Below are 54633 nucleotides of genomic sequence, written 5' to 3'. Positions count from 1 at the left end.
CGGCGACGTGAACATCGTCCACAAGGAAATCGACATCAAGAACTGGAAGAGCAACCAGAAGAATTCGGGCTGCCTGCCGGAAGAGCGCGAGTGGCTCACGAAGCTGTTCGACGATGTCGGCTATGTCGACGTGTTCCGCACGCTCGATCAGCGCCCGGAGCAGTACACGTGGTGGAGCAACCGCGGCCAGGCGTATGCGAAGAACGTCGGGTGGCGGATCGATTACCAGATCGCGACGCCGGGTATCGCCGGCACCGCGAAAAGCACGTCGATCTTCAAGGACATCAAGTTCAGCGACCATGCGCCGCTGACGGTGGACTACGACTACAAGAAGTGATGTTCCGCGAGGGATGTGCCGCGCTGCGCCGCGCGCGCAGCAGCCGGATGTAAAAACGGGCCGCATGTCGAACATGCGGCCCGTTTCGCTTGGGGCGGCGATCGTGCGTATCGCCTTCGTCGCTTACTGCTTGATCGACGCCATGTCGATCACGAACCGGTACTTCACGTCGCTCTTCAGCATCCGCTCGTAGGCCGCGTTGATCTGCTGCATCGGAATCGTTTCGATATCCGACGTGATTCCGTGCTCCGCGCAGAAGTCGAGCATTTCCTGCGTTTCCGCGATCCCGCCGATCAGCGAGCCGGCGAGGCGGCGGCGCTTGAAGATCAGGTTGAACACCTGCGGCGACGGATGGTCGTGCTCCGGCGCGCCGACCAGCGTCATCGTGCCGTCGCGCTTGAGCAGGTGCAGGAACGGGTTCAGGTCGTGCTGCGCGGCGACCGTGTTCAGGATGAAGTCGAAGCTGTTCAGGTGCGCGTTCATCTGCGCCTCGTCCTTCGAGATCACGACTTCGTGCGCGCCGACCCGCTTGCCGTCCTCGATCTTCGACGGCGACGTGGTGAACAGCACGACGTGCGCACCCATCGCGCGCGCCAGCTTCACGCCCATGTGGCCGAGGCCGCCGAGACCGACGATCCCGACCTTCTTGCCGGGGCCGACGTTCCACTGGCGCAGCGGCGAGTAGGTCGTGATCCCCGCGCACAGCAGCGGCGCGGCGCCGGCCGGATCGAGCGTCTCGGGCACGCGCAGCACGAACGCCTCGTCGACGACGAGCTGCGTCGAATAGCCGCCGAACGTGATGTCGCCCGTCACGCGATCCTGGCCGTTGTAGGTGCCGACGAAGCCGTTCTCGCAATACTGCTCGAGACCTTCGGCGCAGCTCGGGCAGGTGCGGCACGAATCGACGAGGCAACCGACGCCGACCAGCTGGCCGACCTTGAAGCGCGAGACTTGCGGGCCGGTCGCGGTCACGCGGCCGACGATTTCATGGCCCGGTACGACCGGGTAGATCGTGTTGCGCCATTCGTTGCGGGCCTGGTGCAGGTCCGAGTGGCAGACGCCGCAGTAGAGGACGTCGATCTGGACGTCGAGGTCGCGCAGCGCGCGACGCTGGAATTCGAACGGGGCGAGCGGCGACTGCGAATCGGTCGCTGCGTAGGCATAGGTAGTGCTCATGCAGGGGGCTCCTTGTCCGGGATGGATAACCGGCAAAACAGACTGCCGTCGCACCATGTGGCGATGCGGCGAGGCAGGACGTCATCGTAAGGAGCGCGGCGGCGCGGCGAAATACACGAAGGTCTGGAAGATTTGCCTATTCCTCTCGAATTGCGCGCCAACGGCCGCCAAAATGCTTTCAAGGTGCTACATTTCGAGCCAGATTCTCTTGCCGGACAGGACCGCGCCGATGAGCTTCCAGCCCCTTTTCGCCGACTCGGACGACCATGTGCGGCGCCGCATGATCGAGCTGCACACGCGTCTCGCGCCGAACGACGGCGACACGCCGGCGGCGCTCGACGGCGTGCGCTTCATTCGCGTGAGCCGTCCCGCGCCGCGCATGCCGGTGCTGTACGAGCCGAGCATCGTCGTCGTGTGCCAGGGGCGCAAGCTCGGCTATCTCGGCGATCGCTCGTTCGTCTACGACGCGCAGCAGTATCTGGTGCTGTCGGTGCCGCTGCCGTTCGAATGCGAGACCTTCGCGAGCATGGACGAGCCGTTTCTCGCGATCTCGATCCGCATCGACCTCGCGGTGATCGCCGAGCTCGCGATCCTGCTCGACGAGACGCTCGGCGCATCCGTCAGCGAGCCGCTCGGCGTCGATTCGACGCCGCTCGATGCACCGCTGGCCGACGCCGTGCTGCGGCTGCTCGAAACGCTCGCGTCGCCGCACGACACGCGCGTGCTGGGCCCCGCGATCATGCGCGAGATCGCGTACCGCGTGCTGACCGGCGCGCAGGGCGACGCGATCCGCGCGGCGCTCGTCCAGCAGCACCACTTCGGCCGTATCGCGAAGGCGCTGCGGCGTATCCATGCGGACCTGAAGGCCGACCTCGACGTCGAGACGCTCGCGCGCGAGGCCGGGATGAGCCTCGCGGTGTTCCATGCGCAGTTCAAGCACGTGACGGCGACGTCGCCGATGCAGTACGTGAAGGCCGCGCGGCTGCACCAGGCGCGGCTGATGATGGTGCAGGACGGGGTCGGCGCCGGCACGGCGGCCGCGCGTGTCGGCTATGCGAGCGCGTCGCAGTTCAGCCGCGAGTTCAAGCGGCTGTTCGGCCGCAGCCCGGGTGACGAGGTGCGCTGGATGCGCGAAAGCGGCACCCGGCCGGTCGCGGCGGACGTGGATGCATAGGGTGGCGTAGCGATCGGCCGCGCGTGGCGCTCAGCGCCGCACGACCTTGCGGCGCTGTGCGCTGATACCCGCGTAGTCGGGCAGCGTGTCGACGCGCTTGCCCACCGCCTTCGCGTACAGCGGCATGAGATCCGGCAGGCGGTTCAGCAGGTCCTGGCGGCGGGCGGTGCTGTACGGGTGCGTGTAGATGAAGCCCGTTGCCTTGTTGCCGCGTGTCGCGACCGCGAGCTTGTCCCACAGCGTGATCGCCGCGCGCGGATCGAAGCCCGCGCGTGCGGCGATGTCGCCGCCGATTACGTCGGCTTCGGTCTCGTCGGTCGGGTCGTAGTGGAGCGACTGCAGGCGTTCGCCGAGGTTCAGTGCCTGCGGCAGCGGTTCGCCGACGCCGAACAGCGGCGGCAACGCGGCCGCGCGCAGCGACGTCTGCGAAGTCGCGCTGAAGTTGCTGCGCGCGTGTTCGCGCAGCGCATGCGCGATGCCGTGCGCGAGCAGCACGCCGAGCTCGTCGTCGTTCAGGCGGACGCGGTCGAGCAGGCCGCCGTACACGAGCACCTTGCCGCCCGGCAGGCAGGTCAGGCGAATGTCGCGCGAGCGGATCGCGTTGACGTCCCACGCCCAGCTCTTCACGCGGTCGTTCCATTTCACCGAATACGGCGCGAGCTTCGCGACGATCGCGCGCAGGCGCTTCACGCGCGGCTGGTTCGCCGGCAGCAGGCGGTTGCTGTCGGCGGCGGCCTGCACGATCTGCGCGTATTCGTTCGCGGTGAGCTGCTCGAGCAGCGGCGACGGAATCAGCGTGCGAAAGGCAATGGTGTCGCCGTAGCGGATCTGCTGCGAGGTCTGCGCATACGCCTTCGTCGACGCGGCGGCGCCGGTCGGCTGCGCGGGTTCGGCGGTGGCCGGCTGGGCGGGGGCGGCGGGCGTTGAATTTGCCGGCGGTGAAGCCGCGGCCGGCGCGGAGCCCGCGGCGGTGTCGGTCGCATGGGCGAACCCCGCGGCGAGCGCCGCGGCGCCGACGCTCAACGAAGCCGCAACGCGCGCGAGGCGGTGCAGGGCGTTACTGCGCACGGCTGGCCTCGCCATTGCGTGCGGTCCCGTTCCACGGCGCGATCTTGAACAGCAGCAGCATGCCGGGAATCGCGAGCGCGGTGCACACGATGAAGTAGTCGAACCAGCCGATCTTCGCGACGATGAAGCCGCTCGCGGCCGACGCGAGCGTGCGCGGCACCGACGCGAGGCTCGTGAACAGCGCGAACTGCGTGGCCGTATAGCGCGGGTCGGTCGTGCTCGCGATGTACGCGACGAACGCGGCCATCGTCAGGCCGGTGGTGAAGGTTTCGACGCCGTAGACGAGCGCGAGCGCAACGGTCATCGGGCTGAATTGCGGGGTGACCGCGATGCCGAACACCGACAGCACTGACGCGATCGCATGGCTCGTCGATACGGTGAAGTCGTAGAGCACTGCGAGCACGGGCGAGCCGGGGCCGAGCTGCGCGAGCCACGCGAAGCCGAGCGTCGACACCATCTGCAGCGCGCCGAAGATCCACAGCCCGCGGCCGATGCCGATCTTCACGAGCCAGACGCCGCCGATGATCCCGCCGGCCACGCTCGCGACGAGCGCGGTGGTCTTCGCGACGATGCCGATCTCGGTGCGCGAGAAGCCGATGTCGAGGAAAAACGACGTCGACAGCGTGGTGGCCATCGTGTCGCCGATCTTGAACAGGAAGATGAACGCGATGACGAGCAGCGCGCCGGCCCAGCCGTCGCGCTGGATGAATTCGCGGAACGGCAGCACGATCGCGTCGCGCAGGTTGCGCGGCGGCGCGCCGATCACTTCGGGTTCGCGCACGACGAGCGTCATCAGGATGCCCGGCAGCATGAACGCGCCGGTGAGCGCGAACACGACGTCCCACGGCAGGTGGTCGGACAGGATCAGCGCCAGCGAGCCGGGGATTAGCGCGGCGAGCTTGTACGCGTTCACGTGGATCGCGTTGCCGAGGCCCTGCTCGGTGTCGCGCAGCAGCTCGCGGCGATAGGCGTCGATCACGATGTCGGCGCTTGCGCCAAAGAACGCGACGAGCGTGGTGAGCGCGGCGACCGTCCAGATCGAGTCGCGCGGCGACACGAAGCCGAGCGCGGCGATCGCGCCCGCGACCAGCAGCTGCGTGAGCAGCAGCCAGCCGCGCCGGCGGCCCGGCCGCCAGCCGGGCAGGCGCGGGACGTAGCGGTCCATCAGCGGCGCCCACAGGAACTTCCACGTGTACGGGAACTGGATCAGCGCGAACAGGCCGATTTCCTTCAGGTTCACGCCCTCGGAGCGCAGCCAGGCCTGTACGAGGTAGACGAGCGTGAAGAGGGGCAGACCCGACGTGAAGCCCAGGAACACGCAGATCAGCATGTGCGTGTTCAGGTAGGCTCGCCAGCCGGGGTGATCCTCGTGAGCGGTGAGTGCGGGCGCCTCGTGTGGCGTTTTCGACATGGACTGGAACTGGATAGCGTTGACTGATTGCGGCGGCAGCGCAGGCGGTGGCGCGGGTCGCGCAGCGGCTCGGCCGCACGTGCGTGCAGGCCGACGGCGTCCGTCAACGGCTCCCCGGCTCAGCTGCGCTTGACGCGGTAGACAGCAAGACTACCACGCCAGTTCGCTCCCCATCGAATCGGTTGGCCTTCGTGCAGCACCACGCGGTCGAGGATCGTCACGCCGACTTCGGGCGCGAGCGCCTCGAAATCCTCGATCGTCAGCACCCGGACGTTCGGTGTGTTGTGCCACTGGTAAGGCAGCGACTTCGACACCGGCATCCGGCCGTTCAGCACCGACAGCCGGTGCGGCCAGTAGCCGAAGTTCGGGAACGACACGATGCACTCGCGCCCGACCCGCGCGGTTTCGCGCAGGATCGCGGCCGTCTGGTGGATCGTCTGCAACGTCTGCGACAGGATCGCGATGTCGAAGCTGTGGTCCTCGAACAGGCGCAGGCCGTCTTCCAGGTTCTGCTGGATCACGTTGATGCCGTTCTTCGCGCTCGCGAGCACGCCCGCGTCGTTCAGCTCGATCCCGTAGCCGGTCACGTCCAGTTCTTCCATCAGCAGCGCGAGCAGCGAGCCGTCGCCGCAGCCGAGGTCGAGCACCGTCGAGCGCGGTTCGACCCAGCGCGCGATCGTGCGGAAGTCCGCGCGCGCGGACAGGGAATTCAGCGCTTGCTGGTTCATGCGCCCACCTCGGTGGCGATTCGTTCGTAATACGCGCGGATCAGGTTGTGATAGCGCGCGTCGTCGAGCAGGAACGCGTCGTGGCCGTGCGGCGCGTCGATTTCCGCGTAGCTGACCGTGCGCTTGTTGTCGAGCAGCGCCTTCACGATCTCGCGCGAGCGGGCCGGCGCGAAACGCCAGTCGGTCGAGAAGCTCGCGATCAGGTATTTCGCCTGCGTGTGCGCGAGCGCGGCCTTCAGGTTGCCGTCGAACGCCTTGGCCGGGTCGAAGTAGTCGAGCGCGCGCGTGATCAGCAGGTAGGTGTTCGCGTCGAAGTAGTCGGCGAACTTGTCGCCCTGGTAGCGCAGGTACGACTCGACCTCGAACTCGACGTCGAAGCTGAAGTTGTACGCGTCGAGCGCGCCGTCGGCGCGGCGCAGCGCACGGCCGAATTTCTCGGCCATGTCGTCGTCGGACAGGTACGTGATGTGGCCGATCATCCGCGCGACGCGCAGGCCGCGCTTCGGCTTCACGCCGTGCGCGTAGTAGTCGCCGCCGTGGAAATCGGGATCGGACAGGATCGCCGAGCGCGCGACCTCGTTGAACGCGATGTTCTGCGCGGACAGCTTCGGCGTCGACGCGATGTCGATGCAGTGCGCGACGCGCTCCGGATACATCAGGCTCCACGCGAGCGCCTGCATCCCGCCGAGGCTGCCGCCCATCACCGCGGCGAAGCGCTCGATGCCGAATGCATCCGCGACGCGCGCCTGCGCGTGCACCCAGTCCTCGACGGTGACGACCGGGAAGCTCGCGCCGTACGGCTTGCCGGACGACGGGTCGACGCTCATCGGGCCGGTCGAGCCGAAGCACGAGCCGAGGTTGTTCACGCCGATCACGAAGAAGCGGTTGGTGTCGAGCGGCTTGCCCGGGCCGACCATGTTGTCCCACCAGCCGGTGCTGCGCGGATCGTCCGCGTAGACGCCGGCGACGTGGTGCGACGCGTTGAGCGCGTGGCAGACGAGCACCGCGTTCGAGCGCGCGGCGTTGAGTTCGCCGTACGTCTCGACGACGAGCTGATAGTTGCCGAGCACGCTGCCGCTTTGCAAGCGCAGCGGTTCGGCGAAGTGCATGGTCTGTGGAGCGACGATGCCGATCGATTCCATTCGTTCCGCCTTATGACTGGGCAGCTAAATGGTGTCGGCGATGCGCGGAGTCGGAGATGCGCGGCTGACGACCTCTTTAGCCGCATTTGTAGTGAACCGCCGGGGCGAGGACGAATCAAGGCCCTGGCTGGTTCGCGCGCCCGCAATCGAGTCAGCAAATCGGCGCGTGTCTGGCTGCCGCCCGAGGGGCGACAGTCGGCAAAGTATAGCGGAAATTGCGGAGCGCGGATTCAGGCGCGCGGGCAGGGCGTCGCGCCGGCGTCATCTCACTGCAGGATCAGCCGCAAATGCGCGTCGGCCTGCTCGCCCGGCGGTTTCTGGAACCCGCCCTTCGCGAAGCGATGCCACCGGCCGATCACGTAGCTCACGAGCAGGCTTGCGCGGGCGGCCGGATCGTAGTCGGCCGGCAGCACGAACGGTGTCGCGCCGTCCTGCGGCGCGTTCGCCTCCGTGCGCGCGACGCGCAGGCATTGCTTGACGGTCGCCTCGATGCGGTCGAGCAGCTGGTTCACGCGTTCGGTCAGCCGCTCGTCCTCGCCGACCAGCGCCTCGCCGGTCAGCACGCGTGTCATGCCCGGGTTCTTCGCGGCGAAGTTGAGCATCGTCAGCGCGATCGTGCGCGCCTGCTGCACGCCGTTCGGCTCCTTCGCGACGATCTGGTTCACGAGCCCGAACAGCGCCTGCTCGATGAACTCGATCAGCCCTTCGTACATCTTCGCCTTGCTGGTGAAGTGCCGGTACAGCGCGGCTTCCGACACGTCGAGCCGGGCCGCGAGCGCGGCGGTCGTGATTTTCTCGGGTTTCGGCGCCTCGAGCATCGCCGCGAGCGTCTGCAGGATCATCACGCGCCGCTCGCCCGGTTTCGGGCGCGGGCGGGACGATGTGGCCTGGTCTTCCTTTACGGCTTGGTCCTGCGGGTAAGTCGGCTGCATTTTTGTCGCCCCGATCGTGTGCCCAGTCGCAGCGATTTTAACGAACGAATGCGCTGATCGACATAGTGCGGGCGTCCGGTAACCGGCAGATGGCCGGGCAGGTGGCCGGTGATCCACACCGTACCGATGCCGAGACGCTTGTAGCGCTTCAGGTGGCCGCGCGTATCCTCGACGAGGATCGCATCGGCCATGCGTGCGTTCGCGGCGCGCAGCGTCCGGCGCAGCATCGTGTGATCGGGCTTCGCGCGCCACGTGCGGCGGTCGCGCATGTGCTCGATCGCGATCACGCGCTCGAACAGCCGCTCGATGCGCAGCTCGCGCAGCACCGCGCGTGCATAGTTCTCCGGCGCGTTGGTCAGGATCAGCTTGCGGCCCGGCAGCGCGGCGACGATGCGCGCGAGGCCGCGCTCGGCGCGCACCATCGCCGGCAGGTCGGAAAACGTGTGGACGACGCGCAGGAAGTCGTGCGGGTCGATCGGATGATGGCGCGTGAGGCCGAGCAGCGCGGCGCCGTAGCGCTCGGTGTAGCCGGTGCGCAGGCGGTCGGCTTCGGCGCGCTCGACCTGCAGCGCATCGATGATGTACTGCGTCATCGCGCGGTTGATCTCGGGAAAGATCGCGTGCGATGCGTGGTGAAGGGTATTGTCGAGATCGAACAGCCACACCGGCGCGCCGGCGCGGGGCCGGCTGCGCGACACGCGCCGGCGCCGCAGCGGGGCCGGCAAGTCGGGTGTGGCGGTCTTGCTGCGCTTGCTCAATGCGAGCGGATCATCGTGCCGAACGGCTGCTCGGTCAGGATTTCCAGCAGTACCGAGTGCTCGATCCGGCCGTCGACGATGTGCACCGACTTCACGCCGCTCTTCGCGGCGTCGAGCGCCGACGAGATCTTCGGCAGCATGCCGCCGGAGATCGTGCCGTCTTCGAACAGCGCATCGATCTCGCGCGCGGACAGGTCGGTCAGCAGGTTGCCGTCCTTGTCCATCACGCCCGGGATGTTGGTCATCATCAGCAGCTTCTCGGCGTTCAGCACGGTGGCGAGCTTGCCCGCGACGAGGTCGGCGTTGATGTTGTACGACAGGCCGTCTTCACCGAAGCCGATCGGCGAGATCACCGGGATGAACGCGTCGTCCTGCAGCGCCTTCACGACTGCCGGGTTGATCGCCTCGACTTCGCCGACCTGGCCGATGTCGATGTACTGGCCCGGGTTGTCGCGGTCCGGCATCAGCAGCTTGCGCGCGTGGATCAGGCCGCCGTCCTTGCCCGTCAGGCCCACCGCGTGGCCGCCGAAGTGGTTGATCAGCATCACGATGTCCTGCTGCACTTCGCCGCCCAGCACCCATTCGACGACTTCCATCGTCTCTTCGTCGGTGACGCGCATGCCCTGGATGAAGGTGCCGGCCTTGCCGATCTTCTTCAGTGCGTGATCGATCTGCGGACCGCCGCCGTGGACGATCACCGGATTGATGCCGACCAGTTTCAGCAGGATCACGTCGCGCGCGAAGCCTTGCTTGAGCCGCTCTTCCGTCATCGCGTTGCCGCCGTATTTGATGACCACGGTCTTGCCGTGGTAACGGCGAATGTACGGCAGTGCCTCGGCGAGGATTTCTGCTTTCAGCGTGGGGGCGATCTGCGAGAGGTCGATGGGCTCGGACATGGCGGCGGCTCTGGCTGGGAACGGTTGAAACACGGCGAATTGTACAGGAGTGGCGCAGCGCAGCATCGGGTTTTTGGACGGGCCGGAACACCGGCGGCGCGGCCCGCGCACCGCGCGCGGCGGCCCGCCGGCTATGGCGCGGCGCGATGTGTGCCGCGCGACGGGCAGTGCTGCGCGGGCGGTGGCGGCGAGGTGGTTCGCGTGCATTGGAAATGGCCCTCGGCCGAACGGCCGGCGTGCAAAATCCGTTCGCCGCGCTATGCTTGTCGCGTAGGGCGGCTTCCCGCCCGCTCGAGCGCTTTAGCCATGACCGATTCCGCCGCCGACGCCCGTTCCGCCCCGCGCCGCGCGCGCTGCCCGCACTGCGGGCGCAGCTTCGACTGCGGCGCCCGCACGCAGCCGTTCGAATGCTGGTGCGCGTCGATGCCGGTCTTGCCCGGCGGTACGCCGCCCGCGGCCGGCGCACGCTGCCGCTGCCCCGAGTGCCTGGCCGACGAGATCGCGCAGCGGATGGCCGGCGCGGCCGGCTGACCGCATCGGCCGCGCACGTGGGGCGTCCCGTTCGCCGCGTGCCGATCCGGCCCCGCTAGAGGCGCCGCCCGCTAAACGGGTAAACTGCGCGGATGCAACGAATCACCACCACCGGGCGCGTCAACCTCAGTCACCTGTTCTGGCTCCGCAATCTCGCGATCATCGGCCAGCTCGTGACGATCGGCGTCGTGCAGACCTATTTCGGCGTGCATCTGCCGTTGCCGGCGATGCTGATGGTCATCGCGCTCGAAATCGTTTTCAACGCGCTGACCTGGGTGCGCGTGCTGCGCGCGCGGCCCGAGACCAATTTCGAGCTGCTCGGCCAATTGTGGGTCGACCTCGGCGCGCTGTCCGCGCTGCTGTTCCTGTCGGGCGGCACGACCAATCCGTTCGTGTCGCTGTACCTGCCTTCGCTCGCGATCGCGGCGGCCGTGCTGCCGTGGCACCTGATGATCTGGCTCGCGGCGTTCGCGGTCGCGTGCTACGCGGCGCTCGGCTTCGACTCGGTGCCGCTCAACATGGACAATCCCGCGAACCTGTTCGACTACTACCGTACCGGGATGTGGGCGAACTTCATGGTCAGCGTCGGGCTGATCGCGTGGTTCGTCGCGCGCATGTCGAATGCGCTGCGCCAGCGCGATGCGGCGCTCGGCGAGGCGCAGCAGCACCTGCTGCGCGACGAGCGGGCGGTCGCGCTCGGCGTGCAGGCCGCCACCGTCGCGCACGAGATGGGCACGCCGCTGTCGACGATCGCGATGCTCGCCGAAGAGCTGCGCGACGCGGCCCGCGACGATCCGGGGCTGGCCCGCTACGAGGCCGACCTGAAGGTGCTCGAGGAGCAGATGACGCTCTGCACGTCGGCGCTCGCGCGCCTGCGCAGCCGCGCGAGCGCGCCCGCGAGCCGCCAGCCGGTGGACGACTGGCTCGACACGTTCGTCGAGCACTGGCGCCTGCGGCATCCGCACGTGCAGTTCGAATTGCTCGGCGCGCGCCCGGCGGGCGTCGCGCTCGACGACACGGTCGCGGCCGGCCAGATCCTGACGATCCTGCTCGACAACGCCGCGCGCGCGAGCCCGCAGCGCGTGACGCTGGCCGCGAAGGTCGCGCACGCCGGCACGGCCGACAAGATCGAATTCGAGGTATGCGACGACGGGCCCGGCATTCCGGCCTCGCTGCGCGAGTCGCTCGGCGCGATGCCGGTCGACAGCACGCAGGGCGGGCACGGGGTCGGCCTGTATCTCGCGTTCAGCGCGGCCGCGCGGCTCGGCGGCGAGATCGAACTGTCCGATGTCGTGCCGCGCGCGGCGGGCGGCAACGGGCGGGCAGGCAGTGCGGCGAATGGTCACGCCGCGGCGGGATCGGCACAGCGCGCGGGCCAGCGCGGCGCCGAACGGACAACCGGCACGCCGGACAGCCGTCCGGCCGGTGCGACCGCCGCGCGCGGCACGCGGGCCGTGCTGCGGCTGCCGGTCGTGCGCGTCGCGGCAGCGGCCGCCTCAACCAACACGTAGACGGAGAAACCACATGAGCGAGAACAATTTCCTGGTGATCGACGACAACGAGGTGTTCGCGGGCACGCTCGCGCGCGGCCTCGAGCGGCGCGGTTACGCGGTCCAGCAGGCGCACGACAAGGAGGCGGCGCTGCGGCTCGCCGCGGGCGGCAAGTTCCAGTTCATCACCGTCGACCTGCATCTCGGCGAGGATTCGGGCCTGAGCCTGATCGCGCCGCTGTGCGACCTGCAGCCCGACGCGCGGATCCTGGTGCTGACCGGCTACGCGAGCATCGCGACCGCCGTGCAGGCGGTGAAGGAGGGCGCCGACAACTATCTCGCGAAGCCCGCGAACGTCGAGTCGATCCTCGCCGCGTTGCAGACCAACGCGACCGAAGTGCAGGCCGACGAAGCGCTCGAGAATCCGGTCGTGCTGTCGGTCGACCGGCTCGAATGGGAGCACATCCAGCGCGTGCTGGCCGAGAACAACAACAATATTTCAGCGACCGCGCGTGCGCTGAACATGCATCGCCGCACGCTGCAGCGCAAGCTCGCGAAGAAGCCGGTGCGGCAGTAAGCGGGGCGCGTCAGGCGGGCGAGCTCGAGGCCCGCGACAGGCAGGCGACGATCTCGCGTTTCAGCAGGCGCGCGATGAGCGCCGAGTAGACGAGGTTCGCGAGAAATGGCGCGAACCCGCCGATCACGATCGGAACGGCCAGCGGCCACGGCTTCGCCGATACCCCGGTCGCGATGGACTGGATGCCGAGGCTGAACGCGACGCTGGCGAGCGCGATACCCGCCAGCGTGCCCAGCCATGCGAGTACGAACGCGACGTTGTAGCGCCGCAGCGACTCCCGCCTGATCCGGCGCATGAGCGACAGGATGTCGGCGCGCGTGAGCGTGCGCAGGGCCGGCACGATTCGGCCGGCGATGGACGGGTAGATGGTCATTCGGAGGCGCGTCTGTTCGTAGCCAGAGGAGTCCAGATTATAGGGACGCACCGAAGCGCTTGCCATCAACCGCGTTCCAGGGGCAGTACGTGCGCCGTATCGCATGGCCATGAAAAAACGGGCGACCCCGTAAGGGGCCACCCGTTTTTCGTCGGATGCCGCGCGCGTTACAGCACGTAGCGCGACAGGTCTTCGTCCTGCGCCACTTCGCCGAGTGCGCGATCGACATACTTCGCGTCGATCGTCACGCATTCGCCCGCATGGTTGCCGGCCGAGAACGACACTTCCTCGAGCAGCTTCTCGATCACCGTGTACAGCCGGCGCGCACCGATGTTCTCGGTCTTCTCGTTGACCGAATAGGCAATCTCCGCGAGGCGGCGGATGCCGTCGTCGGCGAATTCGAGCTGCACGTCTTCGGTCGCGAGCAGCGCCTGGTACTGCTTGACGAGGCTTGCGTCGGTCGCGACGAGGATCGCCTCGAAATCGTTCACCGACAGCGAGTCGAGCTCGACGCGGATCGGGAAGCGGCCCTGCAGTTCCGGAATCAGGTCGCTCGGCTTCGCGAGGTGGAACGCGCCGCTCGCGATGAACAGGATGTGATCGGTCTTCACCATCCCGTACTTCGTGTTGACCGTCGTGCCTTCGACGAGCGGCAGCAGGTCGCGCTGCACGCCCTGGCGCGACACTTCACCGCCGCTGCCTTCGTTGTTGCGCGACGTGATCTTGTCGATCTCATCGAGGAACACGATGCCGTTCTGCTCGACGTTCTGTACGGCCTTCGTCTTCACTTCCTCGTCGTTGAGCATCTTCGCCGCTTCCTCGTCGGTCAGCAGCTTCAGCGCTTCCTTGATTTTCACCTTGCGGCGCTGCTTCTTGCCGCTGCCGAGGTTCGAGAACATCGAGCGGATCTGCTCGGTCATCTCTTCCATCCCCGGCGGCGCCATGATGTCCATGCCGGCCGACGGTTGCTCGAGATCGAGCTCGACTTCCTTGTCGTCGAGCTGGCCTTCGCGCAGGCGCTTGCGGAACGTCTGGCGCGTCACGTTGTTGTCGTCGTTCGCGTGCTCGGCGTTGCCGCCGAAGCCCACCGCGCGCGGTTGCGGCAGCAGGATATCGAGGATGCGGTCTTCCGCCTGGTCGGTCGCCTTGCTGCGCACCTTGCGCATCTCGGTTTCACGCGTCTGCTTGACCGAGATCTCGATCAGGTCGCGCACGATGCTGTCGACGTCGCGGCCGACATAGCCGACTTCGGTGAACTTGGTCGCTTCGATCTTGATGAACGGCGCATCCGCGAGCTTCGCGAGGCGGCGTGCGATTTCGGTCTTGCCGACACCCGTCGGCCCGATCATCAGGATGTTCTTCGGCGTGATTTCCTGGCGCAGCGGGTCGGCGACCTGCTGGCGGCGCCAGCGGTTGCGCAGCGCGACCGCGACGGCCTTCTTCGCCTTCGCCTGGCCGATGATGTGCTTGTCGAGTTCCGAGACGATCTCGGCAGGGGTCATGGTGCTCATGGTGCGGTCCTTACTCGATCGTTTCGATGATGCGGTTGTGGTTCGTGTAGATGCACATGTCGCCGGCAATCTCGAGCGACTTCTCGACGATCTCGCGCGGCGACAGCTCGGTGTTCTCCGCGAGCGCGCGGGCTGCCGCCTGCGCATACGCACCGCCCGAGCCGATCGCGCAGATGCCTTCTTCGGGGTCGAGCACGTCGCCGTTGCCGGTGATGACGAGCGTGGTGGTGGCGTCGGCCGTGATCAGCATCGCCTCGAGGCGACGCAGCATCCGGTCGGTGCGCCAGTCCTTCGCGAGCTCGACGGCCGCACGGGTCAGGTTGCCCTGGTGCTTCTCGAGCTTCGCCTCGAAGCGGTCGAGCAGCGAGAACGCATCGGCGGTGCCACCCGCGAATCCGACCAGCACCTGGTTGTTGTAGATCCGCCGCACTTTCCGCGCGCCACCCTTCATGACGATGTTGCCGAGGGTTACCTGGCCGTCGCCGCCGAGCGCGACCTTGTCGCCGCGCCGGACCGAAACGATGGTCGTGCCGTGAAATTGCTCCATCTGCGTTCCTTGAGAAAAACGGGGAAGAGTCGGGGGGCGCGAGGCGCCGCCGCGTAACTCGCAGTGCGCCGGGAAGCGGCCCGGCGCGCGTCCGTTTCATTTTAGGGCGGGCGCCGGGATATCAAGAGGCGGGGTGGGCAAATCGGCGGCCGGCGGCCGGCGGGGAACCGGTGCCGGAAAAACAAAAAGCGCGCGGCAGGCCGCGCGCTTTCGGGAAGCAGCGTGTCTGAGCGGAACGCCGCTCGATCAGTCGCCGAACAGCTTCTGGCGCAGCTCGCGGCGCTCTTGCGCTTCGAGCGACAGCGTGGCGGTCGGACGCGCGAGCAGGCGCGGAATGCCGATCGGCTCGCCGGTTTCCTCGCACCAGCCGTAATCGCCGGAATCGATGCGGGCGAGCGACTGCTGAACCTTCTTGAGGAGCTTGCGTTCGCGATCGCGCGTACGCAGTTCGAGCGCGTGCTCTTCCTCGATCGTCGCGCGATCGGCGGGATCGGGCACGATCACCGTCTCGCGCAGGTTCTCGGTCGTCTGGCCTGCATTCTTGAGGATGTCCGCCTGCAACTGTTCGAGCCGATTTTTGAAGAAGGCGAGCTGATCCTCATTCATGTAATCCTTGTCGCTCATCTTCAGGATTTCGGCTTCGGTCAAGAGTTTCTTCGTCATCTGCTTGCTTCTTCAATGTGCGGCAAATCGATAGATATTGCCTGCACTTTGGGATTACCCGCAACCGCCCTTGCAATCATTTGCGATTTGCCGCCGCGGGGCCGAAAGCCTCTGGAAAACCGGTTCTCAAATACCAGGATAGGCCTGGCGCGGAGTTGCGCGCGCTGCGAACCGGTGTGCTGCGCGGCACATCGCATCGGCCGCGGCCGGGAGGCGGATTGGCGATCCGGCGCGGTTGCGATGCCCGGAAAACTGGTTCAGCAAGAACCGGGCCTGTTTGTTGCCGTACTCCAGCGGGCACGTATTGTAACTGAATCGCAAGCGGGCGCCGTATCGGGTCGATCCCCGTCGGCTGCGCCAATATCTAGAAAATATAACGCGCAAATCGCGAAAAAGCGATGACGGCGAAACCCTGCCCGAAAAGGGCGCCCCGCGGCCGCCGCAGCCGCCTGCGAGGCGGCCTCGCGGCGGCGTGTGCGGCGGTTGCCCGCGCGCGTCAGGCGAGGCAGGCGTCGAGGCCGTCGGTGATCAGGTCCTGCGGCAGATCGACGCCGATGAACACCATCTTGTTGGTCTTCTTCTCGACCGGCAGCCACTTCGACGCGAGGTCGCTGCCCATCATCTGGTGCACGCCCTGGAACACGACCTTGCGGTCGACGCCCTTCATGTACAGCACGCCCTTGTAGCGCAGCATCCGCTCGCCGTAGATCTGCAGGATGCCGCCGAGGAAGTCTTCCAGCTTGTTCGGGTCGAACGGGCGGTCGTTGCGGTACACGAACGACTTGATCTTGTCGTCGTGGTGCGCGTGGTGGTGATGGTGGTGGCCATGGTCGTGATCGTGCGTGCATTGACCGTGATCGTGGTCGCAACTGGCGTGATCGTGATCATGGTCGTGATCGTGGTGGTGGTGCGCGTGATCGTCCTCGGCGAGGAAGTCGGGGTCGATCTCGAGCTTTGCGTTCAGGTTGAAGCCGCGCAGGTCGAAGATTTCCTTGATGTCCGCTTCGCCGAAGTTCACGACCTTGATCGCGGCCTTCGGGTTCATGTGCATCAGGCGATGCTTGAGGCCGGCCACCGTCTGGTCGTCGACCAGGTCCGACTTCGTGATGAACAGGCGATCGGCGAAGCCGACCTGGCGTTGCACGACTTCGTGCTCGTCGAGCTGCGCGTTCGCGTGCTTCGCGTCGACCAGCGTGATGACCGCGTCGAGCAGGAAATCGTCGGCGATCTCGCTGTCGATGAAGAAGGTTTGCGCGACCGGGCCCGGGTTCGCGAGGCCGGTCGTTTCGATCACGATGCGGTCGAAGTCGAGCTTGCCTTCGCGCTTCTTCGCGGCGAGCTCGCCGAGCGTGCGCGCGAGGTCGCCGCGGATCGTGCAGCAGATGCAGCCGTTGCTCATCTGGATGATCTGCTCGTTCGAATCCTGGATGAGGATTTCGTTGTCGATGTTCTCTTCGCCGAACTCGTTCTCGATCACGGCGATCTTCATGCCGTGCTGTTCGTTCAGGATGCGCTTGAGCAGCGTCGTCTTGCCGCTGCCGAGGAAGCCGGTGAGGATGGTGACGGGAGTGGCCATGTCAATCGCCTGTGGTTCGTGAATCGGGGTCAAAACCAGGATGTGCGTCGCGCCCGGGGCTTTGCCAGCCGGGGCGCACAACCATCCATTGAAACATACCTGTCAAGCCCTCGCCCGTCGTCCGAACGACAGGCGGGAGCGCTGATCCGTCGGGCGCCCGGGCGCGGCCGGCGGACGGTTACGCGCGTAGATCGGGGCGATCAGACGATTTGCAACAGCAGGCCCTTCAGATATTCGCCTTCCGGGAAGGCGGCGAGCAGCGGGTGATCGACGCCCGCGCCGAGGCGCTTCAGGATGCGCGCGTCGACCTTCGCGTCGGCGGCCGCACCCGCGACGATCTTCTGGAACAGGTCCATGTCGATCGCGCCCGAGCACGAGTACGTGAACAGCAGGCCGCCCGGACGCAGCAGCTTGAAGCCGCTCAGGTTGATGTCCTTGTATGCGCGCGCCGCGCGATCGACGCTGTCGCGCGTCGGCGCGAACTTCGGCGGATCGAGCACGATCAGGTCGAAACGCTCGCCTTCGTCGACGAGGCGGCGCAGCGTCTTGAAGGCGTCGGCGTCGAGCCAGGTCGCGCGTTCGGCGTCGAAGCCGTTGGCGACGACGTTCTGCTGCGCGAGCGCGAGCGCATCGCCCGACGAGTCGATCGATACGACACGCTTCGCGCCGCCCTTGAGCGCGGCGAGCGAGAAGCCGCCCGTGTAGCAGAAGCAGTTCAGCACGTCGCGATCGGCCGCGTACTGCGCCACCAGCGCGCGGTTGTCGCGCTGGTCGACGTAGAAGCCCGTCTTGTGGCCGTTCGGTACGTCGACGTGATAGCGCACGCCGTTTTCGGTCGAGATCAGCGTCGCGGGCGGCGCATCGCCGGCCAGCACGCCGGTCGTCTGTTCGAGCCCTTCCTTGTCGCGGATCGATACGTCCGAGCGCTCGTACACGTTCGGGCAGTCCGTCGCGCCGACGAGCGCCTTCACGATCGCGTCCTTCCACGCCTCGACGCCCGCGGCCATGAACTGGCAGACGAGCTGGCCGCGCGGCGCGGCGCCGGCTTCGGCGGTGTCCGCGACGTAATAGTCGACGATCAGCCCCGGCAGCCCGTCGGCTTCGCCGAACACGAGCCGCACCGCACCCGTGCCCGACACCATCGTCGTGCGGTGCGCGACCGCGCGCTGCACGCGGCGCTTGAAGAACGCGTGGTCGATCGGCTCGTTCTCGTCGAAGCTCCACACGCGCACGCGGATCTGCGATTGCGGGCTGTACGCGCCGCGCGCGAGGAAGCGGCCGTCGTGCGCGCGCACGATCACGGTCGCGCCGGGCGCGGGCTTGCCGTCGACGCGGTCGATCGCATTGGCGTAGATCCACGGATGGCGGCGCAGCAGCGATTTTTCCTTGGACGGCTTGAGGGTGACGGTTTGCATGATGAGATCGAAATGGGCCGTGCGCGAAGCCGGCCGTGGCCGGTCGCCGCGCGCGGCGGGTAACACGGGACGCGCGTCAGTCGCGCTTCTTCGCGCGCGGGTGCGCGCTGTCGTAAATCTTCGCGAGATGCTGGAAGTCGAGCGACGTGTAGACCTGCGTCGCGGAGACGCTCGCGTGGCCGAGCAGCTCCTGCACCGCGCGCAGGTCGCCGCTCGACTGCAGCACGTGCGTGGCGAACGAATGGCGCAGCACGTGCGGATGAACGTTGGCGGGGATGCCCGCGGTGAGTGCCGCGCGCTTCACGCGCTCGCGCACGACGCCCGGCGACATCCGGTTGCCGCGCACGGACACGAACAGCGGATGCGGATCGTGCTTCACGAATTCGCCGCGCACCGCGAGCCATGCATTCAGCGCATCGATCGCCTTGCGGCCGACCGGCACCTTGCGCTCCTTGTTGCCCTTGCCGCGCACGGTGACTTCGGCTTCGGCGAGGTCGAGCCAGCCGGTCGAGCGGTAGCCGTCGGCCTGCGTGTACATCACGTCGAGACCGATCAGCTCGGCAAGGCGCAGTCCCGACGAATAGAACAGCTCGAGAATCGCGTGATCGCGGATGCCTTCGGTCGTGTTGGCGAGCGGCGCGTCCATCAGCGCCGATGCATCGTCGACCGACAGCGCCTTCGGCAAGGTCTTCGCGCGTTTCGGTGCGCGCACCGCGGCGACCGGGTTCGCGGGCATCTCGACGCGCTGCGCGAGCCAGCGGTAGAACGCGCGCCACGCGGACAGCCGGTGCGAGATCGACCGGGCGGACAGCCCGCCCGAATGTGCGCGCGCGACTGCGCCGCGCATGTCGGCGGCCGTCAGCGCGTCGAGCGGCCGGCCGTTCGCGAGCTTCTTCAGCTCGTCGAGTTCGTGCGTGTAGCCGCGCAGCGTGTGTTCCGACAGCTGCCTGACGTGCTTCAGGTTCGACAGGTAGGCGGCGATCGGATCGTCTGTCATCGCGTGCGGCAGGATCAGTGCGGCAGCAGGCGCGTGAGGGCGGCGCTCGCGAGCGTCGCGATCTGCGCGAGGAAGTCGGTGGCCATCCCGTCGTGGAAGCGGCGCGGGTCGGGCGAGCCGAGCACGAGCAGGCCGAACGCGGGCGCATCGTTGCCGGCGAGCGGCGCACGCAGCGCGAGCAGCGCGACCGAAGCGGCCGAGCCGTCGCCGGCGGAAGACGCGGCTTCCGCGCCTTCCGCCGCATTCGCGGCCGGGGCGGCGACCGCGGGCGCGAGCCACTGCGCGGCCTCGAAGCCCGTGTTCGCCCCGCAGTACGGCGTCGACAGCCCGTTCGTGAACAGGCGCACTTCCTCGCCGACCTGGCGCGCGAAGTCGGCTTGCGAGTAGGTGTCGGCGACATCCCACACGCGCAGCGCCGTCTGCGGCACGTCGAAGACTTCGGCGATGCCGTCGGCGATCGTGCGCGGCAGCGCGTACGGATCGCGTTCCGCGATCACGCGTGCGGTCCAGCGGCTGAACTTCGCGGACAGGCTGTCGTTCTCGTGGCCGTAGCGCACGAGTTCGGCGAGCCGGCGCTCGAGATGCTTGTTCTTGTCGCGCAGCATCTCCATCTGCCGCTCCTGCAGCGAGATCGCGGCCTTGCCGTGCGGGTTCGCGAGGCGGATCGTCGCGAGCAGTTCGGCGTGCTGCGCGAAGAATTCGGGATTGGCGAGCAGGTAGTCGGCGACTTCGCGATCGTTCATGTGGCGGGAGCGTTCAGTTATCAAGGACGTTGCAGGGTCAGGCGGGCAGGTCGATCTCGCCTTCGAACACGGTCGTGGCGGGCCCGGCCATCATCAGCGCGGCGGCTTCGTCGCGCGCGCCGTCCCAGCTGATCGTCAGCGTGCCGCCGTGCGTGTGCACGGTCACCGGCGAATCGAGCAGGCCGCGCCGGATGCCGGCCGCGACCGCCGCGCACGCGCCGGTGCCGCACGCGAGCGTCTCGCCCGCCGCGCGTTCGTACACGCGCAGCTTCACTTCGCTGCGCGACACGATCTGCATGAAGCCGGCGTTCACGCGCTCCGGGAAGCGCGCGTGGTGCTCGATCAGCGGGCCTTCTTCGAGCACCGGATACGCTTCGGCATCGTCGACGACCTGCACCGCGTGCGGGTTGCCCATCGTGACCGTCGAGATCCAGCGCGTCGCACCGCCGACGTCGAGCGGCCACAGCGTGTCGCGCCCCTCGGTGCGGCCGTCGAGGCCCGCTGCGTCGAACGGCACCTGGGCCGGCGTGAACACGGGCGCACCCATGTCGACGACGACTTCGCCGTTGTCCTGCATCGTCAGCGTGATCAGGCCCTTCATCACCTGCACGCGCACGCTGCGCTTGTCGGTCAGGCCGCGGTCGCTGACGAACTTCACGAAGCAGCGCGCACCGTTGCCGCAGTGTTCGACTTCGCCGCCGTCGCAATTGAAGATCCGGTACTTGAAATCGACGCCGTCGACGGTCGGTTTCTCGACGAGCAGCAGCTGGTCGGCGCCGATGCCGAAGTGGCGGTTGGCGAGCGCACGCACCTGCGCTTCGGTGAGCGGCGGCAATGCGCGCGAATAGCCGTCGAGCACGACGAAGTCGTTGCCCGCGCCGTGCATCTTGGTGAACGAGAGTTTCACTGGGTCCGGATTTCCATGGCGAACAAGCGGTCAGCGCGGCGTGCGCGACGCCGCGCCATGCCGGGCGGCCTCGTTCGTCGTGCTGATCTCAACCGCAAATGATACATGCAGCCGACAGGGGCGTCCTGCGCGGGCGGGGGCGGGTGGGGGCGAAATGGGGCGCATCTGTCGATCGGTCGACTGGTCGCGTGTGCGATAGACGGGCAGATTGATGCGGTGTGACGGGCCTGTCGTGGTGCCAGCAGGGTTTGGCGAAAACACGGGATGGCGTGGACGCGTACTTTCGTACAGGTCAAATTGACAAGGCAATCAAGCGATTCGTATAGTGTGGCTATACGCATGGGCCATGCTGTCGACATCGCGACTCGAACGTGGGAGATCCATGATCAAGTCGTGGCAGCACAAGGGGCTGGAAGCGTTTTTCACGAGCGGGAACAAGGCCGGCATCCGGCCCGACCATGCGCCAAGGTTACGACGCCAGCTTGCACGTCTCGACGTCGCGAGCCGGCCGCTCGACATGAACGTGCCGGGCTGGCGGTTTCACGGCCTTGCCCGTGGACTGGACGGCCATTTCGCGGCGAGCGTGAGCAGCAACTGGCGTCTGACGTTCAGTTTCGACGGCGCCGATGCCGTCCTGGTTGATTACCAGGACTACCACTGAGGTGATTCAAGCGATGACTCGCATCTTCAATCCGCCGCATCCGGGCGAAGCGCTGCGCGACGACGTGCTGCCGGCATTCGGCCTGACCGTCACCGAGGCCGCGGCGCAACTCGGCGTCACGCGTGCGGCGTTGTCGCGCATTCTGCATGGTCATGCGGGGATCTCGCCGGAAATGGCGTTGCGCATCGAGGCGTGGCTTGGCGAGGAGAACGGCGGTCGCGCGGATCTGTGGCTCGCCCAGCAATCCGCTTACGACTTGTGGCAGGCGCGCGCGAAAGGCGTGCCCAAGATAGCGAGAGCGCGGGCACGCACGTGAACGCGCCCGCGAGCATGGCTCAGTACAGGCTCGGCTCGCCGTTCGGGCGCGTCTTGAAGCGCTTGTGGACCCAATAGTATTGCTCGGGCAGCAGCGGAATCTGTTCCTCGAGGAATGCGTTCATCCGCCGCGCGTCGAGATCGTCGTCGCCGGTCGGGTAGTGATCCCACGGCTTGAATACCTTCAGACGGTAGCCCTTGTAGTTCGGCAGCACCTCGCCGATGAACGGCACGACCTGCGCGCGGCCCGTCTTCGCGAGCCGGCCGACCGCCGTCAGCGTGCACGCGGGCACGCCGAAGAACGGCACGAACGTCGAATTGCGCAGCCCGTAGTCCATGTCGGCGCCGAGCATCACCGGCTTGCGGTCGCGCAGCCAGCGCAGCACGACGCGCGCGCTGTCCGCGCGGCCGACCATCTCGGCGTCGAAACGCCCGCGCGCCTTCTTCGCCTCTTCCTCGAGCACCGCGTTCGAGAACGGCTGGTAGAGCGACCCGCAGCGGCGATGCAGCGAACGGTTCAGCCAGATCGAGCCGGCCTCGATGCCGACGAAATGCAGGCCGAGGAACAGCGTCGGCGGCAGGTCCGGATCGTCGAGGTCGACCGCGCTGTCGACCTGGATCAGCTTCGCGAGCTTTTTCTCCGAGCCGAACCACTGCACGCTGCGTTCGACGTAGCTGCGGATCGCATGGCGGAAATGCTGCCCGGCAATTTCCTCGCGGCGTTCGTCGCTCCAGTCAGGGAAGCAGAGTTTCAGATTGGTGTGTACGATGCGCTTTCGCCGGCTGGGGATCTTGTAGAGCAGCCAGCCGAGACCATCGCCGAACCGTGCGGTCAGGCCGTACGGCAACAGGGCGAGCAGTTTCAGCAAGCCAATGGCGAGGTGCGTGGCTAGACGACCTAGCATGCGAAACCTCCGTGGGACCGGCTGGCCGGCGCTTTGCAAACAGGGTGGTGAGACAGCGGAAGATGCAGCACGGGCGGCGCTCTGTGACAATTCAGGAAAGCCGCTATAATACGGGCTTCGCCGAGTTAACTGACAACTTGCGGGGCGAAGCCGGTTAGCGTGACACGCGCTGCCCGGTCCTGGTAATCCGCTAAAGCGTCGCCGCTTCAGGCCCAACGAAGCTGGCTACGTGAAACCAACCGTAACCACACAGGAGCCTGAAAAAGTGGCAAACGATTATCTCTTCACGTCCGAATCCGTCTCTGAAGGCCATCCGGACAAAGTCGCGGACCAAATCTCGGACGCGATCCTCGATGCCATCCTCGAGCAGGACAAATATTCCCGCGTAGCGGCGGAAACGCTGTGCAACACGGGTCTCGTCGTTCTGGCCGGTGAAATCACCACGACGGCCAACATCGACTACATCCAGATCGCGCGCGACACGATCAAGCGCATCGGCTACGACAACACCGACTACGGCATCGACTACAAGGGTTGCGCGGTGCTCGTCGCGTACGACAAGCAGTCGCCGGACATCGCCCAGGGCGTCGATCGCGCACACGACGACAACCTCGACCAGGGCGCGGGCGACCAGGGTCTGATGTTCGGTTACGCGTGCGATGAAACGCCGGAACTGATGCCGCTGCCGATCTACCTGTCGCACCGCCTCGTCGAGCGCCAGGCCAGCCTGCGCCGCGACGGCCGCCTGCAATGGCTGCGCCCGGACGCGAAGTCGCAGGTGACGGTCCGCTACGTCGACGGCAAGCCCGATTCGATCGACACCGTCGTGCTGTCGACGCAGCACGCACCGGACATCGAGCTGCCGGCGCTGCGCGAAGCCGTGATCGAGGAAATCATCAAGCCGACGCTGCCGGCCGACCTGATCAAGGGCGACATCAAGTTCCTGGTGAACCCGACCGGCCGATTCGTGATCGGTGGCCCGCAGGGCGACTGCGGCCTGACCGGCCGCAAGATCATCGTCGACACGTACGGCGGTGCCGCCCCGCACGGCGGCGGCGCGTTCTCGGGCAAGGATCCGTCGAAGGTCGACCGTTCGGCTGCATACGCAGGCCGCTACGTCGCGAAGAACATCGTCGCCGCCGGCCTCGCGTCGCGCGCGCTGATCCAGGTGTCGTACGCGATCGGCGTGGCCGAGCCGACCTCGGTGATGGTCAACACGTTCGGCACGGGCCGCGTGTCGGATGCGGTGATCACGAAGCTCGTGCGCGAGCATTTCGACCTGCGTCCGAAGGGCATCATCAAGATGCTCGACCTGCTGCGCCCGATCTACGAGAAGACCGCGGCTTACGGCCACTTCGGCCGCGAAGAGCCGGAATTCTCGTGGGAAGCGACCGACAAGGCGCTCGCGCTGGCCGAAGCGGCCGGCGTCGAGCCGACGGCACGCGTCGCGTAAGCGTCGTTCGCCTCAAATGAAAAACCCCGGCATTGCCGGGGTTTTTTTATGCGTTCCGATCGCCGCGGCGATCGGGCAACGGCGCGGGCAGCGGCGCGACGGCGATCGTCGCGCGGCGGTGCCCGCCGGCGTGTGCTCAGCGTGCGCCGAACCCGAACCAGCCGTTGCTGGCCGCGAGGCGGCGCGGGCGGTTGACGCGGCGCTGCGGGCCGAGCGTGCGGCGCAGCGCGAGCGCGCGCAGCGACGACGGCTTCTGCAGCAGCGAGCGCAGGCCGGCACGGCGCGAGAACGCTTGCGTGCTCATCATCGAGAAAAATGCGTGGAACCACGCACGGATGCCGTCCAGCCGGCTATGGGCGGGCGTGCGCTCGGCCAGCGCCTGCGTGCGTGCGCGGTGATGGCGCAGCGAGCGGGCAGGAGCGGGCGGCACGACGCGCTTCGCAGCGCGGCTGAGACGGGAAGTCAGACGGAATGGCATGTGAACGATGCTTCGCTTGTATGGATGGCGCCCTTGGGAGCGCACTGGTATGAACGGCCTCGGATTGCGCAACGGATCTTACCGAAACCCGCTGCACGCCGCGCCCGCCAGAATTGACAGGCCGCGACAGGCTACAGGGGATTCATGACGGGCAAAAGTCGCGATAAACCCTTGTGCCACAAGGCGTGTGCCGCATACCGCCTGTCGCTGAGGCCGGCGCCGCGCCGCACAGTTCCCTTGAGCCGGATCAAATTCGCGATTGGCATGCCCCTGCGCACGACAATGGTGCTGTTCGCGGCATCCGGCGCCGATTTACAATCGTCACATTCACACAATAAGCGTCTGGCATCCCATGTCGTCTCCATTGCAGTCGGAATCGATCCGCGCGCAAGTCGCGGAATTGCGCGAGCGCGGCTTTGTCGTCGCGCGTGGCCTCGTCAGCGACGAGCAGTGCGCGGCGCTCAGGCAGGTCGCGGAGCGCCAGTTGCGGGAGGCGGCCGAGCCGATCGAGTTCGAGGCGGACCTGCGCTACCCGGGCGCGCCCGAGTCCAAGCATGCGCCGGGCGGGCATACGGTGCGGCGGCTGCTCGACGCGTACGCGCGTGATCCGGCCTTCGCCGAGCGCGCGATCGCACCCGAAATCGGCGCGTGGATGCGCGAGTATTTCGGCGAAGAACCGGTGCTGTCGCGCGCGCATCACAACTGCATGATGACCAAGCATCCCGCGTACGGCAGCCTGACCGGCTGGCATCGCGATTTCCGCTACTGGTCGTTCGAGCGTCCGGACATGGTGTCGGTGTGGCTCGCGCTCGGGCCGGAAACGAACGAGAACGGCGCACTGTGGCTCGTACCGGGGTCGCATACGGCCGAATTCGGGCCCGAGGCGTTCGACGATGCGAAGTTCTTCCGCAGCGACCTGCCGGAGAACCGGAAGATGATCGATGCGGCCACGTGCCCGTCGCTGCAGACGGGCGACGTCGTGTTCTTCCACAGCAACACGCTGCATTCGGCCGGGCAGAACCGTTCCGACCAGGTGAAGTTCTCGCTCGTGTATACGTATCACGGTGCGAGCAACCGGCCGGTGCCCGGCACGCGCTCGGCATCGAAATCGGAAGTGCCGTTCTAGGCGCGCAGCGGGCGGCCTTCAAGGCCGCGGTGATGACGCGATGCAGCGCATCGCGGATGCATGGAACAACGGGCGGCCTGGCCGCCCGTTGCGTTTGGCGCGGCCCGAGCGTATGACGGGGCCGTGCGTGCATCGCGCGGCTGCGCGCTCAGCGCTTGCCGCCCGGCATCGCGAGGCCGATCAGGCCGATGAACGATGCGACGGCGCCGCCCACGATCAGCAGGATCGTCTTCGTCGCGGGCGAACCGGTGAAGAAGCGCGACACGTTGTCGTTGATCGAATGGAACGACTGGCCGCCGAAATACAGCAGCACGACGCCGCCGACGAGCAGCGCAACCGAGATGACCCGGGACATACCAACCTCGCAGAAACGGTGATTCGAGACGCCGCAGTGTAGGCGACGGCCGCGGCCGCGTCCATCGTCGCGCCGGCGAGCGCGTTCCGGCCGCTTTCGCTACCATAGTCGTTGTATGACTCCTTCGCCGCCGCCGCGCCGCAAGCGCGGCCGGCGCGCGTCCCTTCTCCCGATGTCCTGACGGAACCGACTCATGGCCTACGAAGCAGCTTCCGAACGTTATGCCGACATGCAATACCGCACCTGCGGCAAATCCGGGCTCAAACTGCCCGCGCTGTCGCTCGGCCTGTGGCACAACTTCGGCGACTCGACGCCGATCTCGACGCAGCGCGACATCCTGCGCACCGCGTTCGACCTCGGCATCAACCACTTCGACCTCGCGAACAACTACGGGCCGCCGTACGGCAGCGCGGAAACCAACTTCGGCCGGTTGCTGAAGGAAGATTTCCGGCCGTATCGCGACGAGCTGCTGATCTCGACGAAGGCCGGCTGGGACATGTGGCCGGGGCCGTACGGCAGCGGCGGCGGCTCGCGCAAGTACGTGCTCGCGAGCCTCGACCAGAGCCTGCAGCGGATGGGGCTCGACTACGTCGACATCTTCTATTCGCACCGCTTCGACGCGCACACGCCGCTCGAGGAAACGGCGGGCGCGCTCGCATCCGCCGTGCAGCAGGGCAAGGCGCTCTACATCGGCATTTCGTCGTACTCGGCGGCGAAGACGCGCGAGATGGCCGGGCTGCTCGCGCAGTACAAGGTGCCGCTGCTGATCCACCAGCCGTCGTACAACCTGCTGAATCGCTGGGTCGAAACCGAACTGCTCGGCACGCTCGACGAGATCGGCACGGGCAGCATTGCGTTCACGCCGCTGGCGCAGGGGCTGCTCACGTCGAAGTACCTGAACGGCGTGCCGGCCGACGCGCGCGTGAACAAGCCGGGCGGCGGCTCGCTGAAGCAGGATCACCTGAGCGCGGACAACCTCGACCATGTGCGCAAGCTCAACGCGATCGCCGAACGGCGCGGGCAGAGCCTCGCGCAGATGGCGCTCGCCTGGGTATTGCGCAACGGCCGCGTGACGTCCGCGCTGATCGGCGCGAGCCGCGCGGAGCAGGTGCGTGAAAACGTCGGCGCATTGAAGAACCTCGAATTCTCGGCGGAAGAGCTCGCGGAGATCGATCGTTACGCGACGGAAGGCGGCATCAATCTGTGGGAAAAGCCGTCCACCGATCAGGCGATCTGACCGGCAGTCGATACGGCATGCGAAACATCGCCTGCCGTATCAATGGCTTGTGCGCGGCACATCGCATCGCTGCAGTGCAGCGATGCACGTCACGCACGGGAGGCGCGCCGCTAAATTAGCGCAGGCAGGCCTTCGACGAGCAATACCGCGACGCCGACGCCGAGAATGACGCCCAGCACGCGCAGCAGGTTATGGCGGAATTCGGTTGCGCACGGCACGGCGCCGAGAAATAGCGCTCCGGCCAGCGCCATCGGAATCAACAGGATGAAGTCGCCGATCGTGAAGTAGGTCGTCATGCGTGTCTCCAAGGTCGACCGGAGCGGGCGCGTGCACGCTTGCTCCGGCCCCATGCCGGGTGTTTCTAGTATGGTTCCGGCCCGATTGCGAGCGGGGCGGTCAATTCGAGTATAGGCAACCGGCAGCGCTTTTCGCTATCCGAACCATTAAAAATCAGCGGAAAGCCCCGTGAATCGCGCACTTTTCCCGCAAGTTGGACGAATGCCTTGCGCGTATCTTTCTCGCGCCTTTCGATTTTTGCGGATTCGTCGTATGTGTCCGATGCGTGCCGCCGCCCCCGCGGGCGCGGCGGCACGCCCGCTCATGCGCGGTCGGGTTGCACGCGGGCGGCCGGCGCGCGGAACACGAGCGCGAGCCCCGCGATGATCGCGCCCATGCCGGCGAGCGCGAGCGGCTCGGGCCGGTTGCCGAGCCACGCGGCATCCATCAGCGTGGTGACGACGGGCACGAGATAGAACAGGCTCGTCACGTTGACGAGATCGCCGCGCTGCATCAACCGGTAGAACAGCAGTTGCGCGATCACCGAAATCACGATGCCGAGCCACAGCAGCGGGATCACGAAGGCCCAGCTCAGGTCGAACGACACCGGCCGGAACGGCACGATCGCCACGCACAGCGCGAGGCCGATCGCATTCTGCAGCGGCAGCACGTCGGCGGGCGCCGCACGTACGCGCTTTTGCAGCAACGAGCCGGCGGTCAGCGCGACGAGCGCGGTGAGCGCGCACGCGATGCCCGCGAGTGACAGGCCGCCGTCTCCTGTGCCGCGGAACACGACGAGCGCGAGACCGGCCAGCGACAGCGCGAGCCCCGCGATGCGCACGGGCTGCCAGCGCCGCTCGACGATCGCGAGCGTGAGGATCGGCTGTACGCCGAGGATCGTCGCGAGCACGCCCGGCGCGATCCCGCGTTCGAGCGCGAGCAGGTAGAAGATCGAATAGCCGCCCATCATCAGCAAGCCGGTCAGCGCGGCCATGCGCCGTTCGCCGCGCGGTGGCAGCCAGCGCTTGCGCAGGAGGGCCAGCCCGAGCAGCACGAGCGATGCCAGTGCGAAACGTGCGGTGAGAAAGACGAACGCGGAGGCGTGACGTAGCCCGAGTTCAGCGAAGATCGCGCCGCTGCTCCACAGCAGTACGAAGAGCGACGTTGCGCCGTGCGCGGCGAGCGCGCGTTTGAACGAAACCATGTGAATCCACCTGTCGAACGGATCGGAATGTTCCATCCGCGCGCGCAGCAACACGCCGTACGTCACGACGCACGAATGCGGGCCTGCGGGCGAATGGAAGACGAAACGAAAAGCCGGCTGGTCAGCCGGCGCGTGCCGCCGGAGGGGGCGGCGCGGCGCCGACGAGCGGCGGTGCGACAGGAGGAGGAAGGACCGACGGATGCGCGCACGCCTGCGGCCGCGAGTCGAACTGCGGCCGGGATTTTGCGAGGGCGGACGTGAGCGGATGCATCGTGTCGGAATGCGCTTGAACGCGAATGAGCATCAAAGGTAACGCAAGGCCTGCATCGGATGCAACACATGTCGGTGGCGCATCGCAGGGCGAAGGTGGGAGGGCGATGCGTGAGCAACCGTTGCTGTGCGGGCTGCGTTCGAGGCAGGGGGAAGGTGATGACGGCGTCGCGTGATTCGGCAATCGCAGTCGCGCGAAATTGCCGGGTGACCCGATACCGGATTCACGGTGCGCCCGGCGCGTCCGTCACGTGCGCGCCGCGGTGATGCCGGGGATTCGGCGGGCAGTCACATTCGACAGGGTATGATGGGGGTAACCGGGCGGGCAAGCGTCTACCCCGGCGCAGTGGTTGATTGGAGACATTCGACGAATTCGCGGCACTTCGCCTGCTTCTTCTTCTTTTCGTGCTTCGATAAACCGTGAACAATGGGATTACGCGCAACGCTCCGACGAGAGCGCGCGGATCGTGCATTTGCCGGCCCCCAGCGGGCCGGGTTTCAAGATTCAAGAGTGGGGAACCATCATGCATGTCGGGTCGATTGTCTGCACTACCCATATCGCGGTGCCGAAGGGCGCGCGCGGCATCGTCCAGCGCGTCCTGGGCGACATGGCCATGGTGACCTGGTACGCGGGCGTACCGGGCGAGTCCAAGGAACTCAACACCGAGCCGTTCTTTCTCGAGGACCTGATCGACACCGGCGAATCGGTACTGCCGGCCGGCGCGGCGCTTCACTAAGCGCCACCATCGCACCGGGCGCTCGTCTTTCAGCCCGGCTGGCGGCACAATGCGGGGCATGAAAGACGTCACTTCCGCTCCCGCTTCTCCCGCCGGCCCGCCGTTCGCCGGACTCACGCCCGAGTGCGTGCTCGACGCGCTCGACAGCGTGCTGATACCGGCCGGCCTGCGCACCGACGGGCGCCTGCTCGCGCTCAACAGCTACGAAAACCGCGTCTATCAGGTTGGTATCGAAGACGGCCCGCCGGTCGTCGCGAAGTTCTACCGTCCGGCACGCTGGTCGGACGAAGCGATCCTCGAAGAGCACGCGTTCGTCGCCGAACTCGCCGCGCGCGAGATTCCGGCGGTGCCCGCGCGCACCTTCGACGGCCGCACGCTGCACGCGTTCGACGGCTTCCGCTTCTCGATCTTCGAGCGGCGCGGCGGCCGCGCGCCCGATCTCGATCGCAGTGACACGCTCGAATGGCTCGGCCGCTTCATCGGCCGGATCCATGCGGTCGGCGCGACGCAGCCGTATGTCGCGCGCCCCGTGCTCGACATCAGGACGTTCGGCTATGAGCCGCGCGACTATCTGCTCGCGCACGATTTCATTCCGGACGATGTGCGGCCTGCGTACGAGACGGCCGTGAACCTCGCGCTCGAAGGCGTCGAGGCCGCGTTCGGGCGGGCGGGCGAGATCCGCCTGCTGCGCACGCACGGCGACTGTCATCCGAGCAACGTGCTGTGGACCGATGCCGGCCCGCACTTCGTCGACTTCGACGACAGCCGGATGGCGCCCGCGATCCAGGATCTGTGGCTGCTGCTGCCGGGCGATCGCGAAGGCGCGTCGCGCGCGCTGGCGGACCTGCTGGCCGGCTACGAGGATTTCTGCGAATTCGAGCCGCGCGAACTGCATCTCGTCGAAGCGCTGCGCACGCTGCGGTTGATCCACTACGCCGCATGGCTCGCGCGGCGCTGGGACGATCCCGCATTTCCGGCCGCGTTCCCGTGGTTCAACACGCATCGTTACTGGGAAGCGCGCGTGCTCGAGTTGCGCGAGCAGATCGGCGCGATGCAGGAAGGGCCGCTCTGGCCCGTGTGACGGCGCGCGCGGCACCGTCGCCGCGCGGCATGCCGGTGCGGGCCGCGGCGCGCTGCGCGCGGCCCGTTTCCCGTTTCGCCTAGAACCTCAGCATCAGCTTGATCAGCGCGGCGAAGCGCTTGCCGTACGGCGGCGCGAGCAGGTTGCGCGTGTTCAGGCGCGCCTGCGTGAGCACCGGCTTCATCTTCGAGAACGTCACGAAGCCGTCGTAGCCGTGATAGGCGCCCATGCCGCTCGCCCCGACACCACCGAACGGCAAACTGCCGCACGCGATGTGCATCAGCGTTTCGTTGATCGACACGCCGCCCGAGATCGTTTCGCGCATCACGCGGTCGATCGTGCCGCCGTCCTCGTCGAACAGGTAGAGCGCGAGCGGACGCGGGCGTGCATTCACGTAGGCGATCGCTTCGTCGAGCCGTTCGTACGGCACGAGCGGCAGCAGCGGCCCGAAGATTTCCTCCTGCATCAGTTGCGACGCGGCCGGCACCTGCGTGACCGCGCACGGCACGAAGCGGCGCGATGCGGGATCGGATTGCGCGTCGGACAGCGGATGCAGTTGCGCGCCGGCCGCCTGCGCGTCGCTCGCGAGCTGCTGCAGCCGCGCGTAGTGGCGCGGCGACACGATCGTCGTGTAGTCGCCGTTGGCCGACAGGTCCGGATACAGCTTCGCGAACCGGGCGCGTGCGCGCTCGATGAACGCGGCTTCCATGCCGCGCGGCAGCAGCACGTAGTCGGGCGCGATGCAGGTCTGGCCCGCGTTTAGCGTCTTGCCCGCGACGATCGCGTCGACCGCCGCATCGAAGCGCGCGTTCGGGCCGACGATCGCCGGCGACTTGCCGCCGAGTTCGAGCGTGACGGGCGTGAGGTTGTCGGCGGCTGCGCGCATCACGTGGCGGCCGACGTGCGTCGAGCCGGTGAACAGCAGGTGATCGAACGGCAGCCCGCTGAACGCGGCGCCCACTTCCGCATCGCCGTTCACGACCGCGACGTGGTCGCGCGTGAAGGTCTTGGCAATGAGCTGCTCGAACAGCGCCGACGTGCGCGGCGTCAGTTCGGACATCTTGATGATCGCGCGGTTGCCGGCCGCGAGCGCGCAGATCAGCGGGCCGGCCGCGAGCAGCACCGGATAGTTCCACGGCACGACGATGCCGACCACGCCGAGCGGCTGCGGCATCACTTTCGCGCGCGCCGGACGCAGCCACTTGTTCATCGGCTTGCGGATCGGCTTCATCCAGCGCTTGCCGTGCTTGAGCGCGTCGTCGATCTCTTCCTTCGCCATCCAGATTTCCGACAGCAGCACTTCCTGCTTCGCGCGATGACCGAAATCGGCGCTGATCGCTTCGGCGAGGGCATCCGCATGGTCGATCAGCATCGTGCGCAGCGCGCGCAGGTGCTGCACGCGCGTTTCCCATGCCGGATACGGCGCGCGCAGGTAGGCCGCGCGCTGGTCGCGCAGCAGCGCCGTCAGCGCATCGACCGACGGCAGGGCTTGCGGGGCCAGTTCGGGCAGGTCGTTCTTCATGTCGTCTCCTCCAGTTGGGCCAGGCGGGTCGGCCGGCCGTCACGCCGCATGCGCACGCTCGGCGAGCGCGGCGACGCGGATCGGGGTGGTGCGGGTCGCGCGGCACGGGGCCGGATGCGACGTGTGCTCGAAAACCGGTTGAAGCGTGCAGCGGGCGTCGCATCCGCGCGACGGTGTGTGCATCCGGAAACTGCTTTGTGGCACATGCATGTGCGGCGCGATGTGACTGCCGACAGGCACGCGTCGCTGCGCCGTGAGCGCCTGCCGGCGCACCGAAGCGGGGCAGCGCGACAGGTCAGTCGAATCGTGCCGCAGTGCACCGTGCCGCTGCGGCGGCAAACCATCCAAACGGTCGGCGACGACACGTGCCGTTCGATTTCGACCGACTGCGCGCATGACGTTAAGCATTCCCGCGCGGGCAGCCGTTTGAAATGAAATGCGGGCTGCGCGCATCGCATCCGGATCACCCGGTCGGCACGCGGCCTGCAGAACCTGGCGCTGCATCGTCGTCACTCCCGTTGCGCGACGGATCGGCTTCTCGTGGCCGGCGCGTCGCGCCAAGCGAATCGATACATCTTAAATTTAGTTCACGCGAGCGTTTAGAGGAATCGCTCTTGAATCGGCGCGCCGCGCGCGCGACGGCCATTCCTACAATGCCCGAACATTACAAGAGGGGACGCGGTCGCGTGGCGGCCTTCCATGACACGACGGAGACGTGACATGCAATACGACTACATCATCGTCGGCGGCGGTTCGGGCGGGTCGAGCCTGGCAGGCCGTCTCGCCGATGCCTGCCCCGACGCGACGATCGCGCTGATCGAGGCCGGCTCGCATACGGAGCGCAACCTGCTCGTCAACATGCCCGTCGGCATCGCGGCGCTGGTGCCGTTCAAGCTCGGCACGAACTACGGCTACGAGACGGTGCCGCAGCCGGGCCTCGGCGGGCGGCGCGGCTACCAGCCGCGCGGGCGCGGGATGGGTGGCTCGAGCGCGATCAACGCGATGATCTACACGCGCGGCCACCCGGGCGACTACGACGAATGGGCGCAGCTCGGCGCGACCGGCTGGGGCTGGCAGGACGTGCTGCCGTATTTCCGCCGCGCGGAAGGCAACGCGCGCGGCGCCGATGCGTGGCACGGCGCGGACGGCCCGCTCACGGTGTCGGATCTGCGCTTTCGCAATCCGTTCTCCGAACGATTCATCCAGGCCGCGCACGCGGCCGGCTATCCGCTGAACGACGACTTCAACGGCGCGACGCAGGAAGGCGTCGGCTTCTACCAGGTCACGCACCGCGACGGCTCGCGCTGCAGCGTCGCCCGCGCGTATATCTACGGCCGCAACCGGCCGAACCTGCATGTGATCACCGATGCGACGGTGCTGCGCGTCACGTTCGACGGCAAGCGCGCGGCCGGCGTCGCGCTCGCGCGCAACGGGCGTGTCGAGACGCTCGACGCGCGTGCGGAAGTAATCGTGTCGGCCGGCGCGTTCAATTCGCCGCAACTGCTGATGTGCTCGGGGATCGGCCCGGCGGAGCAGCTGCGCCGGCACGGGATCGCGGTCGTGCAGGATGCGCCGGACGTCGGCACGAACCTGATCGACCATATCGATTTCATCATCAATACGCGCGTGAATTCATCGGAACTGGTCGGCGTGTGCCTGCGCGGGATCGCGAAGATGACGCCCGCGCTCGCGCGCTATTTCTCGAGCCGCACCGGGATGATGACGAGCAACGTCGCGGAGGCCGGCGGCTTCATCAAGAGCGATCCGTCGCTCGAACGTCCCGACCTGCAGCTGCATTTCTGCACGGCGCTCGTGGACGACCACAACCGCAAGATGCACTGGGGCTTCGGCTATTCGCTGCACGTGTGCGCACTGCGGCCGTTCAGCCGCGGCACGGTGGCGCTCGCGAGCGGCGATGCGCGCGACGCACCGCTGATCGATCCGCGCTTCTTCAGCGATGCGCGCGATCTCGACCTGCTCGTGCGCGGCACGCAGGCGATGCGCAGGATCCTGTCGCAGGCGCCGCTCGCGTCGCAGGGCGGGCGCGAGCTGTACACGCGGGCTGACCAGAGCGAAGCGGAGCTGCGCAAGACGATCGTCGAGCATGCCGACACGATCTACCACCCGGTCGGCACCTGCCGGATGGGCTCGGACGCGCGCGCGGTCGTCGATCCGCAACTGCGCGTGCGCGGCGTCGAAGGGTTGCGCGTGGTGGATGCGTCGGTGATGCCGACGCTGGTCGGCGGGAATACGAATGCGCCGTCGGTGATGATCGGCGAACGCGCGGCGGATTTCATCGTCGCCACGCGCAAGGGCGCGGCGCCGCGCGGCGAGGCAGCCGCGGCGGTGCACGGCCGCTGAGCGGCGCGCGCACGGCGGCGGCCATGCTCAGGCAAACGTATCGACGAGGCCGGCGCGGCTCACGCTCGCGGCGGCCGGTGCGGATTGCGCAGCGCCGACCGGTGCATCGCCGGCTGACGATCCGCCGCTGCCGCGCCGCGACGGCTGGCCGCCGGCGAAGGTCTGCTGCTGGTTTTGCTGTTGCGAGGCGAAGCCGCCGTCGCTGACGGTCGCGCTGCCGAGCCCGAGCCCGCCCGCTTCCATCGCCTCGCGCAGCTTCGGCAGCGCGGCTTCGACCGCTTCGCGCACCTGCGCGTGCTGCGACACGAACAGCGCGTGCGCGTTGTTGTCCGCGACGCGCAGCACGACCTGCAGCGGCCCGAGATCGGCCGGATTGAGCGTCAGTTCGGCGCTCTGCTGGTGCGCATTCGACAGGAACACGACCTTCTGGCTCAGCGCGTCCGTCCAGTCCGGCGTGCTGATGTGCGGCGCGAGCACGTGCGCGTTCGCGGCGGCGATCGCCCCCGCGGCCGGCGACAGCTGCAGGTTCGCCTGGGCCGCGGCCGCCGCCGTGGCGCCGGCCGCGAGTGTCGCGCTGGCGGCCGGGTCCGCCGCGTCGCTGGCTGCCGCGAGCGCGTGCTGCTCGCCCGACTGCGCGTTCGCGTTGGCCTGCAGCGCCTGCGCGGTGGCTTGCACCGGCGCTTGCTGGGTGGCGAGCGCGCCCTTCGCGTCGGCGAGCGTGCGGTCGAAGGTCGGCACCTTCGGTGTCAATGGCGCGGCGGTGCCGGTCGCCGCGGTCGAGGCGGGGGCGGACGCCGTCGTACCGGCTGCGGGCATCGCGATCGCGCCCGCGCCGCCCGTCAGCTTGGCGAGGGCCTCCTGCAGCACGTCGCGGCTCGTCGCCGGTGCGGCCTGGGTGGCCGCGGTAACGTCCTTGGCCGAGTGATCCGCCAGCGTGGCCGTGGCATCGGGTTGGCCGGACACGGCCGTCTTTTGCGCAGCGGCCGCGGCGGCAGCCGCATCGGCCGGCATCGCGTTGTCCGTGCGCGCCTGCAGTTGCGCCTGCACGGCCGCAGCCGCCGCGAGCGCGGCGGCGTCGGGGTTGGTGGCGGCGGTCGTGGTCGTATCGTCGGTCGTGTCGTCGTCTTCGGTGGCGGACGGCTTCGTGCCGGCGGCCGGCTTCGACGAAGCCTGTTGCGTCGACGCGTCCGGCACGCCGGCATTCGACGCATCGCGACGCGTGGTAACACTTTGCTTCAGCGTCTGCGCGAACGGCACGGCGGTCGTCGCGGTCGCGGCATCGGTGCCGGCGGCGCTGGACGAACCCGCGCCGCGGGCGGCCTTGAGTGCGGTGCCGGCGGTGTCGAGCAGCGCGCCGAGCAGGGGCAGGGGAGGCATGTCGGTTCTCTCGTTCGAATGCGGTGGTCGGTTACGACGAACGGGCCGCGTCGGCCCGCATGCGCAGGATCTTCGCGGCGTGTTCGTCGGCGTCGCGCTGTTCGCGCCGGGCGTCGCGCTTCGCTTCCTGCGCGACGCCGCGCGCCTGCAGGATTTCGAACGAGCCGACGGTGCGTTTCTTGTTTTGCCAGTTCGGGCGGGCTTCGTCGATACGGACTTCGGCCGCGGCCAGCACGCTGCGCTGCTGCGCGATCGCGGCGTCGAGCGTATCGATGAACGCCTGGAAATTGCGCCAGTTGCCGGCCGGCATCCCGTGCTGCGCGGATTGCGAGAAGCGCGCGTGGTATTCGTCGCGGTAGCGCAGCAGCGCGTCGAGCTGCTCGGCGGCCGCGGTGCGGTCGCGCTGCGCGGTGCCGAGCTGCTTCGTGGCGGAGTCGAGATCTTCCTGCGCGCGGTCGAGCAGCAACTGAAGGGGAAAGCCGTGTGCCATCGGGATCAGCCTCCGTAAGCGTCGAACAGTGCATCGAGGCCGGCTAGGCTCGACGCGAACGGCGCGCATTCGCGAAAGCCCTGCTGCAGGAACGCCTCGATGCGCGGATAGAGCGCGATCGCGCGGTCGAGCTGCGCGTCGCGGCCGGGCGCGTATGCGCCGACCGCGATCAGGTCGCGATTGCGCTGGTAGCGCGACAGCATCTGCTTGAACTGCCGGACGTGGTCGAGATGCGTTTCGTCGATCAGTGCGGTCATTGCGCGGCTGATCGACGCCTCGATGTCGATCGCCGGATAGTGGCCGGCCTCGGCGAGCGCGCGTGACAGCACGACGTGGCCGTCGAGGATCGCGCGCGCCGAATCGGCGATCGGATCCTGCTGGTCGTCGCCTTCGGTCAGCACCGTGTAGAACGCGGTGATCGAGCCGCCGCCCTCCGGCCCGTTGCCGGTGCGCTCGACGAGCGCGGGCAGCTTCGCGAACACCGACGGCGGGTAGCCCTTCGTCGCGGGCGGCTCGCCGATCGCCAGCGCGATCTCGCGCTGCGCCATCGCGTAGCGCGTGAGCGAATCCATCAGCAGCAGCACGTGCTTGCCCTGGTCGCGGAAATACTCGGCGAGCGACGTCGCGTAGGCCGCGCCCTGCATCCGCAGCAGCGGCGACACGTCGGCCGGCGCCGCGACGACGACCGAGCGCGCGAGCCCGTCCTCGCCGAGGATCTGTTCGATGAATTCCTTCACTTCGCGGCCGCGTTCGCCGATCAGCCCGATCACGATCACTTCCGCGCTCGTGTAGCGCGCCATCGTGCCGAGCAGCACCGACTTGCCGACGCCGGAGCCTGCGAACAGGCCCATCCGCTGCCCGCGGCCGACGGTGAGCAGCGCGTTGATCGCGCGCACGCCGACGTCGAGCACGTGGTGGATCGGCTCGCGCTCGAGCGGGTTGATCGACGGCGCCGACAGCGGCGCGTCGACCTTCGACGCGAGCGGGCCGAGGCCGTCGAGCGGGCGGCCCGACGCGTCGACGACGCGCCCGAGCATTTCCCAGCCGACCGGCAGCCGCTTCGCGCCCGCGAGCGGATCGGCGACGGGCGCGCTTTCGCGCGGCCACACGCGTGCGCCGGGCAGCACGCCCGCGACGTCGGTGGTCGGCATCAGGAACAGGCGGTCGCCGGCGAAGCCGACGACTTCCGCTTCCGCGTGCGGCAGCGTGCTGCCGGGCGGCAGTTCGATCGTGCATTCGGCGCCGACCGACAGGCGCAGCCCGATCGCTTCCAGCACGAGGCCGGCTGCGCGCGTCAGGCGCCCGCACGGCCGCAGCGGCAGCGCGCGCTGGCTGCGCGCGGCGAGCCCGTTCAAATGGGTGCGCCAGTGTGCGAGATGCGGGTTGTGCGGTGCGCGCGGCGCGGCGTCGGAGGTATCGGCCGCTGCAGCGGTGCTATGCGGGGTGGTGGGTGCGGTGTCCAGCGCGGCGTTGTGCGCGTCCGGGCCGAACGACGCGAGCGCGAGTTCGCGCTCCAGCGGCGTCATGCCGTCATGCGCGAGCGCCTCGGGCGGCCGCGTCACCACGTGCTCACCTTGCCGATCGCGGCGGCGACGCGCTGCCAGCGCGTGGGCAGCGTCGCATCGACCTCGCCGGTCGCGGCGTGCGCGCGGCAGCCGCCGCGCTCGATCGACGCGTCGGTGCGCACGTTCCAGCCGAGTGCATCGAGATCGTCCTGCAGATAGGCTTCGACGACGGGCAGGTCAGCCGGATTCACCGCGAGATGCGGCGCGCCGGACAGCGCGGGTTCGGCCGCGAGCACGTCGCGCACGGCGGCAACCAGCGCGGCCGGATCGTGCTTCACGTGCTGGCGCACGACCTGCTGCGCGATGTCGAGCGCGAGCTGCGCGATGTCGGCGGCCAGATCGTGCTCGATGGTCGACACGGCCTCGCGGAACGACGCGGCGAGCGCCGCGAGTTGCGCGGCCTGTTCGCGCGCGTCGGCCTGACCGGCTTCGAAACCCTGTTCGCGGCCCTGCTCGAAACCGGCCTGGTAGCCGAGCGCCTGGCCTTCGACGTGGCCGGCCGCATGGCCTTCGGCGTGCGCGGCGTCGCGCACGCGCTGCAGTTCCTCGGCGAGCGCGGCGGCGGCCGCTGCCGCGTCGTCGGGCGGCGGCGGGGGCGGCGGCGGGTCGAACGACGCCATCTCCCACCGCTGGTAGGCGGTGAGGGTGCCCGCGCGATCGCTCGCCGAATCAGACATACGCGTCTTCCGCCTTGCCGCCGATCGCGATCGCGCCGCTCTCGGCCAGGTTGCGCACGATCTGCAGGATGCGGCGCTGCTGCGTCTCGACGTCGGACACGCGCACCGGGCCGCGCGCGTCGAGATCCTCGGCGAGCAGTTCGGCCGCGCGCTGCGACATGTTCGCGAGGAACTTCTGGCGCAGTGCCGGCGGCGCGCCCTTCAGCGCAATGATCAGCGTTTCCGACTCGACTTCCTTGAGCACCATCTGGATCGCGCGATCCTCGAGGTCGAGCAGGTTCTCGAACACGAACATCTGGTCGATGATCTTCTGCGCGAGTTCGGCGTCGTACTGGCGCACGCTCTCGAGCACGCCTTCCTCATGCACGCTCGTCATGAAGTTCAGGATCTCGGCCGCGGTGCGGATGCCGCCCATCGGGCTGCGCTTCAGGTTGTCGCTACCGGACAGCAGGCCCGTCAGCACGTCGTCGAGCTCGCGCAGCGCGGCCGGCTGGATGCCGTCGAGCGTCGCGATCCGCAGGATCACGTCGTTACGCAGCCGCTCGGTGAAGCACGACGCGATTTCCGATGCCTGGTCGCGGTCGAGGTGCACGAGGATCGTCGCGATGATCTGCGGATGCTCGTTCTTGATCAGTTCGGCCACGGCGGCCGAGTCCATCCACTTCAGGCCCTCGATGCCGCTCGTGTCGCTGCCCTGCAGGATGCGGTCGATCAGCACGCCGGCCTTGTCCTCGCCGAGCGCCTTGGTCAGCACCGAGCGGATGTAGTCGCTCGAATCGAGCGACAGCGCGGTGTGCTGCTCCGCTTCCTTCGCGAATTCGTGCAGCACGTCCTCGACCTGCTCGCGCGTGACGTTCTTCAGCGCGGCCATCGCGGCGCCGATCTTCTGGACCTCGCGCGGCGCGAGGAACTTGAATACCTGCGCGGCTTCTTCCTCGCCGATCGACATCAGCAGGAGCGCGCTCTTGGTCAAGCCTTCAGCGTTCATCGGACACCCAGTTCTTCACGACGGTGGCGACGATCTTCGGATCCTGGCGGGCGATCGTGCGCGCGTAGTCGAGGTTGCGTTCGTAACGGTTCTTCTCGCTCTCGAACCCGAGCAGCAGCGAATCGGGTTCCTCGGCCTTCTCCGGCGCCGGCAGGCCGTCGAGCGCGACCGGATCTTCCGGCGCGGCGAGCGCCGGCGCGGCCGGCTCGGGCGGCGGGAACGCACGGCGCATCGCCGGGCGCACGAACATGAAGTACAGCGCCGCGGCGGCTGCCGCGATGCCGAGCCACTTCGCCGCTTCCTTCGCCATCGCGATCATGTCCGGCTGGCGCCACCACGGCAGGTCGGCGTACGGGTCGCTCGCGGTCGAGAACGCGCTGTTCACGACGTTCACCGAGTCGCCGCGCTTCGCGTCGTAGCCCATCGCATCCTTCACGAGCTGTTCGACCTGCGCGAGCTTCGCGGGCGGCAGCGGCTGCATCGTCACGTGGCCCTTCGCATCGGCGACCGGCTGGTAGTTGACGACGACCGCGACCGACAGCCGCTTCACGCTGCCCATCGGCTGCTCGAGATGGCGGATCGTCTTGTCGACTTCGTAGTTGGTCGTCTGGTCCTTGCGGTCGCTCACCGGCGTCGTCTGCGGCGCGTTCGCGCCGTTGCCGGCGACGATCGGCGCGGATGCCGGCTGTGGCGGCGTGTTCGACAGCGCGCCCGGCACGCCCGACGCGCCGCCCTGCGCGAGTTCGGTCGAGCTGCTGGTCTGCTGGCTGCGGATCGCGGATTGCTGCGGATTGCCGTTCGGGCCGTAGCTTTCCGACGTCTGCTCGAGCTTCGAGAAATCGAGATCCGCGCTGACCTGCGAGCGCGCGTTGCCTGCGCCGAAGATCGGCGCGAGGATCGCGTCGATGCGCTTCTGCGTGTTGTGCTCGACCTGCTGCACGTACTTGAGCTGGCTCGCGTCGAGGCCCGATGCCGAAGCGGTCTGGGTCAGCAGGTTGCCGTCCTGGTCGACGATCGTCACGTTCTTCGCGGGCATGTCGGGCACGCCGGACGACACCATCCGTGTGATGGCCTGGACCTGGCCCTCGTCGAGCACGCGGCCCGGGTAGAGGTCGATGAACACCGACGCGCTCGGCGCTTCCTTGTCGCGCACGAACACCGACGGCTTCGGGATCGCGAGATGCACGCGCGCACCGCGCACCGCGTTGATCGATTCGATGGTGCGCTGCAGCTCGCCTTCGAGCGCGCGCTGGTAGTTGATCTGCTCGGCGAACTGGCTGATGCCGAATTTCTGGTTGTCCATCAGCTCGAAGCCGACCGAGCCGCCCTTCGGCAGCCCCATCGCGGCGAGCTTCAGGCGCGTCTCATGCACCTGGTTCGACGGCACGAGGATCGCGCCGCCGGCATCGGCGAACTTGTAGGGAACGTTTGCCTGCTGGAGCGCGGCAATGATCGCACCGCCGTCGCGATCCGACAGGTTGCTGTACAGCACGCGGTAGTCGGGCGCGCGGCTCCACAGCACGAGCGCGGTGATGACGGCGACCGCGAATGCGACGGCGATCAGGAACGGCAGCTTCGGGTTGCCCTTCATCCGCGAGATGCCGGGGATGCGTTCCGCGAAGCCGCCAAGCCCGAAGTCCGCGCCTGCGCCACCCACGCCTGGCAACGCGGCGGCCGCGGCGGCGCCTGGCGCCGGGCTGGCGAGGCCCGCGCGGGCGTCTGGGTTGATCAGCGAGTTGGCCTGCGAATCCATGCGTCGAGTTTCTCCGGAGCGGGACGACTGAGCTCGCTCGGACGAGCGGGCGGACAATGACACGATGCGATTATCGTGACCCGGGCCGCACTCCGATCGACCGAAAAGAGCGGGGTTTCCCCCGTACTTTCGCGGCTTTGACGCGCGGCGCGCTGCTATCCTTTTTCGGAATCCGGCATGGCGCGCGTGGTGCGGCGCCGGCGGATCGCCCGGTGCGTCCGGGTCTCTCTCTCAGTTTTGGGGACAGCATGACTGCGAACGTCAGCGGAATCGGTTCGGTGTTGCAACAGATGCAGTCGATGGCCGCGCAGGCGTCAGGCGGCGTCGCGAGCCCGACGGCGGCACTGGCCGGCTCGGGCGCGGCGACGGCCAGCACGTTCGCCAGCGCGATGAAGGCGTCGCTCGACAAGATCAGCGGCGACCAGCAGCACGCGCTCGGCGAGGCGCAGGCGTTCGAGGTCGGCGCGCCGAACGTGTCGCTGAACGACGTGATGGTCGACATGCAGAAAGCCAACATCGGCTTCCAGTTCGGGCTCCAGGTCCGCAACAAGCTAGTGAGCGCTTACAACGACATCATGCAGATGGCGGTTTGACTCGGCGGCTATTCAGGGACAGCGATCCGTGGACGGCCATCCGGCCTGGGCTGCGGGCCGGCCTTGCTGCGCCAGGCGGCACGCGCCGCTTGCCTAAAGCTTTCCAAATCCCTTCCGATAACTCCGGTGAAGGCCGCGTCGTGCGATGCACGGCGGCGGTTCCCGTATAGCCAAGGCACAACAAGGAGAAGCGCATGTTTTCCCCAGGACACGCTGGAGCCAGTGCATACGCGCGTGTCGGCGTCGAGACCGGGGTGATGGGCGCTTCCCCGCACCGGTTGATCGCGATGCTGTACCAGGGTGCGCGGCAGGCGGTTGCGCTCGCGCGCATGCATTTGCAGCAAGGCAATGTGTCCGCGCGCGGCGAAGCGATCGGCAAGGCGATCCGGATCGTCGACAGCGGGCTGAAGGCATCGCTGAATCTCGATGCGGGCGGCGAGATCGCGGCGCGGCTGGATGCGCTGTATGCGTATATCACCCGGCGTCTGCTCGAAGCCAATGCGCAGGCGAGCGACGCGATGCTGGTCGAAGTCGACGGGCTGCTCGCGACGCTCGAGGAAGCATGGACGGGGATCGCCCCGGAAGTCGCGCGGATGGCCGCACAACAGGCAGTGGAAGCATCACGATGAATCGCAAGGCCGAATACTTCGAACGTTACGAGGCGCTCGCCGCCGTGTCGGGCCGGATGCTGGGCGCCGCCCGCAGTGCCGACTGGAGCGCGTTGCCGGAGTTGCAGGCCGAATTCATGCAACTGGTCGACGGGTTGAAGGAGGCCGATCCGGGCGTCGTGCTCGACGAATCGGATCTCGGCCGCAAGCTCGACCTGATCCGCCGCATCCTGGCCGACGACGCCGCGATTCGCGATCTCGCGAGCCCGGATCTTGCGCGGCTGTCCGCGCTGTTCGAGGCGCGGCGCTCGACCAAGGTATTGACCGATCTCTACCGCGCGCGCGGGTAGGGCCCGTTTCCGGGGAAACGGGCGCGGGGGCGCACAAGCCCGTTGCGGCAGGCGCGCAGTTCCCGCGGACGGCACCGGCGTGCCGTTACCGGATTCGCAACGATATGGCTGAGATGAGCAGGCTCCGATCATGACCGGTATCGACTCCGTTGCGGCGGCCCTGCTGGCGAGCCGCCTCGACAGCCTGCTGACCGGCACCGTGTCGGCGCCCGCGAGCGGCGGCGCGACCTCGCAGGTCGGCACGCCGGGCAACGGCGCGTCGTCAACGCCTTCGGCCGGCAGTCCGCCTGCCGCGCCGCCGGCTTCCACCCAGACTGCCCTGTCCGATGTCGGGCGCGTGCTCGACGCGATCTCGCGCGCGGGCGGCGACGCGACGCCGGCCATTGTCGGGCGCGCGCCGCTGCTGGCTGACCCCACCGTGCTGCTGACCGACACGGCTGCGCCGGCCCGCGCGCCAGCCGCCGCCGATCCGGCGGCATCCTCCACGCCGGCTTCAGCCGCAGCGTCGTCGGCTGCGGCGACGCGCGACGCGGCTGCGACGTTGCCTGTTGCTGCGCTGCGCGCGGCGCTCGTGCAGGCCGTGAGCGAAAGCGGCCTTTTCTACGAATCCCATCTCGCGCAGTGGCTGGCCGGCCAGCGTCCGCTCGCGGCGCTGATGCGCGAGCCGCAGGCGCGCCTCGCGGCCGCGCTCGCGCCGGCCGATCCGGATGTCGCCCAGCATGGCGCGACCGACCTGCTCGACGAGCTGCTCGCGCAGCGCCCGCCATTGCCTGCGCCCGCTCGCGCAACCGCGCAGCCGGGCGCGCCGGCCCAGGGCGGTGCGCCGGCTCGGGACCCCGCACCGGCCGTGCCGGCAGGCGCGCGGCAAGCGGCGTCGCTGCCGCACGATACGGCCGATCTGCTCGGCGACCGGCCCGATGCGCGCTGGACGCCCGCGCGGGCCGAGCTGGCCACCGCGTCGTCCGATTCGCAGGCGCAGACGCTCGCGACCGTGCATCCGGCCGCCGTGCCGCTCGTCAGGCAGCAGCTCGACGCGCTCGCGACCGACCAGTTCCGCTGGGCGGGCGAGGCGTGGCCCGGCGCGCGGCTCGACTGGACGATCGAGCCCGACGATCCGGGCAACCGTGCGCCGCGCGGTGACGGCGACACGGGCGACGGTATTGCCTGGCGCACGCGCCTCACGCTGACGTTGTCGTCGCTTGGCACGGTCGACGCGGAGCTGGTGCTGAACGGCACGCAGCTCGTCGCGCGGCTGCGTGCGAACCAGGCGGGTGCCGACCGCCTCACGCGGCACGAGGCGGCGCTGCGGCAGCGGCTCGAAGTGTCGGGGCTCAAGGTGAGCGGGCTGTCGATCCGTGCGGTCGACGACGGCCCGGACGGCTTCGACCTGTTCGCGGCCCAGGCGGCGGCCACCGCGTATGCGCGCGGCTCAGCCTCGACTTCGGCCAGCGGCCCGGCGACGCGTGCGCCGGATACCGACGACGAGGCGCTGTCATGAGCATGACGTCCCGCAAGCGCGCGGCCGCGCTCGTCTACGATCCGAAGGGCGGCGATGCCGCGCCGCGCGTGGTCGCAAAGGGCTACGGCGCGCTCGCCGAGATGATCGTCGCGCGCGCGCATGACGCCGGGTTGTACGTGCATACGGCGCCGGAGATGGTGTCGCTGCTGATGCAGGTCGATCTCGACGACCGGATTCCGCCGCAGCTCTACCAGGCGGTCGCCGATCTGCTCGCGTGGCTGTACGCGCTCGACCGTACCGAACCCGCGCCGGATGCCGCCGCATCGCGCTTTCCGCTGCCGCCGCTGCGCTGAACGGTGCTGCGCCGCGCGATTTCTTACGAAATGCCGCCTTGACCTTGCAAGGTCATTCTGTCGGTATTTTTCGCCTATCGGGCGGCATCGTGCCGCAACGCTCGCGCTTCGCCGGTATTTCCTCGCTCGACGGGCTTGCCGCCCCGTATCCGGCCGGATTGAGCGTGCAATAGATTTGTGTAATGATATCCATTCTCATTTTCATGCTGCCCGGGCGGCGCGCACGCTTTGCGCGCCGCCCGTTGTTTTGAACGAATGGAATCTCTCGCGTGAACGCGCCCGAAACGATCAATCCGCCCCGCACCGGTGCTTCCCGCGCCGGCGTCACCGTGCTGCACCCGACGGCCCGCCCGCTGAGCGACGACGAACTGGCCGCGCGCCGCCAGCGTTCGCGCCGCGCGACCTTCATCAAGTGGCTGCGCAAGGTGCATGGCTGGGTCGGGCTGTGGGGCGCGGTGCTCGGGCTGCTGTTCGGCGTGACGGGCGTGCTGCTCAACCACCGCGCGCCGCCGCTGAAGATTTCGACCGGCGAGCCGCAGGTCGAGGAGATGCAGATCGCGCTGCCGGATCCGGCGCCGAAGACGCCCGCCGCGATGACGAAGTGGCTGCAGCACGAACTGCATTTCGACGGCAAGCCGGGCCGCATGCGCAAGGAGCCGGCGCAGCCCGTCGCGTGGGGCGACAAGCGCGTGATGCAGCCGGAGCACTGGCAGATGGGCCTGTTCGGCCCGCACCAGAACCTGCAGGCCGAATACTGGGTCGGCAACGGCTACGTCGCGGTGAAACGCACGGGCAACACGTTCCTGACGACGCTGAACAACCTGCATCGCGGCGTCGGGATGAATCTCGGCTGGGTGCTGTTGATGGACACGATCGCGGGCTCGCTGATCCTGCTGTCGCTGACCGGCGTGCTGCTGTGGACCGAGCTGAACAAGCGCCGCACGGTCGGCGTCGTGCTGGTGGTCGGTTCGGTCGCCGCGGCGCTGGCCGCCGGCCTGACCTGATCGGCGGCTCGCGCCGGCCTGGCGCCGGCGCGTGCGCTTTCGCCTGTTTCGTCCGCTTCGCTCGTCGCGGACGCCCGCCGGGCGCGACCGCGCGCCGGCGTCACCAGTGATCAGAGGCCGCAGGCCGCGCCGCTGTTCGCCGCGATCTCGCGTGCGGCCTTCGCGCCCTCGACCTGCAGGATCGTCGGCAGCGACACGTTGTTCTTCGCGGCGGTGATCTCGGCGAGGATCGAGATCGCGATTTCCGGCGGCGTCCGGCTGCCGATGTAGATGCCGGCCGGCCCGTGCAGCCGGGCCAGTTCCGCTTCGTTCAGGTCGAATTCGCGCAGCCGCTCGCGCCGTGCCGCATTGTTGCGCCGCGAGCCGAGCGCGCCCACGTAGAACGCGGGCGTCTTCAGCGCCTCCATCAGCGCGAGATCGTCGAGCTTCGGGTCGTGCGTGAGCGCGATCACCGCCGAACGCGCATCGAGATTCATGTCGAGCACCGTATCGTCGGGCATCGTGTGCACGACGCGCGTACCCGGCACGTCCCACGCATCCGTGTATTCCTCGCGCGGATCGCACACCGTCACCTGGTAGTCGAGTCCGACCGCGATCTGGCACAGATAGCGCGACAACTGGCCGGCGCCGATCACGAGCATCCGGTAGCGCGGCCCGTGGATCGTCACGAGCCGCTCGCCGTCGAACGCGAGCCCGTCGGCCGCCTGCGCGGGCGACAGCGATGCGCGGCCGGTCGCGAGCGTCATCGTGCGCGTGACGAGGCGGCCGGCCTCGACTTCCGCGCACAGCGCGGCAATCCCGCTGTCGCGCGTGAGCGGCTCGAGCACGAGCTGGATCGTGCCGCCGCACGGCAGCCCGAAGCGGTGCGCTTCCTCGGCCGTCACGCCGTACTTGAGCGCTTCCGGGCGCGCGTCGGCCGCGATCCCGCTTGCGTGCACCCGGGCGATCAGGTCGTCCTCGATACACCCGCCGGACACGGAGCCGACCACGAGCCCGTCCTCGCGCACCGCGAGCATCGCGCCTTCGGGGCGGGGCGACGAGCCCCACGTCTTCACGACCGTCACGAGCAGCACGCGGCGCCCTTCTTCGAGCCAGCGCGCGCTGGATTTCAATACATCGAGATCGACGCTTTCCATCATCTTCTTCCTGTTGCCGGGCGACGCCGCCGATGCGGGCCGCCGTTCGATGGCGCGATTATGAACCGGCCGCGGCAAGCGTGCAGGCGACGGGGGAACGCGCAAAACAGGGAAGGGAGAAGCGCGGCAGCGAGGAAGGCGGGCAGGGCGGCCCGAGGCGGGCCGCCGGCAGGTCGCCGGGCGGACGCATCCGCCCGGCGGGTCGCTCCGTCAGAGCGAGCCCAGGTACTGCGTCAGGTTGCGGATGTTGTTGTCGTACGCGTTCGGCGAGCCGAGCTCGACGCCGCCGCTGCGCACGTAGTACTCGAACGGCACGGAGCGGGTGCCGAAGAACGGCAGGAAATTGTCCGGTTGCAACGTCGTGCCGTTCAGGCCGATCGCCCAGTTCCGCGACTTGTACAGCTCGAGCTCGCGGATGGTTGCCTGGACCTGATTCGTCTCCGACGCGCGAATCGCGGCGATGTGCTGCGTCAGCGTCTCGATGTTCGCCTGGTAGGCGCTCGGTTCGCCGACCGAGACGCCGCGCGCGCGGACGTAGTAGCTGAACGGCAGGTTGCGCTCGGTGAAGAACGTCAGGAAACCGTCCGGCGCCAGCGTATCCCCGTTCAGGCCGATCGCCCAGTTCTTGCTTTGATAATCCTTGAGCCCCGCGATCGTCTGGTTGGCCGCGCTGATTTCGACCTTCGCCGTGACGTTGACCAATGTATTGCTCATGACAGACCTCTCTGGTTCTTGTTGAACTTCGAACAGGTACAGCGACATGCCTCCGGACGGAGGCAATAAAATACCGTCGACCGGATTATCGGGCCGTGATTTTTTAATTAAAAATATGCTGAAAATTCGTTTTTGAATGCGCGATGAATTTGGGTTTTATAAAAAGGCGCTTCGATGAAATCGATTGCTTCCCGCCGCGCTCATGCTGCGGCCTAGGCCCCGTCTGGTCTGGGTGGCGCGGGTATGCGACCGGCCGACCTGAATACTAGGTTGGCGAATGCAAGAGTTCAATGTCGGGCGCGTGATTATTTTCTTCTATTCATATTCAATTCGGTCGAATTACATTTTTAATCGATAAAAATGTCGATCCGAATAGAATATATCGGCATTCGAAAAATAACCGGTGGAAACGGGAATTGACGCGAGGATCGTTGCAGGAAAGGCAACGTGGCGGCGGGACGGGTGAAGGCAGGGCGGGGAGGGCGCGGAGCCGGCGTCCGGCTCCGCGGGTGCGCACCGTGCCGCGAGCGGCACGGCGGCGCTCAGTGCGCGTCGTGGTGACCGTGCGCGAGCTTCGAGTGATGGCGCGAGTACAGGAAGTAGATCGCGAGGCCGATCACGAGCCAGATGCCGAACGCGGCCCACGTGATGGGCTGCAGGTTCAGCATCAGGAACAGGCATGACGCGACCGCGAGGATCGGCACCACCGGCACGCCGGGGCAGCGGAACGCACGCGGCAGGTCGGGGTGCGTGCGGCGCAGCACGAGCACGGCGATCGACACCATCGAGAACGCGGCGAGCGTGCCGATGTTGATCAGCTCGGCGAGCACGTTGAGCGGCACGAGCGCGGCGATCAGGCCGAAGAACAGGCCGACGAGCCAGGTCGTCAGGAACGGCGTCGCGTAGCGCGGGTGCACGCGCGACAGCGCGGCCGGCAGCAACCCGTCGCGCGACATCGCGAAGATCACGCGCGTCTGGCCGTAGCTCATCACGAGGATCACGGTCAGCATGCCGAGCACGGCGCCGAGATCGATGAAGCCTGCGACCCACGTCTCGCCGGCCTTCTGCAGCGCGTACGAGATCGGGTGCGAGATGTTCGCGTACTGGGCCGACGGCACGATGCCGGTCGCGACCGCGGCGACCGTCACGTACAGCACCGCGCACACCGCGAGCGACGCGATGATGCCGATCGGCAGGTCGCGTTTCGGGTTCTTCACTTCCTCGGCCGCCGACGACACCGCGTCGAAGCCGATGAACGCGAAGAACATCACGGCCGCCGCGCCGAATACGCCGTTCCAGCCGTGCGGCATGAACGGCTTCCAGTTCGCGGGCGTCACGTGGAACACGCCGACCGCGATCACGAGCAGCACGACCGACACCTTGATGAACACCATGATGTTGTTGATGCGGGTCGACTCGCGGATGCCGATCGACAGCAGCGTCGTGATCACGATCATCACGAGGAACGCGGGCAGGTTGAACCACGTGACGACGCCCGGCACCGCACCGGGCGCGGCCGTCAGCACGGTGGGCAGCGTGAGCCCGAAGCCCTGCAGCAGCGACTGCAGGTAGCCCGACCAGCCGACCGACACGGCCGACGACGCGAGGCCGTATTCGAGCATCAGGTCCCAGCCGATGATCCACGCGACGAGCTCGCCGAGGGTGGCGTACGAGTACGTGTAGATCGAGCCGGCGACGGGGATCGTCGACGCGAACTCCGCGTACGACAGCGCGGCGAGGCCGCACGCGATCGCGGCGATCACGAACGACAGCATCAGGGCGGGGCCGGCCTGCACGGCGCCGGTACCGGTCAGCACGAAGATGCCGGTGCCGATGATCGCGCCGATGCCGAGGAAGGTGAGGTCGATCGCGCCGAGCGCTTTCTTGAGCCCGGCGGCATGCGCGCCGGCGATCATGCGATCGACGTTTTTCTTGCGGAAGAGAGACATTGCGGATGAATCGCCAGCGCGCGCGGGCGCGGTAGCGCTGACTGAGTGAAAACCCGCAATTTTAGCCGATTTGGCGCGCAAGACCCGCTGCAGCGCAGCGGTAAGTCACAAAATCGTCCGATAAAACAAGCGCTTGCGCTTCGGGCGGGCGACAGCGGGCGGCGGCGCGGCAGGTGCCGCGTCGCTGGGCCGGACGAATCGGGTGAAGCGGGGGAATCAGGCGCCGGCCGTGGGCGCCATGTCGACGAGCCGGTTGCTCATCACGTAGAACGTGAGCTCCGCGTTGTTCGACAGCCGCATCTTCTCGAGCAGCCGCGAGCGGTACACGCTCACCGTCTTCACGGACAGCGACAGCGTGTTCGCGATGTCGGTGAGCCGCTTGCCCGACGCGAGCATGCAGAGCGTCTGGTATTCGCGGTCGGACAGCTTCTCGTGCGGCAGCGGTTCGTTCTCGAACGACACGTATTCGGCGAGCGCCTCGGCCATCGCGGGGCTCACGTACTTGCGGCCGGCCGCGACCTGCTGGATCGCGCCGATCATCTGCGCGGCGTTGACCGTCTTCGACAGGTAGCCGGCCGCGCCGGCCTTCAGCGCGCGCACCGCGTACTGGTCCTCGCGATACATCGAGAACATCAGCACCGGCGTGCGCGACAGCTTGCGCTTGAGGCGCTTGAGCACCTCGATGCCGTTCGTGTCCGGCAGCGAAATGTCGAGCAGGATCACGTCGAATTCCTGTTTGTCGACGGCCGCCACCGCGTCGCTGCCGGTTTCGGCCTCGGTGACGTCGCGCGCGACGCCACGGTCGATCAGCAACTGGCGGATCCCTTGCCGGACGATCGCGTGATCGTCCACCAGCAGGATGTTCAGGCTCATGACGACCTCACGAAAGCGACGCGCGGCGGGCCGCGACGGGCACCGCGAGCAGCGAATCCCAAGCGAAGCGCGCGGTGACGCGCGTGCCGTGGCCGGTGGCCGGCGTGGCCGTCTCGAAGCTGCCGCCGAACGCCTCGCAGCGGGCGCGCATGCCGGCCAGACCGTAGCCGGTGCGGCGGCTCCGCGAGAAACCGGTCCCATCGTCGGAGACGATCAGTGACAGGTGCGTGCCGTCGGTGGCGATTCGCACGTCGACCGACGTCGCGCGTGCGTGCTTCGCGACGTTCGACAACGCTTCCTGCGCGACGCGGAACACCGCGAGCGCGCTGGCCCCGGCGAGCTGCGTCAGGCGCGCGTCGGCCGCACAGACGAAGCTGGTGCGCAGGCCCGTGCGGGCCGCATGGGTGTCGGCCCACGACGACAGCGCGCCGACCAGGCCCGCGTCGAGCGCCGGCGTGTCGCGCTCGTCGATCAGCCGGCGATTCGCGTCGGTCGCGGCCTCGAGCGCCTGCTGCGCCAGCGCCAGTGCGCGCAGGCAACCCTCCGGCGCATCGGCCGGCAGCCACGTTTGAACGTTTGCGAGCGCGAAACGCGCAGCGGTCAGTTCGGCACCGAGCCCGTCATGCAGCTCGCCGGCCAGGTGGCGGCGGGCCGCTTCGTCGGCGGCGAGCAACTGGGCAGACAGCGCTGCGATCCGCGCGGCGGAGGCGCCACGTTTCGGCGCGGCGTCGGCAATGGGCGGAGTCGCGACGCAGCCCGGCACGAGCTGTTGCGACGGGAACGGGGCGTGGGCGCCCAAAGGCGCGTTAAGCGACGTATCCATGACTCTCCCTGCTGTCAGAAAGCGGTTCAGACACCGGCTGGCTGCGTGGATCGGCTGCCGTTTCGATGACGGTCGCCGCCAGAGAATCGCCCCCTGCCGAGGTAACAAAAGTTACGTCTTGTAACACTTGCATCCGACCCTTCCACTCTCATCCGAACGGCAACCGCGCGCGGCGAATAATATCTCAAAATTTCCGAAAAGGTCATGTCAGGCGGACATTTAAGGGTAAATGTGAATAATCGGAATGAAGGTGTTGTAGGAAAAACACTGACACCCAAGCGCCGGACGATGACGTATCCAAATGTAACTATTTGAGATGGGATGATCCCAATTTGTTACGAATTCGCCAAGTAGGGACGAAAAAAAACCGGAGCTTTCGCTCCGGTCCTTGATGCTGCGCAAAATTTGGGGATCGATCAGTCCACGAACGCGCGCTCGATCACGTAGTGGCCCGGCGCGCTGTTCTTGCCTTCGACGAGGCCGGCCTGCTTCAGCAGCTCGGTCGTGTCCTTCAGCATCGCGGTGCTGCCGCACAGCATCACGCGGTCGTTTTCCGGCGAGAACGGCGGGACGTCGAGATCCGTGAACAGCTTGCCCGTCGCGATCAGGTCGGTGATCCGGCCTTCGTTGTCGAACGCTTCGCGCGTGACCGTCGGGTAGTAGACGAGCTTTTCCTTGATGATGTCGCCCAGGTACTCGTGGCCCGGCAGGTCGTGCTTGATGTAGTCCATGTACGCGAGCTCGCCCTTCAGGCGGCACGTGTGCGTCAGGATCACCTTGTCGAAGCGGTCGTAGATGTCCGGGTCGCGGATGATCGACATGAACGGTGCGAGGCCCGTGCCCGTCGACAGCATCCACAGCGTCTTGCCCGGCAGCAGGTTGTCGGCGACCAGCGTGCCCGTCGGCTTCTTGCCGATCAGCACGGTGTCGCCCACCTTCAGATGCTGCAGGCGCGACGTCAGCGGGCCGTTCTGCACCTTGATGCTGAAGAATTCGAGATGCTCTTCGTAGTTCGGGCTGACGATCGAGTAGGCGCGCGCGAGCGGCTTGCCGTCGACCTCGAGGCCGACCATCGTGAATTCGCCGTTGTTGAAGCGCAGGCTCGCCTCACGGGTGCAGGTGAAGCTGAACAGCGTGTCGGTCCAGTGATGGACGGATTGGACGGTGGCGGTGTCGTATTTGCTCATGGCTTTGAAAACGGACGCGCGTAGCGAACGCGAGTAACGGGCCCAAAAACGGGCAAAAAACCGAGTGCGACGGCCCGATCGCGGATCGGCCGGCCGGCGCGTCGGACACGCGCCTTCTCGATGACAGACGATTGAGGAACTCGTTATTTTACCCTGTTGACGCGGATCGCGGGCTTGACCCCCGTGGCCGCGCGGATTTGGCGCAACGAATTATTTCAATCCCCTTTCAGTTTTTTCAGCGCTCGGCCGCGAGTTTTGCACCGAGGCCGACGAGCGCCACGCCGCACAGCGCGTCGAGCGGGCGCCGCACGCGCCGGTAGCCGCGCTGCGCGCGCGGGCTCGCGAACAGGTACGCGACGCACGAATACCAGCCGGCTGACAGCACGCCGATCGTCACCAGCACCGCGCCGTTGAACCACAGCGGCACGTGCGCGGGCAGCATCGCCGCGAACACGCTGGTCCAGAACGCGCACGATTTCGGGTTCGTCAGGCACGTGAACAGGCCGCTGCGATACGCACGCAGATAGTCGCGCGCGTGCGGCGCGGCCAGCGGCGCGCGTTCGTCGGGCGCGTCGGCCGGCGTCGTATCGCGGCGCACGCCCGCGCGCAGCAGCTTGAAGCCGAAATACACGAGGTAGACGGCGCCGCCGATCCGGATTGCCTCATACAGCCATTCGACCTGGTGCAGCACGGCCGCGAGGCCGAGCATCGCGAGCGTCGCCCAGGCGATCGACGCGGTGCCGAAGCCGAGCGCCGACGCGGCGCCGAGGCTGCGCCGGCCCGCGAGCGACAGTTGTGAAATCATGAAGAAATTCGGGCCGGGGGTGATTGCCGCGACGAGATAGACGACGGCGATTTGCAGCAGGATCGGCAGGTAGGTCATGGCGGCGCGGCCCGGCGGCGGGGCGGAGCGGAATGGGCAAGGCGTTAATGTAGCGCGCGCCGCGCAATCCGGCTGCGATCGGGCCGAGGTCGGGAGCGCTATTGCGGATCGAGGCGCAGGCGCGCGATGTACGGCAGGTGGTCCGACAGCCACGCGGCTTCGCCGGACGGCGCGCGCCATTCGAGCGGCGTCAGCCCGCGCACGAACATCTTGTCGAGCGCGAGCGCCGGCGAGAACGCGGGGAACGTGCGGCCCGATTCGCCGAGCAGCGTCGCGACCTCGGACAGCCCGATCTCGCCGAACAGCGCGACCGAATCGTTGCGCCAGTCGTTGAAGTCGCCGGCGAGCATCAGCGGGCCGTCGCCTGCGTTGCGCACGATCCAGTGCGCGATCCAGTGCATCTGGCGCAGCCGTGCGGCGCGCGTGAGCGCGAGGTGCGCGCACAGCAGCGTGACCGGGCGGGCGCCCGCGAGCGTCGCGCGCGCGACCAGCAGGCCGCGCCGCTCGAAACGGTGCGCGGAGATGTCCCAGCGGCCGCCGAGGTCGAGCGGATGCGGTGACAGGATCGCATTGCCGTGGCGCCACGACGGCTTGAACACGTTCGGCCCGAGCGCGATCTGCCAGTCGAGCGCATGCGCGATCTCGGTGGCCTGGCAGTGCCAGACGTCGTCGACCGCGTCGTCCATCGGTGCGCCGAAGCCGGGCGCGAGCACGGGGCGCGGCATGCGGCGCGCCATCGCTTCCTGCAGGAAATACACGTCGGCGTGCGTCGACTGCATCCAGTTGCGCATCGCGTTCCACGCGGTGAAGCCGAGCGGCGAGCGGCCCTTGTGCAGGTTCCAGCTCACGGCGGTGAGTTCGTCGGGTGCGGCGTGCGGTTCGGCGAACGGCAGGGACAGGGCGTCGGCGGACATGACG

General features: G+C 67.9%; 58 protein-coding genes (1 of these 58 cut by a window edge). 20 read left to right on the top strand and 38 right to left on the bottom strand.

Features of this window, described 5'->3' with window-relative positions:
- On the top strand, positions 1-337 hold the 3' portion of the coding sequence (locus CFB45_RS17415; RefSeq protein ID WP_089426581.1) for an exodeoxyribonuclease III. The gene continues 437 nt to the left of window position 1, outside the view; only the last 337 of its 774 coding nucleotides appear in the window; its start codon lies off the left edge, out of view; it ends in the stop codon at positions 335-337.
- Between the two features lie 123 nt (positions 338-460).
- On the opposite strand, the gene CFB45_RS17410 is transcribed toward CFB45_RS17415, so the two are convergent.
- Positions 461-1513 carry an NAD(P)-dependent alcohol dehydrogenase gene (locus tag CFB45_RS17410; protein ID WP_089426580.1) on the bottom strand — a complete coding sequence of 351 codons (1053 nt, stop codon included), beginning with the start codon at positions 1511-1513 and terminating at the stop codon, positions 461-463.
- A 229-nt stretch (positions 1514-1742) separates the two neighbouring features.
- On the opposite strand from CFB45_RS17410, the gene CFB45_RS17405 reads away from it, so the two are divergent.
- Positions 1743-2687 carry an AraC family transcriptional regulator gene (locus tag CFB45_RS17405; RefSeq protein WP_089426579.1) on the top strand — a complete coding sequence of 315 codons (945 nt, stop codon included), beginning with the start codon at positions 1743-1745 and terminating at the stop codon, positions 2685-2687.
- Between the two features lie 30 nt (positions 2688-2717).
- Here the strand turns inward: CFB45_RS17405 and CFB45_RS17400 are convergent, their stop codons facing one another.
- From CFB45_RS17400 to argB, 7 genes are all read right to left on the bottom strand, one after another.
- A complete protein-coding gene (locus tag CFB45_RS17400; protein ID WP_089426674.1) occupies positions 2718-3755 on the bottom strand; it encodes a M48 family metallopeptidase in 1038 nt (345 codons plus the stop codon).
- A complete protein-coding gene (locus CFB45_RS17395) occupies positions 3745-5166 on the bottom strand; it encodes an AmpG family muropeptide MFS transporter (protein WP_089426578.1) in 1422 nt (473 codons plus the stop codon). The genes CFB45_RS17400 and CFB45_RS17395 overlap by 11 nt, the downstream gene beginning before the upstream one ends.
- Positions 5167-5285: 119 nt before the next feature.
- Positions 5286-5894, bottom strand: coding sequence for a methionine biosynthesis protein MetW (gene metW, locus CFB45_RS17390; RefSeq protein WP_006755281.1), 609 nt, complete (start codon positions 5892-5894; stop codon positions 5286-5288).
- Positions 5891-7036, bottom strand: coding sequence for a homoserine O-succinyltransferase MetX (gene metX, locus CFB45_RS17385; RefSeq protein WP_089426577.1), 1146 nt, complete (start codon positions 7034-7036; stop codon positions 5891-5893). The genes metW and metX overlap by 4 nt, the downstream gene beginning before the upstream one ends.
- 266 nt (positions 7037-7302) lie before the next feature.
- Positions 7303-7968 carry a nucleoid occlusion factor SlmA gene (slmA, locus tag CFB45_RS17375; protein WP_089426576.1) on the bottom strand — a complete coding sequence of 222 codons (666 nt, stop codon included), beginning with the start codon at positions 7966-7968 and terminating at the stop codon, positions 7303-7305.
- Positions 7935-8726 (bottom strand): pyrimidine 5'-nucleotidase, encoded by a 792-nt coding sequence (locus tag CFB45_RS17370; protein WP_089426575.1) that lies wholly within the window; start codon positions 8724-8726, stop codon positions 7935-7937. The genes slmA and CFB45_RS17370 overlap by 34 nt, the downstream gene beginning before the upstream one ends.
- Positions 8723-9622: an acetylglutamate kinase gene (gene argB / locus CFB45_RS17365; protein ID WP_006490510.1), complete on the bottom strand. Its 900-nt coding sequence runs from the start codon at positions 9620-9622 to the stop codon at positions 8723-8725. Before argB ends, CFB45_RS17370 begins: the two co-directional genes overlap by 4 nt.
- A 306-nt stretch (positions 9623-9928) precedes the next feature.
- Here argB and CFB45_RS17355 point away from each other — a divergent pair, with 306 nt between their 5' ends.
- The 3 genes from CFB45_RS17355 to CFB45_RS17345 all read left to right on the top strand — a co-directional run bounded on the left by CFB45_RS17355 (position 9929) and on the right by CFB45_RS17345 (position 12220).
- The gene (locus CFB45_RS17355; protein ID WP_089426574.1) at positions 9929-10153 is read left to right on the top strand and encodes a cysteine-rich CWC family protein; all 225 of its coding nucleotides are present in this window, start codon (positions 9929-9931) and stop codon (positions 10151-10153) included.
- A 92-nt stretch (positions 10154-10245) separates the two neighbouring features.
- Positions 10246-11664 (top strand): ATP-binding protein, encoded by a 1419-nt coding sequence (locus tag CFB45_RS17350; RefSeq protein WP_089426573.1) that lies wholly within the window; start codon positions 10246-10248, stop codon positions 11662-11664.
- Positions 11665-11677: 13 nt separating this feature from the next.
- The gene (locus CFB45_RS17345; RefSeq protein WP_021156278.1) at positions 11678-12220 is read left to right on the top strand and encodes a response regulator transcription factor; all 543 of its coding nucleotides are present in this window, start codon (positions 11678-11680) and stop codon (positions 12218-12220) included.
- 10 nt (positions 12221-12230) lie between these two features.
- Here CFB45_RS17345 and CFB45_RS17340 read toward each other — a convergent pair whose 3' ends face one another.
- The 9 genes from CFB45_RS17340 to dapF all read right to left on the bottom strand — a co-directional run bounded on the left by CFB45_RS17340 (position 12231) and on the right by dapF (position 20952).
- Entirely contained in the window at positions 12231-12659 is a 429-nt protein-coding gene (locus CFB45_RS17340; protein WP_254600333.1) for a hypothetical protein, read from the bottom strand.
- A 101-nt stretch (positions 12660-12760) separates the two neighbouring features.
- On the bottom strand, positions 12761-14104 hold the full coding sequence (gene hslU / locus CFB45_RS17335) for an ATP-dependent protease ATPase subunit HslU (protein WP_089426571.1): 1344 nt from the start codon (positions 14102-14104) through the stop codon (positions 12761-12763).
- Between the two features lie 10 nt (positions 14105-14114).
- On the bottom strand, positions 14115-14651 hold the full coding sequence (hslV, locus tag CFB45_RS17330; RefSeq protein WP_011353540.1) for an ATP-dependent protease subunit HslV: 537 nt from the start codon (positions 14649-14651) through the stop codon (positions 14115-14117).
- A gap of 246 nt (positions 14652-14897) precedes the next feature.
- A complete protein-coding gene (dksA, locus tag CFB45_RS17325; protein WP_006477498.1) occupies positions 14898-15314 on the bottom strand; it encodes an RNA polymerase-binding protein DksA in 417 nt (138 codons plus the stop codon).
- Positions 15315-15810: 496 nt separating this feature from the next.
- Positions 15811-16890, bottom strand: coding sequence for a CobW family GTP-binding protein (locus CFB45_RS17315; RefSeq protein ID WP_089426570.1), 1080 nt, complete (start codon positions 16888-16890; stop codon positions 15811-15813).
- 200 nt (positions 16891-17090) lie between these two features.
- Complete coding sequence (locus tag CFB45_RS17310; protein ID WP_089426569.1) at positions 17091-18305, bottom strand: class I SAM-dependent rRNA methyltransferase; 1215 nt, start codon at positions 18303-18305, stop codon at positions 17091-17093.
- 76 nt (positions 18306-18381) lie between these two features.
- Positions 18382-19302, bottom strand: coding sequence for a tyrosine recombinase XerC (xerC, locus tag CFB45_RS17305; RefSeq protein ID WP_089426568.1), 921 nt, complete (start codon positions 19300-19302; stop codon positions 18382-18384).
- Positions 19303-19316: 14 nt separating this feature from the next.
- Positions 19317-20045, bottom strand: a complete 729-nt coding sequence (locus CFB45_RS17300) for a DUF484 family protein (protein ID WP_089426567.1) — start codon at positions 20043-20045, stop codon at positions 19317-19319.
- 37 nt (positions 20046-20082) lie between these two features.
- Positions 20083-20952 (bottom strand): diaminopimelate epimerase, encoded by an 870-nt coding sequence (gene dapF / locus CFB45_RS17295; RefSeq protein ID WP_089426566.1) that lies wholly within the window; start codon positions 20950-20952, stop codon positions 20083-20085.
- A gap of 382 nt (positions 20953-21334) precedes the next feature.
- Between dapF and CFB45_RS17290 the strand changes: the two genes are divergently transcribed.
- Positions 21335-21613 (top strand): type II toxin-antitoxin system RelE/ParE family toxin, encoded by a 279-nt coding sequence (locus tag CFB45_RS17290; protein ID WP_089426565.1) that lies wholly within the window; start codon positions 21335-21337, stop codon positions 21611-21613.
- 13 nt (positions 21614-21626) lie between these two features.
- Positions 21627-21929 carry a HigA family addiction module antitoxin gene (locus tag CFB45_RS17285; RefSeq protein ID WP_046544200.1) on the top strand — a complete coding sequence of 101 codons (303 nt, stop codon included), beginning with the start codon at positions 21627-21629 and terminating at the stop codon, positions 21927-21929.
- Positions 21930-21948: 19 nt separating this feature from the next.
- Here the strand turns inward: CFB45_RS17285 and lpxL are convergent, their stop codons facing one another.
- Entirely contained in the window at positions 21949-22833 is an 885-nt protein-coding gene (lpxL, locus tag CFB45_RS17280) for a lauroyl acyltransferase LpxL (RefSeq protein ID WP_089426564.1), read from the bottom strand.
- A 265-nt stretch (positions 22834-23098) separates the two neighbouring features.
- On the opposite strand from lpxL, the gene metK reads away from it, so the two are divergent.
- The gene (metK, locus tag CFB45_RS17275; protein ID WP_006482984.1) at positions 23099-24286 is read left to right on the top strand and encodes a methionine adenosyltransferase; all 1188 of its coding nucleotides are present in this window, start codon (positions 23099-23101) and stop codon (positions 24284-24286) included.
- 136 nt (positions 24287-24422) lie between these two features.
- Here the strand turns inward: metK and CFB45_RS17270 are convergent, their stop codons facing one another.
- Positions 24423-24764, bottom strand: a complete 342-nt coding sequence (locus tag CFB45_RS17270; RefSeq protein WP_089426563.1) for a hypothetical protein — start codon at positions 24762-24764, stop codon at positions 24423-24425.
- 352 nt (positions 24765-25116) lie between these two features.
- Here CFB45_RS17270 and CFB45_RS17265 point away from each other — a divergent pair, with 352 nt between their 5' ends.
- On the top strand, positions 25117-25890 hold the full coding sequence (locus CFB45_RS17265; protein ID WP_089426562.1) for a phytanoyl-CoA dioxygenase family protein: 774 nt from the start codon (positions 25117-25119) through the stop codon (positions 25888-25890).
- Positions 25891-26038: 148 nt separating this feature from the next.
- On the opposite strand, the gene CFB45_RS17260 is transcribed toward CFB45_RS17265, so the two are convergent.
- The gene (locus tag CFB45_RS17260; RefSeq protein ID WP_011353528.1) at positions 26039-26245 is read right to left on the bottom strand and encodes a DUF3185 family protein; all 207 of its coding nucleotides are present in this window, start codon (positions 26243-26245) and stop codon (positions 26039-26041) included.
- Positions 26246-26438: 193 nt separating this feature from the next.
- Between CFB45_RS17260 and mgrA the strand changes: the two genes are divergently transcribed.
- Positions 26439-27482, top strand: coding sequence for an L-glyceraldehyde 3-phosphate reductase (gene mgrA / locus CFB45_RS17255; protein WP_089426561.1), 1044 nt, complete (start codon positions 26439-26441; stop codon positions 27480-27482).
- A 110-nt stretch (positions 27483-27592) separates the two neighbouring features.
- On the opposite strand, the gene CFB45_RS17250 is transcribed toward mgrA, so the two are convergent.
- Both CFB45_RS17250 and CFB45_RS17240 read right to left on the bottom strand, forming a co-directional pair.
- The gene (locus CFB45_RS17250; protein WP_011353526.1) at positions 27593-27778 is read right to left on the bottom strand and encodes a hypothetical protein; all 186 of its coding nucleotides are present in this window, start codon (positions 27776-27778) and stop codon (positions 27593-27595) included.
- A 302-nt stretch (positions 27779-28080) separates the two neighbouring features.
- On the bottom strand, positions 28081-28962 hold the full coding sequence (locus tag CFB45_RS17240; RefSeq protein WP_089426673.1) for a DMT family transporter: 882 nt from the start codon (positions 28960-28962) through the stop codon (positions 28081-28083).
- A gap of 794 nt (positions 28963-29756) precedes the next feature.
- Between CFB45_RS17240 and CFB45_RS17230 the strand changes: the two genes are divergently transcribed.
- Together CFB45_RS17230 and CFB45_RS17225 are read left to right on the top strand one after the other, a co-directional pair.
- Positions 29757-29969 carry a hypothetical protein gene (locus tag CFB45_RS17230; RefSeq protein WP_011353523.1) on the top strand — a complete coding sequence of 71 codons (213 nt, stop codon included), beginning with the start codon at positions 29757-29759 and terminating at the stop codon, positions 29967-29969.
- Between the two features lie 58 nt (positions 29970-30027).
- Positions 30028-31050 (top strand): serine/threonine protein kinase, encoded by a 1023-nt coding sequence (locus CFB45_RS17225; RefSeq protein ID WP_373452679.1) that lies wholly within the window; start codon positions 30028-30030, stop codon positions 31048-31050.
- A gap of 79 nt (positions 31051-31129) precedes the next feature.
- On the opposite strand, the gene CFB45_RS17220 is transcribed toward CFB45_RS17225, so the two are convergent.
- A complete protein-coding gene (locus CFB45_RS17220; protein ID WP_089426558.1) occupies positions 31130-32572 on the bottom strand; it encodes a coniferyl aldehyde dehydrogenase in 1443 nt (480 codons plus the stop codon).
- Positions 32573-32611: 39 nt separating this feature from the next.
- Entirely contained in the window at positions 32612-33076 is a 465-nt protein-coding gene (locus CFB45_RS38440; RefSeq protein WP_144025205.1) for a hypothetical protein, read from the bottom strand.
- 216 nt (positions 33077-33292) lie between these two features.
- Here CFB45_RS38440 and CFB45_RS17205 point away from each other — a divergent pair, with 216 nt between their 5' ends.
- Complete coding sequence (locus tag CFB45_RS17205) at positions 33293-34933, top strand: GMC family oxidoreductase (RefSeq protein ID WP_089426556.1); 1641 nt, start codon at positions 33293-33295, stop codon at positions 34931-34933.
- 27 nt (positions 34934-34960) lie between these two features.
- On the opposite strand, the gene CFB45_RS17200 is transcribed toward CFB45_RS17205, so the two are convergent.
- Genes CFB45_RS17200 through fliF form a run of 6 tightly spaced genes read right to left on the bottom strand, consistent with a single transcriptional unit; the run spans position 34961 to position 41783 of the window.
- Complete coding sequence (locus CFB45_RS17200) at positions 34961-36310, bottom strand: flagellar hook-length control protein FliK (protein WP_089426555.1); 1350 nt, start codon at positions 36308-36310, stop codon at positions 34961-34963.
- A 31-nt stretch (positions 36311-36341) separates the two neighbouring features.
- The gene (fliJ, locus tag CFB45_RS17195) at positions 36342-36800 is read right to left on the bottom strand and encodes a flagellar export protein FliJ (protein WP_039353905.1); all 459 of its coding nucleotides are present in this window, start codon (positions 36798-36800) and stop codon (positions 36342-36344) included.
- 5 nt (positions 36801-36805) lie between these two features.
- Complete coding sequence (gene fliI / locus CFB45_RS17190; RefSeq protein WP_373558413.1) at positions 36806-38326, bottom strand: flagellar protein export ATPase FliI; 1521 nt, start codon at positions 38324-38326, stop codon at positions 36806-36808.
- A gap of 32 nt (positions 38327-38358) precedes the next feature.
- On the bottom strand, positions 38359-39042 hold the full coding sequence (fliH, locus tag CFB45_RS17185; protein ID WP_089426553.1) for a flagellar assembly protein FliH: 684 nt from the start codon (positions 39040-39042) through the stop codon (positions 38359-38361).
- Complete coding sequence (fliG, locus tag CFB45_RS17180; protein WP_069249110.1) at positions 39035-40030, bottom strand: flagellar motor switch protein FliG; 996 nt, start codon at positions 40028-40030, stop codon at positions 39035-39037. Before fliG ends, fliH begins: the two co-directional genes overlap by 8 nt.
- Positions 40020-41783 (bottom strand): flagellar basal-body MS-ring/collar protein FliF, encoded by a 1764-nt coding sequence (gene fliF / locus CFB45_RS17175; RefSeq protein WP_089426552.1) that lies wholly within the window; start codon positions 41781-41783, stop codon positions 40020-40022. The genes fliG and fliF overlap by 11 nt, the downstream gene beginning before the upstream one ends.
- Before the next feature lie 248 nt (positions 41784-42031).
- Here fliF and fliE point away from each other — a divergent pair, with 248 nt between their 5' ends.
- From fliE to CFB45_RS17140, 7 genes are all read left to right on the top strand, one after another.
- Positions 42032-42376 (top strand): flagellar hook-basal body complex protein FliE, encoded by a 345-nt coding sequence (gene fliE / locus CFB45_RS17165; RefSeq protein ID WP_046544213.1) that lies wholly within the window; start codon positions 42032-42034, stop codon positions 42374-42376.
- Between the two features lie 194 nt (positions 42377-42570).
- Positions 42571-43005 carry a flagellar export chaperone FliS gene (gene fliS / locus CFB45_RS17160; RefSeq protein ID WP_089426551.1) on the top strand — a complete coding sequence of 145 codons (435 nt, stop codon included), beginning with the start codon at positions 42571-42573 and terminating at the stop codon, positions 43003-43005.
- The gene (locus tag CFB45_RS17155; protein ID WP_089426550.1) at positions 43002-43334 is read left to right on the top strand and encodes a flagellar protein FliT; all 333 of its coding nucleotides are present in this window, start codon (positions 43002-43004) and stop codon (positions 43332-43334) included. Before fliS ends, CFB45_RS17155 begins: the two co-directional genes overlap by 4 nt.
- A 130-nt stretch (positions 43335-43464) precedes the next feature.
- Positions 43465-44832 (top strand): flagellar hook-length control protein FliK, encoded by a 1368-nt coding sequence (fliK, locus tag CFB45_RS17150; RefSeq protein WP_089426549.1) that lies wholly within the window; start codon positions 43465-43467, stop codon positions 44830-44832.
- Positions 44829-45146, top strand: coding sequence for an EscU/YscU/HrcU family type III secretion system export apparatus switch protein (locus CFB45_RS17145; RefSeq protein WP_089426548.1), 318 nt, complete (start codon positions 44829-44831; stop codon positions 45144-45146). Before fliK ends, CFB45_RS17145 begins: the two co-directional genes overlap by 4 nt.
- Positions 45147-45184: 38 nt before the next feature.
- Positions 45185-45319: a hypothetical protein gene (locus CFB45_RS39470; protein WP_256976757.1), complete on the top strand. Its 135-nt coding sequence runs from the start codon at positions 45185-45187 to the stop codon at positions 45317-45319.
- A 96-nt stretch (positions 45320-45415) separates the two neighbouring features.
- Complete coding sequence (locus CFB45_RS17140; RefSeq protein ID WP_089426547.1) at positions 45416-46150, top strand: PepSY-associated TM helix domain-containing protein; 735 nt, start codon at positions 45416-45418, stop codon at positions 46148-46150.
- A 110-nt stretch (positions 46151-46260) separates the two neighbouring features.
- Here the strand turns inward: CFB45_RS17140 and CFB45_RS17135 are convergent, their stop codons facing one another.
- From CFB45_RS17135 to CFB45_RS17100, 8 genes are all read right to left on the bottom strand, one after another.
- Entirely contained in the window at positions 46261-47286 is a 1026-nt protein-coding gene (locus tag CFB45_RS17135) for an XdhC family protein (RefSeq protein ID WP_039354764.1), read from the bottom strand.
- A 210-nt stretch (positions 47287-47496) separates the two neighbouring features.
- Positions 47497-48000: a hypothetical protein gene (locus CFB45_RS17130; RefSeq protein ID WP_089426546.1), complete on the bottom strand. Its 504-nt coding sequence runs from the start codon at positions 47998-48000 to the stop codon at positions 47497-47499.
- 542 nt (positions 48001-48542) lie between these two features.
- Complete coding sequence (locus CFB45_RS17125; protein ID WP_089426545.1) at positions 48543-49949, bottom strand: amino acid permease; 1407 nt, start codon at positions 49947-49949, stop codon at positions 48543-48545.
- Positions 49950-50165: 216 nt separating this feature from the next.
- A complete protein-coding gene (gene rqpR / locus CFB45_RS17120) occupies positions 50166-50822 on the bottom strand; it encodes a response regulator transcription factor RqpR (protein ID WP_089426544.1) in 657 nt (218 codons plus the stop codon).
- Between the two features lie 7 nt (positions 50823-50829).
- On the bottom strand, positions 50830-51645 hold the full coding sequence (gene rqpS, locus CFB45_RS17115; RefSeq protein WP_089426543.1) for a quorum system sensor histidine kinase RqpS: 816 nt from the start codon (positions 51643-51645) through the stop codon (positions 50830-50832).
- 416 nt (positions 51646-52061) lie between these two features.
- Positions 52062-52832 (bottom strand): ferredoxin--NADP reductase, encoded by a 771-nt coding sequence (locus CFB45_RS17110; protein WP_089426542.1) that lies wholly within the window; start codon positions 52830-52832, stop codon positions 52062-52064.
- 235 nt (positions 52833-53067) lie between these two features.
- Positions 53068-53715, bottom strand: a complete 648-nt coding sequence (locus tag CFB45_RS17105) for a LysE family translocator (protein WP_089426541.1) — start codon at positions 53713-53715, stop codon at positions 53068-53070.
- A 98-nt stretch (positions 53716-53813) separates the two neighbouring features.
- Complete coding sequence (locus CFB45_RS17100) at positions 53814-54629, bottom strand: endonuclease/exonuclease/phosphatase family protein (RefSeq protein ID WP_011353499.1); 816 nt, start codon at positions 54627-54629, stop codon at positions 53814-53816.
- Positions 54630-54633 lie beyond the last annotated feature (4 nt).

Source organism: Burkholderia sp. HI2500 (assembly GCF_002223055.1).
In the GTDB taxonomy this organism is placed as follows: Bacteria; Pseudomonadota; Gammaproteobacteria; order Burkholderiales; family Burkholderiaceae; genus Burkholderia.
Note: the sequence above shows the minus strand (reverse complement) of the source record. Positions and strands in the feature narration are given on the sequence as shown.

What these genes read in the sequence shown, in the direction of transcription:
- CFB45_RS17410 (WP_089426580.1), bottom strand. Translation starts at nt 1,513, where the DNA reads ATGAGCACTACCTATGCCTACGCAGCGACCGATTCGCAGTCGCCGCTC.
- CFB45_RS17405 (WP_089426579.1), top strand. Translation starts at nt 1,743, where the DNA reads ATGAGCTTCCAGCCCCTTTTCGCCGACTCGGACGACCATGTGCGGCGC.
- CFB45_RS17395 (WP_089426578.1), bottom strand. Translation starts at nt 5,166, where the DNA reads ATGTCGAAAACGCCACACGAGGCGCCCGCACTCACCGCTCACGAGGAT.
- metW (WP_006755281.1), bottom strand. Translation starts at nt 5,894, where the DNA reads ATGAACCAGCAAGCGCTGAATTCCCTGTCCGCGCGCGCGGACTTCCGC.
- metX (WP_089426577.1), bottom strand. Translation starts at nt 7,036, where the DNA reads ATGGAATCGATCGGCATCGTCGCTCCACAGACCATGCACTTCGCCGAA.
- slmA (WP_089426576.1), bottom strand. Translation starts at nt 7,968, where the DNA reads ATGCAGCCGACTTACCCGCAGGACCAAGCCGTAAAGGAAGACCAGGCC.
- argB (WP_006490510.1), bottom strand. Translation starts at nt 9,622, where the DNA reads ATGTCCGAGCCCATCGACCTCTCGCAGATCGCCCCCACGCTGAAAGCA.
- CFB45_RS17355 (WP_089426574.1), top strand. Translation starts at nt 9,929, where the DNA reads ATGACCGATTCCGCCGCCGACGCCCGTTCCGCCCCGCGCCGCGCGCGC.
- CFB45_RS17350 (WP_089426573.1), top strand. Translation starts at nt 10,246, where the DNA reads ATGCAACGAATCACCACCACCGGGCGCGTCAACCTCAGTCACCTGTTC.
- CFB45_RS17345 (WP_021156278.1), top strand. Translation starts at nt 11,678, where the DNA reads ATGAGCGAGAACAATTTCCTGGTGATCGACGACAACGAGGTGTTCGCG.
- CFB45_RS17340 (WP_254600333.1), bottom strand. Translation starts at nt 12,659, where the DNA reads ATGGCAAGCGCTTCGGTGCGTCCCTATAATCTGGACTCCTCTGGCTAC.
- hslU (WP_089426571.1), bottom strand. Translation starts at nt 14,104, where the DNA reads ATGAGCACCATGACCCCTGCCGAGATCGTCTCGGAACTCGACAAGCAC.
- hslV (WP_011353540.1), bottom strand. Translation starts at nt 14,651, where the DNA reads ATGGAGCAATTTCACGGCACGACCATCGTTTCGGTCCGGCGCGGCGAC.
- dksA (WP_006477498.1), bottom strand. Translation starts at nt 15,314, where the DNA reads ATGACGAAGAAACTCTTGACCGAAGCCGAAATCCTGAAGATGAGCGAC.
- CFB45_RS17315 (WP_089426570.1), bottom strand. Translation starts at nt 16,890, where the DNA reads ATGGCCACTCCCGTCACCATCCTCACCGGCTTCCTCGGCAGCGGCAAG.
- CFB45_RS17310 (WP_089426569.1), bottom strand. Translation starts at nt 18,305, where the DNA reads ATGCAAACCGTCACCCTCAAGCCGTCCAAGGAAAAATCGCTGCTGCGC.
- xerC (WP_089426568.1), bottom strand. Translation starts at nt 19,302, where the DNA reads ATGACAGACGATCCGATCGCCGCCTACCTGTCGAACCTGAAGCACGTC.
- CFB45_RS17300 (WP_089426567.1), bottom strand. Translation starts at nt 20,045, where the DNA reads ATGAACGATCGCGAAGTCGCCGACTACCTGCTCGCCAATCCCGAATTC.
- CFB45_RS17290 (WP_089426565.1), top strand. Translation starts at nt 21,335, where the DNA reads ATGATCAAGTCGTGGCAGCACAAGGGGCTGGAAGCGTTTTTCACGAGC.
- CFB45_RS17285 (WP_046544200.1), top strand. Translation starts at nt 21,627, where the DNA reads ATGACTCGCATCTTCAATCCGCCGCATCCGGGCGAAGCGCTGCGCGAC.
- lpxL (WP_089426564.1), bottom strand. Translation starts at nt 22,833, where the DNA reads ATGCTAGGTCGTCTAGCCACGCACCTCGCCATTGGCTTGCTGAAACTG.
- CFB45_RS17270 (WP_089426563.1), bottom strand. Translation starts at nt 24,764, where the DNA reads ATGCCATTCCGTCTGACTTCCCGTCTCAGCCGCGCTGCGAAGCGCGTC.
- CFB45_RS17265 (WP_089426562.1), top strand. Translation starts at nt 25,117, where the DNA reads ATGTCGTCTCCATTGCAGTCGGAATCGATCCGCGCGCAAGTCGCGGAA.
- CFB45_RS17260 (WP_011353528.1), bottom strand. Translation starts at nt 26,245, where the DNA reads ATGTCCCGGGTCATCTCGGTTGCGCTGCTCGTCGGCGGCGTCGTGCTG.
- mgrA (WP_089426561.1), top strand. Translation starts at nt 26,439, where the DNA reads ATGGCCTACGAAGCAGCTTCCGAACGTTATGCCGACATGCAATACCGC.
- CFB45_RS17250 (WP_011353526.1), bottom strand. Translation starts at nt 27,778, where the DNA reads ATGACGACCTACTTCACGATCGGCGACTTCATCCTGTTGATTCCGATG.
- CFB45_RS17240 (WP_089426673.1), bottom strand. Translation starts at nt 28,962, where the DNA reads ATGGTTTCGTTCAAACGCGCGCTCGCCGCGCACGGCGCAACGTCGCTC.
- CFB45_RS17230 (WP_011353523.1), top strand. Translation starts at nt 29,757, where the DNA reads ATGCATGTCGGGTCGATTGTCTGCACTACCCATATCGCGGTGCCGAAG.
- CFB45_RS17225 (WP_373452679.1), top strand. Translation starts at nt 30,028, where the DNA reads ATGAAAGACGTCACTTCCGCTCCCGCTTCTCCCGCCGGCCCGCCGTTC.
- CFB45_RS17220 (WP_089426558.1), bottom strand. Translation starts at nt 32,572, where the DNA reads ATGAAGAACGACCTGCCCGAACTGGCCCCGCAAGCCCTGCCGTCGGTC.
- CFB45_RS38440 (WP_144025205.1), bottom strand. Translation starts at nt 33,076, where the DNA reads ATGCAGCGCCAGGTTCTGCAGGCCGCGTGCCGACCGGGTGATCCGGAT.
- CFB45_RS17205 (WP_089426556.1), top strand. Translation starts at nt 33,293, where the DNA reads ATGCAATACGACTACATCATCGTCGGCGGCGGTTCGGGCGGGTCGAGC.
- CFB45_RS17200 (WP_089426555.1), bottom strand. Translation starts at nt 36,310, where the DNA reads ATGCCTCCCCTGCCCCTGCTCGGCGCGCTGCTCGACACCGCCGGCACC.
- fliJ (WP_039353905.1), bottom strand. Translation starts at nt 36,800, where the DNA reads ATGGCACACGGCTTTCCCCTTCAGTTGCTGCTCGACCGCGCGCAGGAA.
- fliI (WP_373558413.1), bottom strand. Translation starts at nt 38,326, where the DNA reads ATGACGCCGCTGGAGCGCGAACTCGCGCTCGCGTCGTTCGGCCCGGAC.
- fliH (WP_089426553.1), bottom strand. Translation starts at nt 39,042, where the DNA reads ATGTCTGATTCGGCGAGCGATCGCGCGGGCACCCTCACCGCCTACCAG.
- fliG (WP_069249110.1), bottom strand. Translation starts at nt 40,030, where the DNA reads ATGAACGCTGAAGGCTTGACCAAGAGCGCGCTCCTGCTGATGTCGATC.
- fliF (WP_089426552.1), bottom strand. Translation starts at nt 41,783, where the DNA reads ATGGATTCGCAGGCCAACTCGCTGATCAACCCAGACGCCCGCGCGGGC.
- fliE (WP_046544213.1), top strand. Translation starts at nt 42,032, where the DNA reads ATGACTGCGAACGTCAGCGGAATCGGTTCGGTGTTGCAACAGATGCAG.
- fliS (WP_089426551.1), top strand. Translation starts at nt 42,571, where the DNA reads ATGTTTTCCCCAGGACACGCTGGAGCCAGTGCATACGCGCGTGTCGGC.
- CFB45_RS17155 (WP_089426550.1), top strand. Translation starts at nt 43,002, where the DNA reads ATGAATCGCAAGGCCGAATACTTCGAACGTTACGAGGCGCTCGCCGCC.
- fliK (WP_089426549.1), top strand. Translation starts at nt 43,465, where the DNA reads ATGACCGGTATCGACTCCGTTGCGGCGGCCCTGCTGGCGAGCCGCCTC.
- CFB45_RS17145 (WP_089426548.1), top strand. Translation starts at nt 44,829, where the DNA reads ATGAGCATGACGTCCCGCAAGCGCGCGGCCGCGCTCGTCTACGATCCG.
- CFB45_RS17135 (WP_039354764.1), bottom strand. Translation starts at nt 47,286, where the DNA reads ATGGAAAGCGTCGATCTCGATGTATTGAAATCCAGCGCGCGCTGGCTC.
- CFB45_RS17130 (WP_089426546.1), bottom strand. Translation starts at nt 48,000, where the DNA reads ATGAGCAATACATTGGTCAACGTCACGGCGAAGGTCGAAATCAGCGCG.
- CFB45_RS17125 (WP_089426545.1), bottom strand. Translation starts at nt 49,949, where the DNA reads ATGTCTCTCTTCCGCAAGAAAAACGTCGATCGCATGATCGCCGGCGCG.
- rqpR (WP_089426544.1), bottom strand. Translation starts at nt 50,822, where the DNA reads ATGAGCCTGAACATCCTGCTGGTGGACGATCACGCGATCGTCCGGCAA.
- rqpS (WP_089426543.1), bottom strand. Translation starts at nt 51,645, where the DNA reads ATGGATACGTCGCTTAACGCGCCTTTGGGCGCCCACGCCCCGTTCCCG.
- CFB45_RS17110 (WP_089426542.1), bottom strand. Translation starts at nt 52,832, where the DNA reads ATGAGCAAATACGACACCGCCACCGTCCAATCCGTCCATCACTGGACC.
- CFB45_RS17105 (WP_089426541.1), bottom strand. Translation starts at nt 53,715, where the DNA reads ATGACCTACCTGCCGATCCTGCTGCAAATCGCCGTCGTCTATCTCGTC.
- CFB45_RS17100 (WP_011353499.1), bottom strand. Translation starts at nt 54,629, where the DNA reads ATGTCCGCCGACGCCCTGTCCCTGCCGTTCGCCGAACCGCACGCCGCA.